The organism is Streptomyces sp. NPDC056061 (assembly GCF_042266885.1).
Classification (GTDB): Bacteria; Actinomycetota; Actinomycetes; order Streptomycetales; family Streptomycetaceae; genus Streptomyces.
The window spans coordinates 1-57241 of the sequence record NZ_JBHJWQ010000012.1 but is presented as its reverse complement, the minus strand read 5'-3'; the positions used below and the strand labels follow the sequence as shown (position 1 = coordinate 57241).

The 57241-nt window shown below is 70.8% G+C and carries 48 protein-coding genes and 3 pseudogenes; 27 read left to right on the top strand and 24 right to left on the bottom strand.

The genetic code is table 11. From position 1 onward, the window contains the following. Nucleotides 1–252 precede the first annotated feature (252 nt). Genes ACFC79_RS18765 through ACFC79_RS18755 form a run of 3 tightly spaced genes read left to right on the top strand, consistent with a single transcriptional unit; the run spans nt 253 to nt 2323 of the window. Nucleotides 253–1482, top strand: coding sequence for a sensor histidine kinase (locus ACFC79_RS18765; protein WP_376241425.1), 1230 nt, complete (start codon nt 253–255; stop codon nt 1480–1482). Further along, nucleotides 1479–2135 carry a response regulator gene (locus ACFC79_RS18760; RefSeq protein WP_376241423.1) on the top strand — a complete coding sequence of 219 codons (657 nt, stop codon included), beginning with the start codon at nt 1479–1481 and terminating at the stop codon, nt 2133–2135. The genes ACFC79_RS18765 and ACFC79_RS18760 overlap by 4 nt, the downstream gene beginning before the upstream one ends. Continuing rightward, a complete protein-coding gene (locus tag ACFC79_RS18755) occupies nt 2132–2323 on the top strand; it encodes a hypothetical protein (protein WP_376241421.1) in 192 nt (63 codons plus the stop codon). The genes ACFC79_RS18760 and ACFC79_RS18755 overlap by 4 nt, the downstream gene beginning before the upstream one ends. A 39-nt stretch (nt 2324–2362) precedes the next feature. On the opposite strand, the pseudogene ACFC79_RS18750 reads toward ACFC79_RS18755, so the two are convergent. The 13 genes and pseudogenes from ACFC79_RS18750 to ACFC79_RS18690 all read right to left on the bottom strand — a co-directional run. Next, nucleotides 2363–2752 (bottom strand): annotated as a pseudogene (locus ACFC79_RS18750) (hypothetical protein); the annotation flags it as partial. A gap of 351 nt (nt 2753–3103) precedes the next feature. Then, nucleotides 3104–3952, bottom strand: coding sequence for an ABC transporter ATP-binding protein (locus tag ACFC79_RS18745; protein WP_376241419.1), 849 nt, complete (start codon nt 3950–3952; stop codon nt 3104–3106). Further along, nucleotides 3949–4914, bottom strand: a complete 966-nt coding sequence (locus ACFC79_RS18740) for a FecCD family ABC transporter permease (RefSeq protein ID WP_376241417.1) — start codon at nt 4912–4914, stop codon at nt 3949–3951. Before ACFC79_RS18740 ends, ACFC79_RS18745 begins: the two co-directional genes overlap by 4 nt. A gap of 56 nt (nt 4915–4970) precedes the next feature. Next, nucleotides 4971–6008 carry an ABC transporter substrate-binding protein gene (locus tag ACFC79_RS18735; protein ID WP_376241415.1) on the bottom strand — a complete coding sequence of 346 codons (1038 nt, stop codon included), beginning with the start codon at nt 6006–6008 and terminating at the stop codon, nt 4971–4973. Nucleotides 6009–6016: 8 nt separating this feature from the next. Further along, the gene (locus ACFC79_RS18730; RefSeq protein ID WP_376241413.1) at nt 6017–10423 is read right to left on the bottom strand and encodes an amino acid adenylation domain-containing protein; all 4407 of its coding nucleotides are present in this window, start codon (nt 10421–10423) and stop codon (nt 6017–6019) included. Beyond that, nucleotides 10410–10667 (bottom strand): phosphopantetheine-binding protein, encoded by a 258-nt coding sequence (locus tag ACFC79_RS18725; RefSeq protein ID WP_376241411.1) that lies wholly within the window; start codon nt 10665–10667, stop codon nt 10410–10412. The genes ACFC79_RS18730 and ACFC79_RS18725 overlap by 14 nt, the downstream gene beginning before the upstream one ends. Nucleotides 10668–10701: 34 nt before the next feature. Continuing rightward, nucleotides 10702–12291 (bottom strand): long-chain-fatty-acid--CoA ligase, encoded by a 1590-nt coding sequence (locus ACFC79_RS18720; protein WP_376241409.1) that lies wholly within the window; start codon nt 12289–12291, stop codon nt 10702–10704. Nucleotides 12292–12336: 45 nt separating this feature from the next. Further along, nucleotides 12337–12885, bottom strand: coding sequence for an FcoT family thioesterase (locus ACFC79_RS18715; RefSeq protein ID WP_376241407.1), 549 nt, complete (start codon nt 12883–12885; stop codon nt 12337–12339). Continuing rightward, nucleotides 12882–13772: a TauD/TfdA dioxygenase family protein gene (locus ACFC79_RS18710; protein WP_376241405.1), complete on the bottom strand. Its 891-nt coding sequence runs from the start codon at nt 13770–13772 to the stop codon at nt 12882–12884. The genes ACFC79_RS18715 and ACFC79_RS18710 overlap by 4 nt, the downstream gene beginning before the upstream one ends. 48 nt (nt 13773–13820) lie before the next feature. After that, the gene (locus ACFC79_RS18705) at nt 13821–14057 is read right to left on the bottom strand and encodes an acyl carrier protein (protein ID WP_376241403.1); all 237 of its coding nucleotides are present in this window, start codon (nt 14055–14057) and stop codon (nt 13821–13823) included. Continuing rightward, the gene (locus tag ACFC79_RS18700; protein ID WP_376241401.1) at nt 14054–15115 is read right to left on the bottom strand and encodes a beta-ketoacyl-ACP synthase III; all 1062 of its coding nucleotides are present in this window, start codon (nt 15113–15115) and stop codon (nt 14054–14056) included. Before ACFC79_RS18700 ends, ACFC79_RS18705 begins: the two co-directional genes overlap by 4 nt. Before the next feature lie 60 nt (nt 15116–15175). After that, nucleotides 15176–16579 (bottom strand): MFS transporter, encoded by a 1404-nt coding sequence (locus ACFC79_RS18695; protein ID WP_376241399.1) that lies wholly within the window; start codon nt 16577–16579, stop codon nt 15176–15178. A gap of 291 nt (nt 16580–16870) precedes the next feature. Next, nucleotides 16871–17620 carry an aspartyl/asparaginyl beta-hydroxylase domain-containing protein gene (locus ACFC79_RS18690; RefSeq protein WP_376241397.1) on the bottom strand — a complete coding sequence of 250 codons (750 nt, stop codon included), beginning with the start codon at nt 17618–17620 and terminating at the stop codon, nt 16871–16873. A gap of 509 nt (nt 17621–18129) precedes the next feature. Here ACFC79_RS18690 and ACFC79_RS18685 point away from each other — a divergent pair. Together ACFC79_RS18685 and ACFC79_RS18680 are read left to right on the top strand one after the other, a co-directional pair. Further along, entirely contained in the window at nt 18130–19278 is a 1149-nt protein-coding gene (locus ACFC79_RS18685; RefSeq protein ID WP_376241395.1) for a PP2C family protein-serine/threonine phosphatase, read from the top strand. Nucleotides 19279–19529: 251 nt separating this feature from the next. Then, nucleotides 19530–19667, top strand: coding sequence for a hypothetical protein (locus ACFC79_RS18680; protein ID WP_376241686.1), 138 nt, complete (start codon nt 19530–19532; stop codon nt 19665–19667). Nucleotides 19668–19721: 54 nt separating this feature from the next. Here ACFC79_RS18680 and ACFC79_RS18675 read toward each other — a convergent pair. Further along, nucleotides 19722–19965, bottom strand: a pseudogene (locus tag ACFC79_RS18675) (transposase); the annotation flags it as partial. Nucleotides 19966–20147: 182 nt separating this feature from the next. Here ACFC79_RS18675 and ACFC79_RS18670 point away from each other — a divergent pair. From ACFC79_RS18670 to ACFC79_RS18645, 6 genes are read left to right on the top strand one after another with little or no spacing between them, the layout of a single operon-like run. Beyond that, nucleotides 20148–21347 carry an aminotransferase class V-fold PLP-dependent enzyme gene (locus ACFC79_RS18670; protein WP_376241393.1) on the top strand — a complete coding sequence of 400 codons (1200 nt, stop codon included), beginning with the start codon at nt 20148–20150 and terminating at the stop codon, nt 21345–21347. Continuing rightward, nucleotides 21332–22663: an ABC transporter substrate-binding protein gene (locus tag ACFC79_RS18665; protein WP_376241391.1), complete on the top strand. Its 1332-nt coding sequence runs from the start codon at nt 21332–21334 to the stop codon at nt 22661–22663. Before ACFC79_RS18670 ends, ACFC79_RS18665 begins: the two co-directional genes overlap by 16 nt. A 5-nt stretch (nt 22664–22668) precedes the next feature. Beyond that, nucleotides 22669–23619, top strand: a complete 951-nt coding sequence (locus ACFC79_RS18660) for a carbohydrate ABC transporter permease (protein WP_376241389.1) — start codon at nt 22669–22671, stop codon at nt 23617–23619. Beyond that, the gene (locus tag ACFC79_RS18655; RefSeq protein WP_376241387.1) at nt 23616–24431 is read left to right on the top strand and encodes a carbohydrate ABC transporter permease; all 816 of its coding nucleotides are present in this window, start codon (nt 23616–23618) and stop codon (nt 24429–24431) included. Before ACFC79_RS18660 ends, ACFC79_RS18655 begins: the two co-directional genes overlap by 4 nt. Nucleotides 24432–24436: 5 nt before the next feature. After that, a complete protein-coding gene (locus ACFC79_RS18650) occupies nt 24437–26353 on the top strand; it encodes a glycoside hydrolase family 36 protein (protein WP_376241385.1) in 1917 nt (638 codons plus the stop codon). 54 nt (nt 26354–26407) lie between these two features. Continuing rightward, on the top strand, nt 26408–27436 hold the full coding sequence (locus tag ACFC79_RS18645; protein WP_376241383.1) for a LacI family DNA-binding transcriptional regulator: 1029 nt from the start codon (nt 26408–26410) through the stop codon (nt 27434–27436). 326 nt (nt 27437–27762) lie between these two features. Here the strand turns inward: ACFC79_RS18645 and ACFC79_RS18640 are convergent, their stop codons facing one another. Next, the gene (locus tag ACFC79_RS18640) at nt 27763–28782 is read right to left on the bottom strand and encodes a LacI family DNA-binding transcriptional regulator (RefSeq protein ID WP_376241381.1); all 1020 of its coding nucleotides are present in this window, start codon (nt 28780–28782) and stop codon (nt 27763–27765) included. A gap of 102 nt (nt 28783–28884) precedes the next feature. Here ACFC79_RS18640 and ACFC79_RS18635 point away from each other — a divergent pair, with 102 nt between their 5' ends. After that, nucleotides 28885–30762: an amidohydrolase gene (locus tag ACFC79_RS18635; RefSeq protein WP_376241379.1), complete on the top strand. Its 1878-nt coding sequence runs from the start codon at nt 28885–28887 to the stop codon at nt 30760–30762. Nucleotides 30763–30952: 190 nt separating this feature from the next. Here the strand turns inward: ACFC79_RS18635 and ACFC79_RS18630 are convergent, their stop codons facing one another. The 4 genes from ACFC79_RS18630 to ACFC79_RS18615 all read right to left on the bottom strand — a co-directional run bounded on the left by ACFC79_RS18630 (nt 30953) and on the right by ACFC79_RS18615 (nt 33623). Beyond that, nucleotides 30953–31609, bottom strand: coding sequence for an HAD family hydrolase (locus tag ACFC79_RS18630; RefSeq protein WP_376241377.1), 657 nt, complete (start codon nt 31607–31609; stop codon nt 30953–30955). Next, complete coding sequence (locus ACFC79_RS18625) at nt 31606–32001, bottom strand: hypothetical protein (RefSeq protein WP_376241375.1); 396 nt, start codon at nt 31999–32001, stop codon at nt 31606–31608. Before ACFC79_RS18625 ends, ACFC79_RS18630 begins: the two co-directional genes overlap by 4 nt. 300 nt (nt 32002–32301) lie before the next feature. Continuing rightward, nucleotides 32302–32826, bottom strand: a complete 525-nt coding sequence (locus ACFC79_RS18620; protein ID WP_376241373.1) for a transposase — start codon at nt 32824–32826, stop codon at nt 32302–32304. A gap of 35 nt (nt 32827–32861) precedes the next feature. Continuing rightward, a complete protein-coding gene (locus tag ACFC79_RS18615) occupies nt 32862–33623 on the bottom strand; it encodes a DeoR/GlpR family DNA-binding transcription regulator (protein WP_376241371.1) in 762 nt (253 codons plus the stop codon). 410 nt (nt 33624–34033) lie between these two features. On the opposite strand from ACFC79_RS18615, the gene ACFC79_RS18610 reads away from it, so the two are divergent. From ACFC79_RS18610 to ACFC79_RS18595, 4 genes are read left to right on the top strand one after another with little or no spacing between them, the layout of a single operon-like run. After that, nucleotides 34034–35566 carry an APC family permease gene (locus ACFC79_RS18610; RefSeq protein ID WP_376241369.1) on the top strand — a complete coding sequence of 511 codons (1533 nt, stop codon included), beginning with the start codon at nt 34034–34036 and terminating at the stop codon, nt 35564–35566. Continuing rightward, nucleotides 35563–36996, top strand: coding sequence for an FGGY family carbohydrate kinase (locus tag ACFC79_RS18605; protein WP_376241367.1), 1434 nt, complete (start codon nt 35563–35565; stop codon nt 36994–36996). Before ACFC79_RS18610 ends, ACFC79_RS18605 begins: the two co-directional genes overlap by 4 nt. Continuing rightward, complete coding sequence (locus tag ACFC79_RS18600) at nt 36993–38429, top strand: NAD(P)/FAD-dependent oxidoreductase (RefSeq protein ID WP_376241365.1); 1437 nt, start codon at nt 36993–36995, stop codon at nt 38427–38429. The genes ACFC79_RS18605 and ACFC79_RS18600 overlap by 4 nt, the downstream gene beginning before the upstream one ends. Beyond that, nucleotides 38426–39676 carry an NAD(P)/FAD-dependent oxidoreductase gene (locus ACFC79_RS18595; RefSeq protein ID WP_376241363.1) on the top strand — a complete coding sequence of 417 codons (1251 nt, stop codon included), beginning with the start codon at nt 38426–38428 and terminating at the stop codon, nt 39674–39676. The genes ACFC79_RS18600 and ACFC79_RS18595 overlap by 4 nt, the downstream gene beginning before the upstream one ends. A gap of 172 nt (nt 39677–39848) precedes the next feature. Here ACFC79_RS18595 and ACFC79_RS18590 read toward each other — a convergent pair whose 3' ends face one another. After that, the gene (locus ACFC79_RS18590; RefSeq protein ID WP_376241667.1) at nt 39849–40265 is read right to left on the bottom strand and encodes a TetR/AcrR family transcriptional regulator C-terminal domain-containing protein; all 417 of its coding nucleotides are present in this window, start codon (nt 40263–40265) and stop codon (nt 39849–39851) included. Nucleotides 40266–40424: 159 nt separating this feature from the next. Between ACFC79_RS18590 and ACFC79_RS18585 the strand changes: the two genes are divergently transcribed. Together ACFC79_RS18585 and ACFC79_RS18580 are read left to right on the top strand one after the other, a co-directional pair. Then, the gene (locus ACFC79_RS18585; protein WP_376241361.1) at nt 40425–41687 is read left to right on the top strand and encodes a serine hydrolase domain-containing protein; all 1263 of its coding nucleotides are present in this window, start codon (nt 40425–40427) and stop codon (nt 41685–41687) included. Nucleotides 41688–41886: 199 nt separating this feature from the next. Next, nucleotides 41887–42729 carry an IS5 family transposase gene (locus ACFC79_RS18580; protein ID WP_376241359.1) on the top strand — a complete coding sequence of 281 codons (843 nt, stop codon included), beginning with the start codon at nt 41887–41889 and terminating at the stop codon, nt 42727–42729. Between the two features lie 91 nt (nt 42730–42820). Here the strand turns inward: ACFC79_RS18580 and ACFC79_RS18575 are convergent. Continuing rightward, nucleotides 42821–42940, bottom strand: a pseudogene (locus tag ACFC79_RS18575) (IS6 family transposase); the annotation flags it as partial. Nucleotides 42941–43178: 238 nt separating this feature from the next. Between ACFC79_RS18575 and ACFC79_RS18570 the strand changes: the two are divergent. Then, nucleotides 43179–44741, top strand: a complete 1563-nt coding sequence (locus tag ACFC79_RS18570; protein ID WP_376241357.1) for a PucR family transcriptional regulator — start codon at nt 43179–43181, stop codon at nt 44739–44741. Nucleotides 44742–44898: 157 nt separating this feature from the next. Here the strand turns inward: ACFC79_RS18570 and ACFC79_RS18565 are convergent, their stop codons facing one another. After that, on the bottom strand, nt 44899–46539 hold the full coding sequence (locus ACFC79_RS18565; protein WP_376241355.1) for an amidohydrolase: 1641 nt from the start codon (nt 46537–46539) through the stop codon (nt 44899–44901). A gap of 156 nt (nt 46540–46695) precedes the next feature. Between ACFC79_RS18565 and gcvPA the strand changes: the two genes are divergently transcribed. The 6 genes from gcvPA to ACFC79_RS18535 are packed head-to-tail and all read left to right on the top strand — an operon-like array spanning nt 46696 to nt 54062. Further along, on the top strand, nt 46696–48096 hold the full coding sequence (gene gcvPA / locus ACFC79_RS18560; protein ID WP_376241353.1) for an aminomethyl-transferring glycine dehydrogenase subunit GcvPA: 1401 nt from the start codon (nt 46696–46698) through the stop codon (nt 48094–48096). After that, nucleotides 48093–49790: an aminomethyl-transferring glycine dehydrogenase subunit GcvPB gene (gcvPB, locus tag ACFC79_RS18555; RefSeq protein WP_376241351.1), complete on the top strand. Its 1698-nt coding sequence runs from the start codon at nt 48093–48095 to the stop codon at nt 49788–49790. The genes gcvPA and gcvPB overlap by 4 nt, the downstream gene beginning before the upstream one ends. A 4-nt stretch (nt 49791–49794) precedes the next feature. Next, on the top strand, nt 49795–50988 hold the full coding sequence (locus ACFC79_RS18550) for an ATP-NAD kinase family protein (protein WP_376241349.1): 1194 nt from the start codon (nt 49795–49797) through the stop codon (nt 50986–50988). Between the two features lie 26 nt (nt 50989–51014). After that, nucleotides 51015–51782, top strand: a complete 768-nt coding sequence (locus ACFC79_RS18545) for an SDR family NAD(P)-dependent oxidoreductase (protein ID WP_376241347.1) — start codon at nt 51015–51017, stop codon at nt 51780–51782. A gap of 5 nt (nt 51783–51787) precedes the next feature. Next, on the top strand, nt 51788–52753 hold the full coding sequence (locus tag ACFC79_RS18540) for a 3-hydroxyacyl-CoA dehydrogenase family protein (RefSeq protein WP_376241345.1): 966 nt from the start codon (nt 51788–51790) through the stop codon (nt 52751–52753). After that, nucleotides 52746–54062, top strand: coding sequence for an MFS transporter (locus ACFC79_RS18535; RefSeq protein WP_376241343.1), 1317 nt, complete (start codon nt 52746–52748; stop codon nt 54060–54062). The genes ACFC79_RS18540 and ACFC79_RS18535 overlap by 8 nt, the downstream gene beginning before the upstream one ends. Before the next feature lie 307 nt (nt 54063–54369). On the opposite strand, the gene ACFC79_RS18530 is transcribed toward ACFC79_RS18535, so the two are convergent. Both ACFC79_RS18530 and ACFC79_RS18525 read right to left on the bottom strand, forming a co-directional pair. After that, the gene (locus ACFC79_RS18530; RefSeq protein WP_376241341.1) at nt 54370–54906 is read right to left on the bottom strand and encodes a hypothetical protein; all 537 of its coding nucleotides are present in this window, start codon (nt 54904–54906) and stop codon (nt 54370–54372) included. A gap of 133 nt (nt 54907–55039) precedes the next feature. Next, the gene (locus tag ACFC79_RS18525) at nt 55040–55468 is read right to left on the bottom strand and encodes a hypothetical protein (protein WP_376241339.1); all 429 of its coding nucleotides are present in this window, start codon (nt 55466–55468) and stop codon (nt 55040–55042) included. 889 nt (nt 55469–56357) lie between these two features. On the opposite strand from ACFC79_RS18525, the gene ACFC79_RS18520 reads away from it, so the two are divergent. Continuing rightward, entirely contained in the window at nt 56358–56609 is a 252-nt protein-coding gene (locus tag ACFC79_RS18520; protein WP_376241337.1) for an NUDIX domain-containing protein, read from the top strand. A 393-nt stretch (nt 56610–57002) separates the two neighbouring features. Next, nucleotides 57003–57152: a hypothetical protein gene (locus ACFC79_RS18515; protein ID WP_376241335.1), complete on the top strand. Its 150-nt coding sequence runs from the start codon at nt 57003–57005 to the stop codon at nt 57150–57152. Nucleotides 57153–57241 lie beyond the last annotated feature (89 nt).

Below are 57241 nucleotides of genomic sequence, written 5' to 3'. Positions count from 1 at the left end.
GTGGTGGACCTCTGAGGGTCCGCACTACGGTGGCGTTGGCCGTGGTGGCGACGTACTTCCATGCCAGGTCTCAGGGAGGGCCACGCCGCTTCCGGTGGGTACAACTCTGCTCGGCCGTCGCCCGCGGGGTATCGGGCGAAAGACAGATCATGCGCGGCAGGCTCCGACTTTCGGCCGGTGCGAGAGATCTCGGGTGTGCGAGATCGTGGCGGGATGGTGAGCAGGCTGAGAAAGGCGAAGGACGTGACAAAGGTGGCGACTGGGGCGAACGCACCCGCGGTCACGCGGGGGAACGGACATACGCGGCTGCTGCCCGTCACGTCATGGGTGCTGTTGGGCGCGGCTCTGGCCGGCCTCGCCCTCCTCGACCTGCTGGCCGGCTTCTACTGGATCGAGACCCACGGCCCCGCCAAGCTGATCGGCGCCTTGCTGGCCGTCGGAGTGGCCATTGCTTCGCCTCGGCTCGACGGGGACCGGGCGCTGCCGATGACGGCCTGCGCGCTCGCGGTCGTGTCGCTCTGCCTCTCGGTGTGGCTGCACATGGAGATGGTGGCCAGTTCGCAGGCCTATGGGTTCGCCGAACCGGCGGCGCTGGCATGGCTCCTGCTGGTCGTCGCCCGGCGGGGGACGCCCCCATGGGTGGTGGCGGCCGTGCCCGTGCTGTGCATGGCCATCGTGCTGCGGCCGGTGGCGGTCTCGGTGCGGCAGTCCACCATCATCATGGGGCTCCTCTTCGCGCTGGCCGCGGTCACGGCGCTGGGCGTCGGCCTCGGGACGCGGCTGCTCCTGGTGGACCGGCGACGGCAGGCGGCGGCGCTGCGTCTCGAACAGCGGACGGAGTTCGCCAGGGACCTGCACGACTTCGTCGCCCACCACGTGACCGGCATCGTCGTACAGGCGCAGGGTGCCCAGGCGGTCGCGGACCGCCGCCCCGAACTCGTGCCGCCCGCGCTGCAGCGGATCGAACAGGCCGGCTCGGAGGCGCTGACCTCCATGCGGCACATGGTGGGAATGCTGCGCGACGCCGACGGGGAGGTGGCGGTGACGCCGCTGGCGGGAATCGACGAGATGCGATCGCTGGTCGAGGAGTTCTCGGCGGTCGGTGGTGCGCGGGCCAGGCTCGACCTTGAGGGGGCCGTCGACGATCTGCCGGTGGAGGTGACCACCACGGCGCACCGGGTGGTGATGGAGGCCCTCACCAACGTACGCAAACACGCCCAAGCCTGTACGGAGGTACGGGTACGGGTGAGCCGCTCAAAGGACCGGCTGACCGTACGGGTCGACGACGACGGACGGCCGTGTCACGTCTCGCATGGCGGCTTCGGGCTGAATGGGCTGGCCGAGCGGGTGGGCCTGATCGGCGGAAGCATGCAGGCGGGGCCGGTGACAGGCGGCGGCTGGGGCGTGGAGGCGACGCTTCCGGTGTCGACGGCCGAGGTGTCGGCGGCAGGGACGGCCAAGGCAGGGGCGGCGGCTTCGTGACGATCCGGGTGCTGATCGCCGACGACCAGGCCATGGTGCGCGCCGGGTTCGCGATGATCCTCGCGGCGGAGGACGACATCGACGTCGTCGGGGAAGCCACGGACGGGGTCCACGCCGTGGAACTCGCCGAGCTCCACCGCCCGGACGTCGTCCTGATGGACATCCGCATGCCGCGCATGGACGGCCTGGAGGCGCTGCGCAGACTGACGCGCCCCGGGACGGTGAACCCACCGAAGGTCGTGGTGGTCACGACGTTCGACGACGACGAGTATGTACAACGTGCCCTGACCCAAGGCGCCTCCGGCTTCCTCATCAAGGACTCGGGCCCAGCCCTGCTCGTCGAGGCCATCAGGGCGGCCGCCTCCGGCGAGGCCCTGGTGAGCCCGGCGATCACGGTCCGACTGCTGCGGCAGCTCAACAGCGCCGCGCCCGCTCCGCGCGAGCCGCACACCGCGCTCTCCGCGCGGGAGAAGGACCTGGTGCGCCTGGTCGCCCGAGGCCTGACGAACGCCGAGATCGCCGACGAGCTGACCATCTCGGTGGGCACGGTGAAGACCCACCTCGGAAATGTTCAGACGAAGCTGTCCGCCCGCAACCGCGTGGAGATCGCGGCTTGGGCCTGGGAGTCGGGGGTGGTGGAGGGACGGGGGTGAGCCACGCCCGGTGGCCGCCGTTCATGGCCCGCGCCGGCGAGCTCGGCGTCGACCCGGCCCTGACGATCCTCCGGGCCGACGCGATCAACAACCGGCGCCGCGAGCACATGGCCGACCTCGCTCGCGAACAGGTCGACGGCAGCCTCATGGGCAACGGATCACGGCGCCGCGTTCAAGCTGGACATTGACGATGTCCGCGAGGAGGGACCGTCACGGGGTGTGGGCCGTCAGACTCCGATCAGGGTGTATGTACCCGTACCATCCTGCCTGCCGCTGGAGTACTGGCGGATGAACTCCCCGTCCGCGTACCGGTCGTGGCCCATCATGGAGCCGGTGTACTTGTTCTGCACACCGATCTTCGAGCTGCCGGGTACGTCGCGGTAGATGTAGAACCGCTGGAGGTCGTCATCCGTGCAGGGGGCCGTCTGCAGGATCGCCTGTTCGGTGGCCGCGTTCTGCTCGGCGATGACCGCGCACCCGCCGTTGCCCCAGTTCCACAGGGACGCCTCAAGGACTCCGTTGTGCTCCGTCACGTTGCACAGGCGCCAGTTGTCCAGGTGGGTGCTCGAGATCGTCGAGGGCCGCAGGCGGACACCGTCGGCCGCCAGGAGTGCCGCTGCCCGAAGGCGAGCTGCCCACGCAGCCGCGCCGCGTCCGCCCGAGGACCGTCACCGCATCAACGGACCCGCCGGACCCGCCACGCTGACCGTCGACGGAGTCCGCGACCTCGCGCAGGTCTTCCTCGATGGACAGCGGGTCGGCGTGCTCGAACGCGACAACCCGCACCCCACCACTACCAAGTCCGGCAGATCGCCATGGACGTGGCGGAAGGCTGTCCGACGTCGGGTCCTGGAAGGGAGACGGCCGGGAGGACCTGGGACACGTACCGGTGAGGGGTGATCGCACGGTTTGTCATTCGCGGCTTTCGGGCCTTCCTCGGTACGGCTTCCATGATGGGACGCGCCGCCTCACGGTCGTTCTGGACGACGAGAAGGGCCCGGGCCGTCAACCTGGGCTCTCGTCGTGGAGTACCCGCCTGCGGGGTCCGTAAGGGGCCGAGCCGCGTAGGCAATGCGCACGACACCGTCCTCGTGGCGTTCCGTGCGGGCTTCGACCCCGAAGACCTCGCGCATCATCTCGGGCGAGAGGACGTCGAGCACCGGTCCGGCGGCCACCACCGTGCCGTGGTCGAGGACGACGATCAGATCGCAGAGGCGGGCGGCCAGGTCGAGGTCGTGCAGGACGGCCAGGGTGCTCACGCCGGTCGAACGGATGAGGTCGAGCAGTTCGAACCGGGCACGGATGTCGAGGTGATTGGTCAGTTCGTCCAGGACCAGCAGAAGAGGCTCCTGTGCCAGTGCCCGGGCGAGCAGGACTCGTTGGCGTTCGCCCCCGGACAGGGACACGTACTCCCTCTCGGCGAAGTGGCGTATCCCGCAGCGGCCGATCGCATCGGCGACGGCACGTCGGTCGTCCGGGCCTTCGCGTCCGATCAGGCCGTGATGGGGTGTGCGGCCCAGTGCCACGATCTCGGCCACCGACAGCCCTCCGACGCTGCCCGCCGAGTCCTGGAGGACCGCAGCAGTACGGCGGGCAGCGGCACGGGGCGTGAGGCTCCAGACGTCGTCGTCGTCGACTCTGACGACTCCCCGGGTGGGGCGGAGCGACCGGTAGACCGCGCGGAGCAGAGTTGACTTGCCGCTGCCGTTGGGGCCGACGAGGCCGACGATCGAACCCGGCAGAACGTCCAGGTCGACCCCGTGGAGGACAGGCGTCCCGTCCAGCTCGACGTGCAACTGGTCGACGGTAAGCCTCATACGGTGTCCAAGCCTTTGTTGCGGCGCAGCAGCCATACGAAGAACGGTGCGCCGAGCAGGGCGGTCAGGATGCCCAACGGCAGTTCGTTCGGCCGGATGACCGTACGGGAGAGAAGGTCGACGAGCACGAGGTAGACGGCGCCGAGCAGCGCGGTGAGCGGGAGCAGGCGCCGGTGGTCCGCACCCACGGTCAGTCGCACGAGGTGCGGAATCATCAGCCCGACGAATCCGATGCCGCCGGCCACCGCGATGACCGAACCGGTGAGCAACGCGGTGATGACGAGCAGCAGGGCGCGCAGGCGGTTGACGTCCACGCCCAGAGCGGTCGCCGACTCGTCGCCTGCCAGGACCGCGTTCAGCTGCCGCCCGAACAGGCCGAGCAGAGCGGTGCTGGTCAGTACGATGGTCGCGACCACGGGGAGCTGGTCCCACTGGGCGCCGGCGACGCTGCCCAGCATCCAGAACATGACCGTCCGCAGTTCGGTGGGCGTCGCCCAGAGCTGCACGAAGCTCGTCGCCGACAGCAGTACGTAGCCGACTGCCACGCCTGCCAGCACCAGGCGTGTCGGGGCCAGGCGTCCGCGACGCCGTCCCAGGGCGAAGACCACCGCTCCGGTGGCGAGAGCGCCGAGGAACGCGGCTCCCGCGACACCCACTCCGCTGATCCCGATCCCGCCCAGTGTGATGACCAGGACCGCGCCGAAGGACGCTCCGTAGGAGAAGCCGAGTACGGTGGGATCGGCCAGGGGGTTGGAGACCAGCGTCTGGAGGACGGCTCCGGCCACTGCCAGGCCGGCTCCCGCGAGGGCCGCGAGGAGGACCCGGGGCGTGCGGAAGCTCCACACGATCTGGTCCAGCGCGGGGTCGGCGACCGCATCGTGGCCCGTCAGATGATGGGCCACGATGCTCCAGACGTCCGCCACCGGTACGGTGACCGCGCCGATGCCGATCGCCGTGATCATGGCGGCGATCAGCGCGGCGAGCAGGACGGCGATGCCGAGGGAGAGGCGCAGGCCGGTCAGAGCGCGTCGGGGTGGAGCGTCTTGGCGATTTTCTCCACGGCCACGTCGTTGCTGGGGCCGAGGTAGATCGAGTCGGACAGCACCACGTACGCGTCGTTCTTCGCCGCCGACCACTGGGGGAACTCCTTAAGCAGCTTCTTGGCGTAGGCCGTGGGGTCGGGGTCGTTGTAGCCGATGACGACGAGGGCGTCCACGTCGGTGGCGGCGACCTTCTCCTTGCTCAGGTCCGCGAAGGAGGTCTTGGAGGCCGACTCGAAGGCGTTGGTGCCGCCGGCCTTGGCGAGGATGTCGTTGTAGATCCCCTTGGCGACGACGGAGCTGAAGTCGTTGCCGCCCATCGCCATGTTGGAGAAGAGGACCATGACCTTGGGCTTCTTCTTGCCCTTGACCTTCTCCGCGATGTCCGCGATGCGCTTGTCCGACTCGGCGATCAGTTTCTCGGCGCGGTCGCTGACGCCGAAGACCTTGCCCATGTCGCGGAGCAGGGTCCGGCTGTCCGCGATCGTCATTCTGGACGTGTCCTGGTCACAGCCCTGCGGTGAGATGTAGGTGTTGGCGCCCACGCCCTTGAGCTGCTCGCGGGTAGCGAAGCCGTTCTTGGCGTCGAATCCGTACGCGGTGGTGGACAGGACCAGGTCGGGGCGCTGGCCGAGCATCGCCTCGCGAGGGATGTCGAAGGCGTCGTTGAGCTTGATGTCCCCCTTGGGCAGAGCCTTGATCGCGTCGGCGCGGCCGGGTACTTCGGACATGCCGTAGCTCTGCTGGTTGACGACGATGCGGTCCTCAAGTCCCAGCGCCAGCAGCGTGGAGACCTCGGCGACGGAGGCGCCGTTCATGATGACCACTCTGCTGGGGGCCTTCGTGAAGGTCTGCTTCACCCCGCAGTTCTCCAGCGTCACCGGGGAGTCGGAGGCCGAGGATGCGGCGGGCTGCCCGGCTTCCGTCTTCTTCTCGGCCGAGGACTCCGCGCATCCGGCGGTCGCGAGTCCGACTACGGCTGTCAGTCCGATGGCGACGAGCCGGTTGGTGGACATGTGTGCTCCTAGCATGAGGCCGGCTGTTGACCGGGGTTCGTTTCAAGAGTCGTACGGTGCCCGGGACGAGTTCCCGGGTGCTGCGCCGAATCTGCGGACGCCCCAGCAGAAGCCGGCGGAGGGGGCAGTGCACCGATGGCCACGCAGTGGTCCAGCTGCCGGAAGAAGGCGGCTCGGTCGACGACCGGGTGCTCGGGAGGCAGGGGACCGTCGGCCGATGCCAGGCTCTCCCGTACGTTGTCCGCCCGTACGGCCGCGAGCCCGAGGTCCTCGTCCGGCCGGTCCGGCCCCGAAGGCAGGGACTCGAAGAAGGCGAGGACCGCGGCGGCGTCCGCCGAGTCCCGGGACATCCGCTCCCGCCAGGTGCCCAGGGGAAGAACCTCGACCGGGTAGCCGTACTCCCGCAGCCAGCGGTGCAGGTCTTCCTGGCGCACGGACACCCCGGCGTGGTGGTGGACCACGGCGCTCCGGCGGTGTGTACCGGGACCGACCGCCACGATCTCGGCCGCGGCACGGTCGACCGGGGTCCAGGACTCCTCCGTGAAGAGGTCGGGCACGATCCCTGCCGGCACACCGGCCCGCAGGACGGTCCACAGGAAGTCCTGACTGTTCACCGCCCCTGTGGCGACCGGGCCGACCACGCGTCCCAGCCGGTGCACCGTGACAGGGAGCCCGCGTTCGAAGGCTTGCTCCAAGAGTCGCTCGGAGGCCCACTTCGACTGCTGGTAGCCGTAGCGCAGTCCCTCGTGGGCTTCGAGGAACTCCTCCGGGAACTCGTCGCGCAGAGCGCGCGGCGGGCCGACCGAGAGCGTGGAGACGTAGTGCACCGGGATGCCACGCGGGGCGGCCAGGCGCAGCAGGCAACGGGTGGATTCGGTGTTGGCCGGGCGGAGGGTGGTGTAGTCGCGGACCATGCTGACCGCCGCTCCGTTGTGGACGATCGCGTCGCAGGTGGACGTGAGCTCGGTCAACTCCTCCTGACGCAGGCCGAGTTCCGGCAGGGCCAGGTCCGCCGCGAGGGCGGTGACACGCTGACGCTCGGCCTGTGACAGCGTCACTCCTGCGGCTTTCAGGGCAGAGTGCACGCGCGCCAGAGCATCCTCGGCGCTCCTGTCCCTGACGGCGCAGACGACCTCTGCGTTCGTCGAGCGGAGGAGCTCCACGAGGAGGTGCGCGCCCACGAATCCCGTTGCTCCGGTGAGAAGAACCCGTCGGGGAGGCCACGGGGCGCTTCCGTCTCCCGGGCGGATCTCCGGATCGAGGACGGTGTCGGCTGCCAGGGAGGGTGGCAGCACGGAACGGACGGAGCTCGGCGTGAGAGCGCCGGAGCCGAGGAAACCGGCGAGCTCGGCGGGGGTGGCGTACTGGAAGATCCAGGCGACCTTCACCTCCCTGTCCAGCTCCGCAGCCAGGCGGTTGGCGGCTTGAATGGCCTGCAGGGACTGGGCTCCCCGTTCGAACACATCGTCGTGCGCGGTAAGGCCCTCCGCCGCGAGCACCTGGCGCCAGACGCCGATGACGGTGGCCTCCAGTGTGGCGTCGCCCCCGGTGTCCCCGGGGACGGCCGTGCGCGAGGGCAGGGAGGCGAGGAGAGCGGCACGGTCCGTCTTGCCCGAAGCGGTGCGCGGCAGGCGGGGCAGGAATGTGATGGACGTGGGGATCATCGGCCCGGGCAGCCGGGCCCGGAGGTGGTCGCGGATCCCTGCCGTGCCGGGCCGCGGTCCGGCGGGTACGAGATGGGCGGTGAGCCTGCGCGTCCCGTCGGACAGCACCTGGCCGACCACGGCGGCGTCGCTGATGCCGGGGTGGGAGAGCAGGGCGCTCTCCACTTCGGCCGGCTGGACGCGGTGACCGCTGATCTTGAACTCGTCGTCCACGCGGCCGAGATAGCGCAGGAGTCCGTCCTCGCCCACCTCCACGAGGTCGCCGGTGCGGTAGGCGGGCGGGGAGTCGGGCAGGCGCTCCAGCGGCGCAAAGCGCTCCGCGGTCTCCTCCGGTCGGCCGCGGTAGACGTTGCCGAGGGCCGGGCCCAGCAGATAGAGCTCACCGTCCACGACAGCCGCCCGGCCGCCCGGCAGGGGACGGCCCACCGGCGTGTCGTCGGCGGCGAGAGCCGGGTCGTGCAGGTCGGCGACGGTGGCGACGACGGTCGCCTCGGTCGGACCATAGGTGTTCAGGAGCCGGACGGTGGAGCCGACCGCCTTGCGCCAGCGTGCGGCCCGTTCGGGCAGCGCCGCCTCACCGCCGATGACGACGGTGTGCACGGTGTCCGGCAGGGAGCCCGCTCCGGTGGACACGGCGTAGGCGAGCTCGTGCCAGTAGGCGGTCGGCAGGTCGAGAACGCTGATGTCCAGGCGCTCGCACTCCGTCAGGAAGTGCGAAACCGAGTCCGTCATGTCCTGCGGCCCGATCACCAGCGTGGCGCCGGAGCACAGGGTCAGGAAGATCTCCTCGATACTGGTGTCGAAGTGCAGCGGGGCGAACTGCAGGACGCGGTCGGCCCGGTTCAGCCCGTAGCGGAGACCGGCGCCCGCGACGAAATGGGCCAGTGCCCCGTGCCCCACCTCGACGCCTTTGGGCTGCCCGGTGGAACCGGACGTGTGCATCACGTAGGCCGGTTCCTCGGCTCCGGGGGCGGACGGTGCCGGGCCCGCCGACGGAGTCTTCCGCGCCATGTCGAGCAGCAGAACCTCGTGGTCCGGGAAGAGGTGGGTGTACGACGGTGTGGTGACGACGAGGTCCGGTCCTGCGGAGGTGAGCAGGGTGGCGGTCCGGTCCGCCGGGGCGGTCGGGTCGAGGGGGCAGTAGACGGCGCCCGCGGCCATGACGCCCAGCAGGACGGTCACCGCCGCTGTGCCGCGCGGCAGCGCGACGGCGACCAGGTCGCCGCGCCGCACCCCGTGGTCGGCAAGGAGCCGGGCGGTCCGGCGTACCTCGCCGAAGAGTGCGGCGTACCCGATGCTCCGGTCGCCCTCCTCCACGGCCACCGCGCTGCCGCGGCGCGCCGCGTGGTCGGCGATCAGGGAGAGCACGGGGCGCGGTGGAGCGGGAAGGGGATCTCCGTCCAGCACGCGGACCCCGGTGGAACGCGCCGCCGAAGCGGAGGGAAGGGTGCCGATCGGGCGGTCGGGCTCTGCCACGGCTTCCGTCATCAGGTCGAACAGGGCCCGCCGGTGTCCGGCGACCTCCGCTGCGGTGTAGAGCTCGGGGTTCCCGTCCACGGCGAAGTGCAGGGACGCGCCCTCGGAGCGGTCGTACACGTTGAAGGCGAGGTCGTCCACGGGGCCGGCCGAGACGTTCTGCACCGAGCTGCGGTATCCGGCGAACCGGAGATCGTAGGCGAACGGCATGATGTTCACCCCCGGGCCGGACAGCCGTCGGCCTCCGCCAACCAGCCGCAGGTCGCGCCGGATCTGCTCGTATCGGTAACGCTGGTGGGGCAGGGCGGAGCGCACCTCGCGGGACACCGCGCCGACCAGCGTGCGCAGGCTGTCCTCCGCGCCGACGGTCAGCCGCAGCGGCAGTATGTTGCGGACCATGGCGGGTACGCGCAGGGACACGGAGCCGAAGCGTCCCATCGCCGGGATGCTCAGCACGATCTCCGGTGAGCCGGTGGCGCGGTGGAGATGGGCGGCGGTGACGGCGAGCAGGACTTCCGACCAGGACGCCGACAGGGCACGTGCCGTGGCCCGGAGTGACGCGGTGGTCCCGGCGTCCAGGGTTGCGGCGTCCCGGTGGAAGGAGGCCGCGGGCAGGGCCGACCGGCCCGCCGGTGTGGCCACCGCGGGCCGGTCGGCGTACCGGCGGGTCCAGTGGTCCCGGTCGCGGGCGAAGTGCTCCGATGCCCGGTAGGCGGCCTCCTCCTCGCGTACCGACGCGAGGGTGCCGAAGCGGCTCGGGCCGACGGCCGTGCCTGCGGCGAGGGCGGTGTAGACGTCGGCCACGCGCCGTGCGACCAGGGAGAGGCCGAAGCCGTCCAGGGCGATGTGGTGGACGCGGTGGTACCAGAGAAAGCGGTCGGCGGCGAGGCGGAACAGGGCATGCCCGAACAGCGGGCCACGGGCCAGGTCGACGGGGCACGCGATGTCCGCGTCGATCCAGCGGAACACCTCGGCCTCCGGGTCGGGTGCCCCGGACACGTCAGCGGTGTGAAGGCTCCATTCGGGTGCCGGAGCGTCCACCTGCCGGGGGCGCCCCTCGTCGTCGGTCGAGAAGACGCAGTGCAGGGCCTCGGTCTCGTCGACCGCCCGGCGCAGCGCGGCCTCGAACAGCTCCTCGCGCACCGGGCCCTCGATCACCACGTACTCGGCCGTGTTGTAGGCGGGGCTGCCGGTGTCGAGCTGGTGGCCGGTCCAGATGCCCTCCTGCGCTCCGAGCAACGGATGGTGGAGGCGGTCGCTGTCAGGCGTCGTCATGCCGTCCTTCTTCCTGTCGTTCCTTCAGAAGCCGCCACCAGTGCCTGAAGGAGGTCTGTTCGGCCAGATCGATGAAGGAGACATCGATGCCGTACGCCTGCCAGCGTTCGACCAGGGTGATGACCCGGAGGGAGTCGAGCCCGGTACCGGCGGGGTGCTCGTCGAGGTCGACCTCCTCGGGCTGCTGGTAGAGGAGTTCCGCGAGGTCCGCGCGGAACTGTTGGAGGGTGAGGGCAGCGGGCATAGTGGTCCTCTCTTCGCGCTGCTTGCGGCGGGGGTCAGTTGACCTTGCGGCCCGGTCCGCCCCAGAACCGGTCCCGCAGCGCGCGGCGCAGGATCTTCCCGCTGGGGTTGCGCGGAACGTGGTCGATGAACTCGTACTTCGCGGGCAGCTTGAACGCGGCCAGCCGGGGGGTGAGAAAGGTGTGCAGGTCGCGCGGGCGGGGGGCCGGGCCGCCTTCGGCGGCGACGACGAAGGCGTGGACGTACTCGCCCCAGCGGTCGTCCGGAGCGCCGACGACCACTGCTTCGGCCACGCCGGGGTGGTGCTCCAGCACGTTCTCGATCTCCGCCGGGTAGACGTTCTCCCCTGCCACGAGGATCGCGTCCTTGATGCGGTCGCGTATGAACACGTAGCCGTCCTCGTCGACGAAGCCGGCGTCCCCGGTGCGGATCCAGCCGTCGACGAGCGTCTCAGCCGTCTTGTCCGGGAGCCCCCAGTACTCCACCATGTGCGCCGGTGTGGCCAGGCAGACTTCGCCCACGGCACCGGGCGGCAGCGGGGTGCCCCGGTCATCGATCACCTGCACGCGTACGCCGGGGTAGGGGCGGCCCGCCGCCTGCATGAGGGGCGCTCCCGGCTCGTGGACGGCCGGCGGAAGGCACACCGCGGTGTTTCCCGTCTCCGTGAGCCCGTAGATCTGGGCGAACTCGCAGCGGAACACCGCCAGACTCTGTTCCAGCAGCGTCTCGGAGATCGGTGAGCCGCCGTAGACGATCTTGCGCAGTGTCGCGAAGTCGGCCGGCGTGACGCCCGGCCGGGTCAGCATCATCCGCAGCATGGCCGGGACCACGCAGGCGGTGGTGATACCGAGCCGGTGGATCAGGTCGACGGCCTGGGCCGCGTCGAAGGCCCGCATCGCCACGACCGTCGTGCCGGCGTTGAAGTTCTGCGCGGCCCACCACATGCCACCGATGTGGAAGCCGGGGATTCCGACGAGCGCGATGTCACCGGCCCGCCAGTCGATCCAGTCGACCCCTGCCTCGGCCATGGCATCCGCGATGGCGAAGAAGCTGCGGTGTGCCAGCACGACGCCCTTCGGCAGTCCGGTGGTTCCGCTGGTGTAGAGCTGGGCCACCGGGGTGTCGCGCGTCGCGGCGTACGTCGCGTCGGCCCCGGAGTGCGGCGCTTTCCATTCGTCGTAGCCACCGGCCGCGTCGAGAGCGATGACATGCTCTGGCGGTGCGATCGGCATGCCGTCGACAATGGGCCGGAACTCCCCCTCGACGAGGAGGAGCCGGGTGCCCGAGTCCTGGAGTATGTGGCTGACCTCCGGCGAGGTCAGCCGCCAGTTCACCGGTACGAGGACGGTTCCGGTCTTGGCGCAGGCGAAGAGGATCTCGTAGTACCGCTCCGATTCCTTGCCCAGGTAGGCGACCCGGTCGCCGGCGGAGAGACCGGCGGCGCGAAGCGCCTGCGCGACGCGGCTGCTTTCCTGGTGCAGTGCCGCATAGGTGAGTGTGGTGTCCGAGCAGATGACCGCCGGCGTGTCCGGCTGCCGTTCGGCGTGGAACCGGGCGGTGTCGACGAGCGTTGCGAGCCGGCGGTGCGGCCGGGTGCCCGGCTGTGGGGCGTCGTGGAAGCCCATGGGAGGTATCCGTCCTGATCGTGCCCGTGACAGGGCGTGCCTGGGTCAGGCGATGTTGACGAAGGCGAGGGTGGCGTCACCGTCGCAGCGGCCGCCCTCGGTGTCCCAGTAGCGGTAGGCGGTGGTGGCCATGAGGAGCGGACTGCCGCCGGGGGACCGGAGATCGACGGACCGGAACTCCATCTCGCCCGCGAAGTCCCTTGGGTTCACCGGGCGTTGGAAGCGGGAGGCGAACCGCGCGATGAGGATGTCCGGTAGCTGATGGCGCCAGAAGTCCTCCAGCGTCCAGGACTCGAACCCGGTCAGCAGTTGTTCCTTCACCGACTTGGCAACGAGGTAATACATCATCTGGTTGTAGGCGATGTTCACCTCCACCGAGTTCAGGTGACCGGTGTCGTCGATGTAGCAGGACTCCGGGATCGCGAACGATGCCCGGACCCGCGACAACCCGTCGGCAAGCCCCGAGACCTCCGCGGTGAGAAGGTAGCGGCAGTGCTCCTTGTACGGTGCGAGCACCCGGGGGATCAGTTCCTGATCCATGGCGAAGACCTGCTCCGGACGGGCGTCGGCACTGTGTCCGACGGGCTGTGTCATGCCCTCTCCAGACCGTCGTGCAGCTTGCGCTCGTCGTGGACGGTGACGCGGTACGAGACCGTGGGCTCGGGCGTGGTGGTGTGCCGGGCACAGTGGATGAGGCTGCGGTTGTCCCAGACGAGCAGATCGCCCTTCTCGAAGGTCTGGAGATGGATGTTCTCGTGCTCGAAGGTCTTGTCGAGCTGGCCGGTCGCCTCGAAGAGCCTCTGGAGAAGGGCCTCGTCGAGGGGCTCTCCCCGTGCGTCCTCGATGCCGACGGTGAAGCCCTCACTGAGGTAGAGCACCGTCTCGCCGGTCATCGGGTGGGTGAAGACGGTCGGCTGGAGAACGGCGGGCGTCTTCTGCTCCACCTCGTCGATGATCTCCGACAGGGGCCGGTAGACGTCGTGGGGACGGACCTTGAAGTACTTGCGCACCGAGTGCCGGCACCGGGTTCCGGCGATCTCCTGCTTGAGCTCGTCGGGCAGCTTCTCGTACGCCGCTCCCATGTCGATGAAGTACGTGCCCCGGTTCTTCTCCGGTATGACCTGTGGGTGGATCAGGGTGATCCCGAACGGGTCGGGCATGAACTGGTAGTCGGCGTGCCAGAACTTGCCCGTCTTGGGTACGCCGATCTGCTTCCCGTTCTCCGGGACGTTCGACGACACGAACACCTCGGTCACCTCGGGGTGCTGGTACATCGGCTCGTAGTACGTCTCCGGGCGGCCCAGTCGGCTGCCCAGCTCCAGGAACGAACGGGGCGACAGCTCCTGGCCCTTCAGGACGGCGATCTTCCGGCGGTAGACGGTCTCCTTCAGCGCCTCGATGTCGTTCTCCGAAGCCGTGGTGTGGTCGAAGTCCTCGACGGATGCGCCGATGGCCCTGCCGGCGTTATCGGTGATGCGCATGGTGGTACTCCTTCTGTTCCGGTGGAAAGGTGAACGGCTGCCGTCGTGTCAGGCGGCCAGGCGGGTGTCGATCAGCTCGGCCGTCGCACCGAGGGTGAGGTCCGGAACCAGCTCGCTGTCCTCGACCGTGACGCCGAGGTGGCGTTCGATGTGGATGCTGATCTCGACCATGGTCAGCGAGTCGACGTCGAGGCCGGCGTAGGTCGCCTCGGGTCGGAACTGTTCGGGCGGGGCGTCGTGCAGTTTGCTGAGGATGGACACCAACTGTTCGTACGTGGCGTTCATGGGGTGGATTCCTCTCCGTGATGGGACGGTTCGGCGACCGGCGGAAGCGCGGGCCAGGTCAGGAGGCAGGAGCCCCAGGTGAGGCCGCCTCCGAAGGCGGTGAGCAGGACGCGGTCGCCCGGCCGCAGCGCCCGCTTCGCGTGGCTGTCGGCCAGGGCCAGGGGGATGGAGGCGGCGCCGGTGTTGCCCGCCGTCTCGACGTGGGTGGCGCAGCGGTCGGCGGGCAGCCCCAAGTCGTCGGCAACGGTGCGCAGGATGCGCAGGTTCGCCTGGTGGGGGACGAAGCGGTCGATGTCCGCGATGCCGAGGCCGGCCTGGTCGAGCACGGTGCGGGCCGAACCCACCATGCGGGTGACCGCGTGGCGGTACACCTCCTTGCCGCGCATGGCGAAGTGCCGTTCGGCGCGGGAGGTCTGGCGGGGATCGGCCGACTGCCGGGAGCCACCGGCCGCGACCGTGATCATGTCCTCGTGGGCACCGTCGCTGCCGAGGTCGAACGGACCGATCGCTCCCGCCTCCGAGGCGTGCCCCGCCCGCAGGACAACGGCTCCCGCACCGTCACCGAAGACGACGGCGTTCTGGCGGTCCTCCGGGTCCACGATGCGGGAGTAGACGTCCGCCCCGATCACCATGACGCTTGTCACGACACGCGAGGTGATCAGTCCCGCCCCTGCCGCCAGGGCGTAGACGAAGCCGGTGCACACGGCGCCCACGTCGAAGGCCGCCGCACCGGTCAGACCGAGCCGTGATGCCACCAGCGGCGCAGTGGCGGGGCAGGTCCGGTCGGGCGTGGTGGTGGCGACGATGACGGCGTCGGCCGTGTCCGCTCCCGAGTTGGCGAGCGCCCTGCGGCCCGCTTCGACGGCGAGGTCGGAGGTGGCCTCCTCCGGGGCGGCGAGATGCCTGCTGCGGATACCGGTGCGGGTACGTATCCAGATGTCGTCGGTGTCGAGCCGGTCCGCCAACTCGTCGTTGCCGACCTTGCGCAGGGGCAGCCGGCCGCCGACGCCGCTGAGGACGGCGGCGGGATTCGACCGGGCGGCGGATGTCGCGGACATGGTTCTCCTGGGGCAGTGGTGCCGATGGGGCCCGGGCGGGCCGGGTGAGGGGCGGAGCTCCTACGAGGTGTCTCCGCGGCGGATCAGCAGGGCGGCGACCGAGCCGAGCGCCAGCGCCCCGGAGGTGAGCAGCAGCGCCGTTCGGATGCCGTCGACGAGGACTGGGACGGGCGACTCCTGCCCGATACCGGAGGCCGCCGCGACGAGCAGCGCGAGACCGACGGCGCCTCCCACCTGAAGGGCCGTGGACACGATCCCGGAGGCGATGCCCTGGTCGCCCGATGACACACCCGAGGCGGCGGCGATCCACACGGCCGTCCATGCGGCGCCCTGCCCGATGCCCATCAGCACGATTCCCGGCAGCAGCGCCGGATAGGGGCCGTTCGTGGTCACACCCGGCACCAGGGCGAGGGCACCGGCAGCGCCGAGCCCCAGCCCGCCGACCAGCAGGCGTCGCATTCCGAACAGAGGCACGGCACGGGCCCCTGCCTGCGTGCCGACCGCGACGACGACCGCCGGCACGAGGAAACAGAGCCCGGTGACGAACGCGTCGTAGCCGCGCACCGCCTGAAAGTAGAGGGTCAGGAAGTACGGGAGCGAGCTGAACGTTGCGCTGAACAGAGCCGCCACACCCGTGGCCGCGACCAGCTCACGGTGGCGGAAGAGCCGAACGGGCATCAGGGGATCGCGCGCGTGCGCCTCGATGACGACGAAGAGGCCGAGACAGAGGAACCCCGCGGCGCCGGCCGCCAGGGCGGCGGGGCGCGTCCATCCCGCCGCGGGGGCGTACACCAGCAGGAAGACGAGCAGGGTGAGCCCCGCGGTGGCCGCGAGCGCTCCCGCGATGTCGAAGCGCCGCGCGCGGTCCCGGGGCGGGTCTGCGGCGAACAGCACGCGTCCGAGGACGGCGAGCGCCAGGGCCATCGGCACGTTGACGACGAACACCGACGGCCAGCCGAATCCCTGGACCAGCACACCACCGAGGAGGGAGCCGAAGCACAGTCCGCCCGCGCCGGCGGCACCCCAGATCGCGAGCGCCCGGTTGCGTACCGGCCCTTCGGCGTAGGTGGTGTTGATGAGTGACAGCGTGGCCGGGAACAACAGGGAGCCACCGACTCCCTGGGCGGCGCGTACCGCGAGCAGGAGCCAGGGAGACTGTGCGAGGCCGCCGACCAGCGACGAGAGTGCGTATGTCGCCGCGGCGAGGACGAACATCCTCCGACGCCCCAGGAGATCCGCCGCGCGTCCGCCGAGCAGCAGGAACCCTCCGGTGGCGACGACGTACGCGCTGACCACCCACTGGAGGTCGTGGTCGGAGAATCCCAGCCCTGTGCCGATGTCCGGCAGTGCCACGTAGACGATGCTGTAGTCGAGCGAGATGACGAGCTGGGCCGACGCGAGGACGACCACCGGAAGGCCGAGGCGTCGTCGTGCTGCTGAGCGCTCAGCAGTGGCAGCGGACATGATCACTCCCTCTCGGAATGAAGATCTCGATGGACTACGTGGTGAGTCGTGGACGGCCTGGAAGAGCTGCCTGCGGCCATGCCGAACCTCGCCTCGGTACAAGGGCGCAGAACAAAGAAGTCGTCGGAAAGCCGGTCGGTATTCCGGTGACGGCACGGCGAACGGTGGAGTGCTCCGGGTAGCTCGCCGAGGAACCATGCCGCAGAGGTGCGTGCGGCAGCCGGAGGAACCTTCAGCGGGGGCGGTGCGCGCCTGGAACCGGTCCGTCCGAGTGCGGTACGGCCCCCGGGATCACATCTCCTCCAACAGCTTTCGCACCTCCGTCACCAGGACGGTCAGCGCCTGCCGCTCGGGGATGGTTGTCTCCGGATGCCAGAGATCGACCAGAAGGCAGGTCCGTGGGCGGGTTCCCCGGTTCTCAGCGTGATGTTCGAAGGAGTAGTCGAAAAGCAGACAGCGTCCTTCCTCCCAGGAACGCGTCTCGCCGGCAACGGTGATGTCGCAGTCGTTCGGAATGTCGACAGCGAAATGAAGATTGATGCTGAAGTTCCACAGATCGCAGTGCGGAGCGATGCGTGAACCCGGCAGCAGTGTCGAGAAGTGGCTCTCCAGCAAGGGGCAGATGAGTTCATCGCCGACGGCGACATTCTTGACGATGTCGAACGCGGTGGGAACGACCGTGGCGGAATCCGTGATGAGCGCCCCGTCCCGATACAGGTGGAGAGACTGCCAATCGTCCTGGCGTGTCAAGTAGTGCTCGTAGTCGGAGAAGACCTCACGCTTCGTCTGCCAGGCCCTCTCCAGCTCTGCCCTGATCGCGCTGTGGGCCCCCTCCAGGGCGTCGACGAGCGACGCGACGGCCGGATCGCTCCTCGGATCGTGCCAAGGCTTCTGCGATATCCCCGGCAGGATCCACTTCGCGCCCGCCTGCAGTGGATGCCGTGGCAGCCTTCCAGGCGCCATCATCTCCTCCACCCGCGCAAGCGAGTCGGGGCCGAACTCGCCCCGTATCGCGGCGAACCGCTCATCGGTCGACTGCATCACGACTTCCTCCCAGCCCTGCTGACACGGAGACCGAGGGAAGGCCGGCCTTGCGCGTCTCGTCCACCCACCGCTCCCCGCGGCCGCGGCCCCGTACAGGTTGGTGGCCGCTTCGTATCAAGAGTCGAACCGCTCTCCGCCTGAGTTCCCGCCGTGGCCGAGAAAAACCGATCGGGCGTGCGAGGGGCATGGGCGGTCGGCGCTGTTCGACAGCCGTGAGCGGGTGCTGTTCGTGGCCTGCTCACCGGCCGTGCCCCGAGCGCTCGGCCTGCCGCAGTTCCTGGTCGCCCTGGGCGTCCGGCGCTGCGACGTCCGGGCGCCGACGGTGGCTGGGATGACGGCCGAGGGCGGGCTTGCGGTTTCCGATCCGGCCCTGCCATGAGGCGGGCTGCTTGGTGGGAGGTGACCTGCTGGGGGCATGTTTGCCCGCGTTCGCGCTGACGCTCGCTTGATGGCGGGTGGCGGTGCATACACCTGCGCGGCTGCCCGGTCGGGTGTATGCAGAAGGCATGGGATTGCTGCAGCGGTTCACGCACCGTAGTCGACCGCGGCAGGCCGGTGACGCCCTGCTGGTGCTCCCGCTCGGTCTGATCGTGGTCATCGTGATGGTGGACGTAGTGGCGCTCGGCCTGCCATTGGGGCCGTCGTTGCTGATCGTGGCGCCCGCACTCACCGCGTCCTTCGCCTCGACCCTCGTCACCGGGGCGATCGCCGCCATTGCGATGGTGGGCATGCTCGTCATCGGCCTGGACTCCCACCTGCTCGGCACGATGGACTTCGACTCGCAGTTCGTCGCCCTGCTGGTGGTGTCGGTGATCGTGACGGTCTTCTGTTGTCTGAGCGAGCGGCACGCCCGTGAGCTGGCGCTGGTGCGGATGGTTTCGGAGGCCACGCAGCGGGCGGTGCTACGGCCGTTGCCGCGGCGGATCGGTCCGCTGCGGGTGGCATCCATGTACCTGGCGGCACAGTCGCAGTCCGTGATCGGCGGCGACCTGTACGCGGCTATCCGCACCGCCACGGGCACCCGGCTGATCATCGGCGATGTGATGGGCAAGGGCCTGACCGCGATCAGCGACGCCGCCCTGCTGCTGGGCGCCTTCCGGGGGTCCGCGCACCGCCAGGCCGGCCTGCCCGAGCTCGCGGCCTACCTGGACCACAGCGTGTGCTGGAACCTGGCCGAGCCCTCCGAGGCGGAGAAGGCCGGGGAGTGCTTCATCACCGCCGCACTTCTCGACATCCCCGACGCGCTGCCGCTCATCCACGTGGTCAACTGCGGGCACCCGCCCCCCTTGCTGCTGCGCGGTCGGCATGCCTCCGCGCTGCACGCCACGCGCCCCGCCCCGCCTCTGGGCCTTGGCGAACTGACCGCTGCCGCGTACCACGTCGACACCTTCACCTTCGAGCCCGAAGACCTGCTGCTGCTGCACACCGACGGAGTGGTCGAGGCCCGGGACCCCCTGGGAGTGTTCTACCCGCTGACCGAGCGCGCCGCCTCCTGGACCCCCCACAGCCCCTCCGCGCTGATCCACCACCTGCGCACCGACCTGCTCGCCCACGTCGGCGGCCACCTGACCGACGACGCCGCCGTGATCGCCGTCCAGCACACCCTCCGCCAGACACCCACCGCAGTGGATACCACCCACGACAACGCCTACTGACTGACTGACTGGGGCGGGCGGTCGGATCGGTGCCCATCAGTTGTTGATCGGTGCCCATCGGCTGTTGAACGGGTGACGCGCGTGGTCGCGGTGGATCCACGGGATCTCGGCGAGCTGCCCGTCGGGGAGCCGTACTCGGATCTGGCGGACGTCGTGGGGTCGGCGGGGATTTCCCACTTCCCGTCGCGGGCCGCCGCATCGGAGTCCTGGCCCCGGCAGGAGCCCAGCAGGTCGCAGTCGTAGGTGCGGTGATGGAGACGGATCCCGCGTTCGGTGATGGCCTGACACCGCACCGACAGCAGTTCCAGGTAGTTGCTGCCGGTCAGTGGGACGGGTACGTACCCAGCGACCGCCGGGGCAACTCCACCGAACTCTTCGGAGAGTTCTGATACTCGACTGCACCACCGACCCGCCCGGGCGGGGCTCAGGCCAAGCCTGCGGAGCAGCGTGCCGTTTCCGCCGGGCAGGAGGCCGACCTGGAGGCGAATCACCGTACCTTCGATGAGGGGGAGTTCACTGGTTTGGCCGATCCATGCCGAGCGGGCGGCGAGTCGTGGGTGTATGCGGTTCCACGCCATCACGCGGGCGGCGCCGTACCGGTTGGTGGCCTGCACGGTGGCCGCCCGGCTCGCCCCAGGCCTCCGGCCGGGCGAAGCGGAACTTCTTGCCGTCCTTCAGGGGCCCTCCCGCGCTGTGGGGGAGAGATTCACGGGACCGGGACGGGCTTGCACATGCAGCCCGTCCGCGCGAAGCCGGCCGGCTCGCCGGAAAGCAGTTGCGCTGAACCTCTTGCCGGGTCGGCCCGATCTCCCTAATGTGATCCTTCAAATTCCTGGAAGTGCACAAACAGGCTCCGTTAGGGCAGATTTTTGAACGATCAAATTCATGCGCCCGAAGCCGCCACCCCCGCGGCCTCCGGTCCGGATCCCGTCGGCGGTCCGAGGGCGGGCTACCTCGACTACGCCAGGGTCGGCCCGCTCTCCCGCCCGGCCGCCGCCGCGCTCGCCGCCACGACCGCGCTCGCCGCCCGCGTCGACCCCGCCGACCTCGACCGGCTGTTCGTCCTCAGCGACGCCTCGCGGGCCGCGGCGGCCCGGCTGCTGGACGCCCGCCCGCACGAAATCGCCCTCGCCCCGTCCACCAGCAACGGCCTGTTCACCGTGGCCGCCGCGCTCCACGGCCCCGGTACCGTCCTGGTGCCCCGCGGCGAGTTCCCCGCCAATCTCTACCCCTGGCTCCGCTTCGCCGACCGCGGCGGCCCCGCGGTCCGCCTCGTCGACCCGGCCGGGCAGCGGCACATCACCCCCGACCTCCTGCGCCGCCACCTCACTCCCGACGTCACCGCCCTCACCGTCAGCGCCGTCGACTCGCTCACCGGCCACCTGGCGCCGCTCGCCGCCCTCAAGGAGATCCTCGGGCCCGATCGGCTGCTGATCGTCGACGCCATCCAGGGCCTGGGCGCCGTCGCACTCGAAGCGGACGCCGCCGACATCCTCGTCAGCGGCGGCCAGAAGTGGCTACGTGCCGGCTGGGGAGCCGCACTGCTACTGATCCGCGACCGGTGCGCCGACCGCCTGACTCCCGGGCTCGGAGGATGGGCCGGCGTCGCGGAGCCCTTCGCGCCCCGGCACCCGGCTCCGCCGCTGCCCGGGGCCGCCGCCCACCTCGCCACGAACCCGGACTTCCCGGCCGCCGCGGCCATCGGCGCGGCCATCGACGACCTGTTCGACCAGGGCGGCCCCGCTGCTGTCGGCGCCCGTATCCGCGCCAACCTTGCCGACCTGCTCGACCGCGCACGACGGGTCGGCGCCGACATCCTGCTGGACGGACTCGGCCCCCACGAGCGCGCCGGCATCGGCACCTTCCGCCTGCCCGGCCACGACCCCGCCACCGTCCACCACACCCTCGAAGAGGCCGGCCTGATCACCACCCGTCGCGACGAGTGGATCCGGCTGTCTCCCCACGCCTCCACCCCGGGCGCCGCGGCGGACCTGCTCGCCGAGGCGCTGCACACCCTCACTCACCGCACGACCCACTATCCCCAGGAGCCGACATGCCCCATCAACTGAGCCGCCGCCAACTGCTCCAGCTCGCCACCGCCTCCGCCGCCGGGCTCGGCCTGTCCGCCTGCGGCGGCAGCGGATCGGGCGGCAACGCCGGCGCCGACGGCGACAGCGGCCGGATCACCGTCTGGAGCTGGACCACCGCGGCCGAAGCCCTGCGCGGCGTCGTTCCCTCCTTCGAGCGGGACAACCCCGGCATCAAGGTCGACATCCAGGACGTCGGCAACCCGGCCATCTGGGACAAGATCACCGTCGGCCTCGCCTCCAGCGGTAAGGGACTCGCCGATGTCCTGCACATCGGTGTCGACTACCTGCCCGGCTACCTGGAGAAGTTCCCCGACGGCCTCGCCGACCTGTCCAAGCTCGGCGCCGACCTGCACAAGGACGCCTTCGCCAAGGGCCTGTGGCCGACCGTCATAGGCAAGGACAAGGCCGCCCACGCCCTCCCGTGGGAGGTCAACCCGCTCGGGCTGTTCTACCGGCGGGACTACTTCGAGAAGGCCGGCGTCGACCCCGCCGCCATCAGCAGCTGGGACGACCTGATCGCCGCCGGACCGAAGATCCACGCCGCCACCGGCGCCCAACTGCTCGGGCTCGACAAGCCCGGCACCACCCCGGACATGGACTTCTTCCAGAACCTGATGCAGCTCCAGGGCGCCTTCTACTTCGACCGGGCAGGCAAGATCACGCTCGCCTCCCAGGAAGCCGTCCAGGCCCTCACCATCATCAAGCGGCTCGACGACGGCGGCCTGCTCGCCGACACCGCGGGCCAGGGCACCAGGAAACGCCTGCTCGGCCAGGGGAAGCTCGCCACCTCCCCGGACCCCGCCTGGGCCGTGGAGTACCTGGCCACCAAGTTCCCCGACCAGAAGGGGAAATGGCGCGTCATGCAGCCTCCCGCCGCCGTTCCCGGGGGCGGGCGCAGCGCCATCGTCAACTCCACCTACCTGGCCGTCGCGGCCTCCAGCAAGCGCCGCCGGGCCGCCTGGCGATTCATCGAGTACGCGCTCACCAAGCCCGCCGAGATCAACCGGATGTTCACCTCCGGCGGCGTCTTCCCCGCTCTCGGCGCGGCGTACGCCGACCCGAGGTTCAGCGCGCCCCACCCGTTCTACGGCGGCCAGAAGGTGCTGAAGACCTTCGTCGACACGCTCTCCTCCGGCTCCGAGGCCACCAACTTCACCGGCGACTACACCCGAGCACTCAAGCTCGCCAGCGACGCCCAGAGCCGGGTGCTGCTCAAGGACGCCGACCCGGCCGACGCCCTCAAGGAGGCCGCCGAACGGCTCGCCCAGCAGACCGGCCGGCAGCAGGCGGCCTGACCACCATGTCCCTCGCCCCGTCCGAACGCGTTCCCGCCACCCCGGCCCGCCGCGGCACCCCCGCGCGCACCGGCCGTGCCCGTCCGGGCCGACGCCGGCTGCTGACCCGCGGCTCCATCCCCTACCTGCTGATCATGCCCGCCGTCCTGGGGTTCGCGATCTTCAAGGCGTACCCCATAGCTTCCTCGCTCTGGATCAGCCTCACCACCGGCAGCGGGGACGACAGGACCTTCGCCGGACTCGCCAACTACCGGCGCCTGCTGGAAGATCCGCTGTTCTGGACCGCGCTGAAGAACACCGCGCTGATCCTGGTCGTCCAGGTGCCGCTGATGCTCGGCCTGGCCCTGCTCGTCGCCCTCGCCCTCAACTCCACCAAGGTCTGGCTGCGCCCGCTCTGGCGACTCGGCGTCTTCGTCCCCTCGCTGACCGGCCTGGTCGCCGCGGGCGTGATGTTCTCCGTGATCCTCAACCGCGACGCCGGGCTGCTGAACTGGGTCCTCTCCCTGTTCGGCGTCGACCGGGTGAACTGGCTCGGCAGCCCCTTCTGGGCCCGTGTGGGCGTCGTCCTCGTCATCACCTGGCACTACACCGGCTACAACGCGGTGATGTACCTCGCGGGCCTGCAGGGCATTCCCAAGGAGTTGTACGAGGCCGCGATGGTCGACGGCGCGGGACCGATCCGGCGCTTCTTCTCCATCACCCTTCCCCAGCTGCGGCCGATCCTGCTTCTCACCGTGGTGCTCTCCACCATCGGCACCCTGCAGCTCTTCGACGAGCCGTACGTCCTCACCGGCGGCGGCCCCGACAACGCCACCTTGACGGTCACCATGTACCTCTACAACAACGGCTTCAAGTTCTTCGACTTCGGTTACGCCTCTGCCATCGCCTACGCGCTCGCGCTGATCGTGTCCGTGCTCGGCATCGTGCAGGTCCGCCTGATGGGAGAGCGCCGGTGAAGCCCCGTGGCCCCCTGCTCACCCTGCTGCTCGCGGGCGCCTTCGCGCTCTGCGTCGGCCCGTTCTACTGGCTCGCCATCGCCGCGACCCAGGAGGACAAGGACGTGTTCTCCTGGCCGCCGAAACTGCTGCCCGGCGGCCACCTCATGGAGAACCTCCGCGGGCTGGAGGAGTCCATCGGACTCATCCGGGTCCTGCTCAACACCCTGCTGGTGGCAGGCGTCCAGACGATCGGTGCGGTCGCCGTCTCGGTGCTGGCCGGATACGCCTTCGCCAAGTTCGAGTTCCGCGGGCGCAATCTCTTCTTCGTCCTGCTGCTCAGCACCCTGGTCATCCCGGACACGGTCATGCTGATCCCGATCTTCCAGATGATGATGGAACTGGGCCTGATCGACTCCTACCAGTCCATCATCCTGCCCGGCCTGGTCACCCCGTTCGGCATCTTCCTGATGCGGCAGGCACTGCGCTCCATGCCCGACGAACTCCTCGACGCGGCCCGCGTCGACGGCGCCGGTGAACTACGGGTGCTGTGGCGGATCGTCATCCCGGTCAACCGGCCGATCATCGCGGCACTCGCGCTGTTCGTCTTCCTCGGCGGCTGGAACCAGTTCGTCTGGCCGCTGATCGCGCTGCGCAGCCCCGAGATGTACACGCTGCCCGTGGCCACCGCCACCCTGCAGGGGCTGTCGACCACCAACTACGCGCAGGTCCTGCTCGCCGCAGGCATCGCCGCCATCCCCGTGATGGCCCTCTTCCTCGTCCTGCAACGTCAATTCATCTCCGGCCTGCTGGCCGGGGCCACCAAGGAGTGACCACCGTGACCCCCGAACCGCGCCCCGCCGACGAGCTCACCGAGAGCCCGCAGGCGCTCACCGAGCCGGGTACCGCCTCGCAGGACGCCACCCCGCAGCAGCCCGTCCCGGCCTGGCGCCCGAACACGCCGACCGTGGCCACCCCCGACACCGTCGTCCACCGGCAGCTCGCCACCGGCCTGCTCCACTCCACCGACGACCCGCTCACCGTCCACCTCACCGGGCTCGGCTGCGACCGGCTGGGGACCACCGTCACCCCGGTCGGCGACAACGTGGTCCTGATCGAGGTCACGGCGTCGGCCGCGGCCACCGTCCGCGCCGAATGGAGGGTCCCCTGCGTCGCGGCCACCGCCTACTGGACCCCGGACACCAACGCCTCCCGCTGGCTGCCGCCGTCCTGGATCGCCCCCCGGACCGTCTCGCTCGCCCTGGGCGCCCCCCTCGCCAGTCTGATCGGCGCCGACGACCGCGCCCTGTGCACCGCAGCCGCCGACGAGACCTCCGCACCCGTACGCGTCGGCGCCGGCGTAGTGGAGGAGAGCGGCGAGTTCGCCTTTGCCGTCGAACAGGACCTCACTCCGGACGGGCCGCCACTGCGGCTGCGGATCGACCTCAGCGGCCGCCACTTCGCCGCCACCCTGCAGGCCGTCACCGCCTGGTGGGCCGAGGGCCTGCACCACCCCGGTATCGCCCCCGCCGCCCGGATGCCCGCCTACTCCACCTGGTACAGCCTCCACCAGAACGTCGACACCGCCGCCGTCGAACGCCAGGCCGCCCTCGCCGTGACCGTCGGCTGCGAGAGCATCATCGTCGACGACGGCTGGCAGACCACCGACCGCGCCCGCGGCTACGGCCACTGCGGCGACTGGGAGCCCAACCCGGTGGCCTTCCCCGACCCCGCGGCCCACGTCGCCGAGGTCCACCGGCTCGGCCTCGCCTACCTCCTGTGGTACGCACTGCCGTTCATCGGCCGGCACAACGACGCCTGGGACCGCTTCAAGGACCTGATCCTGCGGGAGGAGCCCCACCTGGAAGCGGCCGTGCTCGACCCCCGCCACCCCGAGGTCCGCGCCTACCTGGTCGAGAAGGCCTCCCGCGCCGTCGAGCAGTGGGACATGGACGGTCTGAAGCTCGACTTCATCGACCGCTTCGCCGTCACCGACCCCCCGCCCGCCCCGGCCGGCGCCGACCACACCGACGTCCACGAGGGCGTACTCCAACTGCTCGCCGATCTCGACGCCCGCCTGCGCCGCACCCGGCCGGACATAATCGTCGAGCACCGCCAGCCCTACGTCAGCCCCGGGCTGTGGCCGTACGCCACCATGATCCGCGCCACCGACTGCCCGCTCAGCCCCGCCGAGAACCGCCAGCGCACCGTCGACTGCCGGCTCACCGCGGGCCCGCTCGCCGTCCACGCCGACATGATCATGTGGAACTCCGCCGAGATGCCCGAGGCCATCGCGGTCCACCTCGTCAACGCCCTGTTCTCGGTGCCGCAGATCTCCGTCGACCTCGCCGCCCAGAGCCCCGACCAGCTCGCCACCCTGCGCTTCTGGCTCGGCGTCTTCCGCCAGTACGCCGACGTCCTCCAACTCGGTGTCCTGGAACCCACGCGACCGGACCTCGGCTACCCCCTGGTCCGCGCCCACGACCGCCACACCACCGTGGTCGCACGCTACGCGCCGCTGCCCGTCGCCCTCCCCGACCGGCACGCCGCGGACGGCCCGCAGACCCTGCTCGTCGCCAACGCGGACGGCGACCCTGCGGTGCTCCTGACCGCCACCCGGCCGGAACAGGCCCTCGCACGCGTCCAGGACTGCCGTGGTGAGATCCTGTCCGAGACCGTGCTCGACCTCGTCGCCGGAGTGAACCCGGTGACCGTGCCGACCGGTGGCCTGCTCACCCTGATCCGCGAGCACTGACAACCGCGGGCTGGGAGCCACCCGCGCTCCCAGCCCGCCGACCACAGAGGAACGATGACCGCTCGACAGGTGACCATCGAGGACGTCGCACACGCGGCCGGAGTCTCCCGCCAGACCGTCTCGAACGCCCTCAACGCACCGCACCGGCTGCGCGCCACCACCCTTGCCCGGGTCACCGCCGCCATCGACGAACTCGGTTACCAGCCCGACCAGTCCGCCCGCAGCCTTCGCACCGGCACCCGCAAGGTCATCGGCTATCCCGCCCCCGCCGACAACCCCGCCGACCCCAACCCGCTGATGGGTGGCTTCCTCCAGGCGCTGGTGACCGCCGCCGACGCGGTCGGCCACCGCATCCTGGTGTTCCGTTCCGACCCCCAGCAGGGGGCCGGAGCGGTCGCCAGGTCCTTCAACGGACTGATCGCGGCCCGCCAGGTCGACGGGTTCGTCCTCTCCGACGTCGTCCACGACGACCCCCGCGTCGACGTGCTCACCGAGGCCGGCTTCCCGTTCGCCGCCTTCGGCCGCACCGCCCCCGGCCGCCCGCAGAACTGGGTGGACATCGACTCCACCGCCGCCACCGCCGCCCTGGTCGGACTCCTGCTCGACCAGGGCCACCGCCGAATCTGCTACCTCAACTCCGCCGCGTCCCTGCCCTGGCTCGCCGACCGCAGAGCCGGTTTCCTGCAAGCCGCGGCCGCCGCCCCCGACGGCGCCTTCGAGGTCGGCGTCCCCGACGACAACCCGGCCGCGCTGTCCCACGCCGTCCAGCGCCTGCTCACCGGCCCCGACCGCCCGACCGCCCTGGTATGCGCAAGCGACTGGCTCGCCCTGACCGCCTACCAGGCCATCCGTTCCGCAAACCTCACCGTCGGCGGCGATATCGCCGTCACCGGTTTCAACGACATCCCGCTCTGCACGTTGCTCCAGCCCGCCCTCACCAGCGCGCGCCTGCCCCTGGCCGCCATCGCCCACACCCTCGTCGACCGGCTGATCACCGCCGTCGAGGATCCCGCCGCCGCCCCGGCGAGCGGGCTGCTGCTCCCTGCGGAGCCGGTCGTGCGCGACAGCACACCGGGACGGTAGCGGCGGCCGGCCGTCACTCGGCCGCCGACCCCGCGGTCGGCGGCGGAAGCACATGACTCACCGTGCGTACGGCACCGGCTCTCCGCCGCTGGTGCGGCTGACGCCTTCGCGGACGGACAGGGGAATTCCGGCCCGCGCCGTCACCTCGCCGACCTCGGCCTCGGCAACCGCGGCGATGTCGAATGGGGCCTGCCCTCCCCGCTGCCTCGGTCTCCGCGACGCCGCCTCGGACCCGGGGCGCACAACACCCCCCGAACGGATCCCTGGGCCGACCGGCCGCTGAAGGGCGGTCGCGACCCCGTGATCAACAACCGGCAGGGGCTGTGTCAACCTCCCGGCCGAGTGCAGCCGGACCGGGCCCGGCGGCGTGAGGAGCGGCGGGGGTGGAGGACCGCCGGGACCGTCAGGGCACCGACGGGTGGCGGCGGGCCAGTGGAAGACAGGCGGGAGACCAGGGCCGTCACCGCGGTCTCGGCGATCGTCGCGGGGCGCAGAGTCACGGTGCTCACCGGTGGATCGCTCTCGGCGTAGGCATGGTCCTCGCTGGCGCAGACGAGGAGGAGGTCGTCGGGGATCCGCAGGCCGTGGCGAGCCGCTGCGGCCAGGACCTGGCGACCGCCGGGGTCGTAGACCGTGTAGACCGCGTCGCAGGCGCGGGCGGCGAAGACGGCGTCGAAGCCGTGGCCCGAGGTGTCGTACGGGTCGAAGGTGAGGACCAGCGGAGTCCGGGCGTGTTCGTGGCACCACTGCTGGTAGGAGCGGGTCACGGTCCGGGTGTAGTGCTCGTCGCCGTATCCGGCGTGCAGGGCGATCCGTCGGGCGCCCGAGGCGGTCAGGTGGCCGAGAACCTCGCGGGTGGTGGCGATGTGGTCGTTGTCGACCCAGATGTCCCCGGGCCTCGGATCGACGGGGCGGCCGTCGAAGACGAGCGGGATGCCCCGGGCGCGCAGCGCGCGCAGTACCGGGTCTTCCGCGGGGCTGTCGAGAAGCAGCATGCCGTCCACGGTGAGGGTGTGCCAGGGCGTCTCGGCCCCGCAGGTGGCGGGGAGGATGGTCAGGGCGTAGCCGTGGGCGTGCGCGGTGGCTGTGGCAACAGTGAGGAGTTGGGCGAAGTACGGGACATCGAGGAAGTTCCAGGCCGATCCGGCATAGGTGGTGACGGCCACGCCCAGGGTTTTCCCGGCCCGCGGGGCTCGCTGTGCGCCGTAGCCGAGCGCGATGGCCACCTCGCGGACCCGGCGGCGCGTGGAGTCGGCGAGCCGGCCCGTTCCGTTGAGAGCGTGCGAGACGGTGGCGGTGGAGACCTCTGCGGCGCGTGCCACATCTGCGAGAGTGGGCCCTGACATGGCGTCATCCTACGGATTCAGTCGTTCCGAACGGGTTCTGGTTACGGCGTTAATCAAAGAGGGTCCGGCCACAGCGAATGCAGCCCAACCCTTGGAGTGGCCATGACTTCTTCTCTCGCCCGGCGGACCGTGCTTGCCGCGGGTGCGGCCGGACTGGTGGGTGCGGCGGCCGGCCCCGCAGCCGCCGCACAGCGGAGTGCCGCCGCCCTGATCGTCCACAACGCACAGGTGTTCACCGGACTTCCCGGTGCCCGCCCCGTCGAGGCCGTGGCCGTCGGGCGCGACGGCCGGATTCTCGCCACCGGCCGGGGCCGCGACCTGCGCCGCCTCGCCGGACGTGGCACCGAGATCGTCGACGCGCGCGGTGCGACCGTGATGAGCGGTATCCACGACGGCCATGTGCATCCGCTCTCCGCGGGCGACCGCTCACTGCGCCCCTCCCTGGAGGGCGCCGAGACGACTGCCGAGGAACTCCTGGCGATCCTCACCGGCTTTCTCCAGGACACGCCGGGCCAGGAACCCGAGGGCTGGCTGGTGGTCTCGGACTGGAACCCGATCGGTCTGCTGCCGCACGGCACCCTCCCTCACCACTCGCTGCTCGACACCCTTCCCACGCGCCGCCCGGTCGCGCTCATCGGGGGCGACGGCCACAACATCTGGGTCAACGCCCGTGCCCTGGAGATCGCCGGTATCACGACGGCGACCCCCGATCCCGTGGGCGGAAAGATCGTGAAGGGGCCGGACGGGCAGCCCAGCGGAGTGCTCAAGGACGACGCCCAGCCGCTGGTGACCCGTCACATTCCGGAGCCCGGCGAGGCCGAACTGGTCGCCGCCTGCGCCCGGGTCCTCGCCCAGGCAGCGGCTTGCGGCGTGACGACCATGATGGACGCGATGGTCGGGCAGAGCGAGCTGGCGCTCTATCGGGCTCTGGCGGACGCGGGGTCGTTGCCGCAGCGGATCGTCCCCGCGATCAGGATCGATGCGGACCTGGTGAAGGATCCGAAAGCCGCCCTTGCCCATGCGCACGGGCTGCGGCACTCCTTCCGTGACGTACCCGGGCTGCGGTTCGGGACGATCAAGGTGTTTCTCGACGGGGTGATCGAGTACCCGGCGCAGACGGCGGCGCTTTTGGCACCCTATCTGGACGGTTCCGGACACCCGACCGACAACCGCGGTGAGCTGTACGCCACCGGACAGGAATACGGGCGGCTGACCGAGGTCTTCAACCGGGCCGGTTGGCAGATGCACGCTCATGGACTCGGCGATCGCGCGGTGCGTACGGCGCTCGACGGGTACGCGTACGCCCGGCGCACGACCGGGCTGCGTGGTGCCCGGAACACCATCGCTCACCTCCAACTGGTGGACCCGGCGGATCTGAGGCGGTTCGCCGCACTGGACGTGGTGGCCTGCATGCAGCTCCAGTGGGCCGCACAGGACACGTGGACAATGGAGGCGCTGCTGCCGTACATCGGGCCCGAGCGGCACCGTTGGATGTACCCCGCCCGCTCCCTGGAGCGGCACGGGGCCCGGCTCTCGGGCGGTTCGGACTGGCCGGTGGACCCGCTCCAGGTGTGGAACCAGATCCGTACGGCGATCGACCGCACGGGCGCGGAGGGCGAGGGACCGCTCTACCGGGAGCTGGAGGGGCTGAGCCGTACGTCGACGCTGCGGATGCACACGCACGGCACGGCATGGCAGCTGCGCATGGACCGGCTTACGGGAACCGTCCGCCCCGGGCTGGCGGCGGACCTGATCGTTCTCGACCGCGATGTGACGAAGTGCCCGGTGGCCGACATCAGCGACACCCGTGTCGAGCTGACCCTGGTGGGCGGCCGGGTCGTCCACGACGCGCACTCGTCGGCGGGACGGGCCGCGGCCGCGCGACTCGACCGGGCCACCGCCGCTCCGCGCCCGTCGGCGAGCGCGGCGGTGCACGGCGGACGGCACCGGGCCTGCGGCCATGGCGACGACCGGCCGTAGCGGTCCGGCCCCGCATTTCTGACCGAACGTGCCGGTGGGGCGGCACGGACCCTTGCGTACCGCCCCACCGGATGGCCCGGGCGTTTCGGACCGCGGTCCGGGCCGCCGCGGAGCGAGGTGACCGGCTGCTCCACGCCTGGGTGCTCGTCCGTCGTGGAAGGGGACCACTTGGGGCAGAGCTCGTGCCGTCTCAGCGCCAGCGCTCGTGACGGATGTCCGCGGAGGCGTTGGTGAGCTTCGCGATCGAGCGGCGGGCGGCATTGACGGTGACGGTCCGACGGGCGACACGGGCGAGCGGGAGGTCGCTGGCCGAGTCGGTGTACAGGACCGCTTCCTCGGGGGCGAACCCCAGCGCTCGGACGGCGTCGATCTTTGCTTCGCCCACGTTGTGCGCCACGAGGCGAGGCCCTCGTGGGGTGAAGTCGAGCCGGGAGGCGGCCAAGGGGATGCCGTGCAGGCCGACACCGTCCAGAAACGCACGCGCGAGGTTCTCCTCCGAGGCTGTCGCCACGACTGTCGGCCCCTCGTCGAGGGCGCGCCGGCACCTTGTCACGGCCTGCCCGACCGCTGTCCGGGCCGCCATGGTCCGGCCCGTCGCGGCGGCCAGCTCCTCGTACTGGCCGCGGGTCATTCCGCGCAGCGCCAAGGCTACGATCGCCCGGTTCATCGCGGGCCTCAGCGCGCCGTCCGGTGGTGCGGCCGAGGCGAGCAAGAACGGTGGGAGCGCAGCGGCGAACCGGGGAGGACGAGCTGCCAGACGGGCTCTGACCAGTGACGACAACGTGTCGTCGCTGGTCAGGACGCCGTCGAGGTCGAAGATCGAAGTGATGTTCTCGGTCGGGTTCACTGTGGGAGGGTGTCGGCTTTCGTCTCGACGAGAGGGTCTGCGGCAGTGGGCACGCCCACCTCGACGACCGCCGGATCAGGGAGGACATCGCGGAAGCCATCGCCGTGGACAGCGTTCATCGGGTCGAGGCCGGCGTCGATTCGGCCGAAGATCTCGCGCGCCCGCGCTGCTGCCTCGGCATTTTCGGCGGCCCCGTCGGCGGCCCCGGCCCTCATGTCGGCGGCGAAGACCTGGTTCCCGACGCGGGCGGCCCGGGAGCACCCGAGCACGGGCTCGCGGGAGGACTCCGAGAGATGTTCCCGCGCCGGGACACGGGATCCCTGGGTTCCGGTGGAGAGCTGGAGCCGTCCCTCACTCCCGCGCGGGGCGGTTGCGGCGGTTCGTCCGGTCATGGAAGGCCGGTTGCGGCGTCTCGATCTTGTCATGACGCGTCGCTGCTCCGATGCCCGAACATGTGGAAAGTTGACTGTTTCTGTCTGTGATTGTGAACGCGGTGGCAGGAGGGAGTCAAGAGGAGGTCCAGGCGGGGCGTCGGTGGATCGTCCTGCACGGCCGCGGTGGAACGGCTGGATTCCTCGCGCTGCTCCTCGGGTGCGTGCACGCCCACCACGCCGGAGGCAAGGGATCTTCCGATGCTGGGAGATCTGCCGGCGTTGAGCCTGACTCGGTCGGGGATCTTGGAGTTGTTGATGTCAGGTGCCCAGGGTTCGCCATGACTTCGGCCGGGGCATCTCGCGCTGGTCGAGGTAGTTCTGGAAGGCGGTCGGTCGGCGGGGTGTGGGGGGTTCCTCGGTCGGTGGCAGTCGGCGGAGGCGTTCGATGTTGACGGCGATGGCCGTCAGGACGTGCTGGACATGGGCCTTCCCGTGTCCTCGGTAGCGGCAGCGGCGCATGCCGTGTCCGTGGGCGAACTCGTTGACCGTGCCCTCCACTCCGGAGCGGACCGCGTATCTGGCCTTCCACTCGGGCGTCTGCTGTTCGGTACGGACGCGGAGTTGCAGGACGTGGAGTTCGCGCGGGGGAAACCCCACGGTGCGGGCGCTGTCGGTGGTGCTGGTGCACTGAGCGCGGGACGGGCAGGGACGGCACTGGCTCTTGGCGAACCGGGCCACGGTCAGCGGGGCGGCGGTGGGCGAAGGGGTCGGGTAGGGGCAGTGCCGGCCCGCGCCGACCTGTCCTCGGGCCGCGACGGTTCTTCGGGCGGTCCTTCGGGACACGGTCCTTCGGGACCCGTCCGTCGGGACACGATTCCTCAGGCCACGACGATGTTGTCGCCCGCCGCGTCGAGGGCGTCGCTCAGGTCGTCCGGGCAGGGACTGTCGGTGATGAGGGTGTCGAAGCCGTCGAGTTCGCAGACGCGGTGGGCGGCCGTGCGTCCGAACTTGCTGGAATCGGCGAGTACGTAGCGGTGGGACGCGTTGGCGAGCATGGCGCGCTTCGTCGCGACTTCGTCGAGGTGGAAGTCGGTCAGGCCGTAGGAGGCGATGCCGCCGGAGCCCAGAAAGACCGCGTCCGCGCGCAGGTTGTCGAAGAACTCGACGGTCTGGGCGTTGGAGCAGGCCAGGTCGCCTCCGCGCAGCCGCCCGCCGCTGACCAGGACCTCGACGCGCGGGCGGGAGCTGACTTCGGCGGCCACGAGCAGGGACGGGGTGGCGATGACGCCGACGTGGTCGGCGGGCAGGGCGCGGGCCACCTCCAGAGCCGTGGTGCCGACATCGATGACGACCGTCTGGTTGGGTTCGATCAGGGCCGCTGCGGCTTGGCCGATGGCCTGCTTCTCGGCGAGGAATGCGCCCCTGCGTTCGTTGAAGGATGCCTCCTCCCCGACGGGGGACCGGACGGCGGTGGCCCCTCCGTGGACGCGTGCCAGTTCGCCGCGGCGCTCAAGGAGGGCGAGGTCCCTGCGGATCGTCTCGTGGGAGACGCTCAGCAGGCTGGTCAGGTCGTCCGTCGTGATGAATCTGAGCCGGGCGATCTCGGCGACGATCCTGCGGTGACGCTCGGCTGCTAGCACGTCCGACCCTCTCTGATTGACTGTTTCTGTGGAACCCTGACTGCATTCTAGGGCTCATGTGATGTCCAGAACGCATCGCCGGCGGCCTCGAAGTTCGGTTTTCTCTGCAGCTCAAGGCGGTTTCTGCTAAGCGATCAGCGGCGGCTCCCCAGGTCGGGAACGTGAACCCTTGACGGCAAACGGGCAAGGGTCCACACTCTCAGCAGTCAATAGTCCACACAAACGGTCACGTGCGACTGTTGACAGGTATCGAGGTGGCGCGGACCGCGCGCCCTTGCAGCTGTCCCGCCACGGACAGGCTCCAGCGCATCCCTGTGGGGCGCGCGCCTTGATACCGACCGCATCCGGTTCTCCACCACCCACTGGCTTCCGCGGCGACGGCGGGGCACTCTGAAGCAGGGAACGAGGTCATGGCCAAATCAGAAGCAGGTGCTCAGGCGCCAAGAACGGCTGAGGGGCAGCAGGGCGAGCCGAACCAGGTGATGGCGCGGGAACTGGGCTGGTACGCCTCGTTCTCCGTGGCGTTCGGGTTCGTATCGATCGCGACCGGGATCTTCACGGCCTACGGCTCGGTGCTCGCCACCTCGGGCCCACGCGGCATCTGGGCCTGGCCGATCTCCGTGGTCGGCCAGCTCTGCATCGCCCTCGTCTTCGGAGCGCTGGCGGCGCGCATCCCGATCAGCGGGTACTCCTACCAGTGGGTGTCGCGGATCGTCGGCCCCGTGTGGGGCTGGATCATGGGCTGGATCTCGTTCGCCTTCCTCGGGGTCGTCGTGGTCGCCGTGGACTACACGATCGCCTCCACGATTCTCCCCGAGCTGTTCCAGTACGTCGGCACGACGCAGAACGCCTGGGTCATCACGGCCGGCGTGGTGCTGCTGCAGGCCATGCTGGTCGCCGCGTCCACGCGCATCACGCACAAGGTCAACAGCGCGGCGGTGACAGCGCAGCTCATCGGCATGATCGCGCTGACGGTGCTGCTGTTCGCGGTGGGCTACTTCACCGGCAAGCTCGACTTCGCCAACCTGTTCGACACCGGGACGATCCCGGAGAGCGGCTACTACGGTCTGGGCGGCGGAACCCACGCCGGCCCCTTCGCCCTGGCGTTCCTGCTCGGCGCGTTCACCATCGTCGGATTCGAGTCCGCGGCGAACCTGGCGGAGGAGACCAAGAATCCCGCCCGCGTCATCCCCAGGGCGATGGTCCAGGCCGTCCTGTCCCTGGGTGTCCTCGGCTTCCTCTTCCTGGTCGCCGTGACCGCCGCCGTCGGCCAGGTCGACGGCGCCGCCGAGTCGGCCACCCCGGTGGCCACCGTGATCACCGCCGTGCTCGGGTCCGTGGTGGGCAAGGCCCTCCTGGTCCTCGTCGTGGTCTCGATCTTCTCCTGCGGACTGGTGATCACCCTCAGCGGAACCCGCCTCGTCTACGCGATGTCCAGGGACGAGCGCTTCCCCGGATGGCGCCTGCTCGAGCGCATCCACCCCCGGACGGCGACACCGCTGAACGCCACCGTGTTCATGATGCTCATCGCGCAGATCGTCCTCGCGGTCTTCTCCCGTTCCACCGACGCCCTGTTCCAGCTGTTCTCCGCCGCCACCCTGCTGCCCGCCGTCATCTACGCCGGCACGGTCGCGATGTACGCGGCCAAGCGCTCCTCCCTGCCGCCGTCGCGCGGCTTCTCCCTGGGACGGTGGGAGGTCCCGGTCCTGCTTCTGGCCGCGGTCTGGCTGGTGTACGAGCTGCTCATCTTCCGGGACGCTTCCTTCCGCGGCCCCTGGGCCTACGTCCTGGTGCTGTGCGGGATCGGCGCCGTCTACCTGGTGGCGCTCATCGCCCGGCGCGGACGCGCTGCCCTGACGATGCCGGACATGGCCGACGTCGACCGCGCCCTGGACAGCGCCACCGCACCCTCCGCGGCCGACATGGAAGGAGCCCCGCGATGACCACGATCCTCGCCATCGACCAGGGCACCTCGGGCACCAAAGCCATCGTCGTCGACGCCGAGGACGGAACGGTCGCCATAGCCGAGGAGACCATCCGCCCCGCCTACCTGCCCGGGGGAGGCGTCGAACAGAATCCGTACGAACTGCTCGACTCCGTCCTCACCGCCGGCCGCCGGGCCGTGAGCATGGCCGGCCGGCCCATCGACGGCGTGGCCCTGGCCAACCAGGGGGAGACCGTCCTGGCCTGGGACGAGGCCACGGGAACGCCGCTGTCCCCGGCGATCGTCTGGCAGGACAGCCGTGCGGAGAGCATCTGCGCCGAGCTGGCCGAGCACCGCGAGGACATCGCGCGGCGTACCGGTCTCGTTCTCGACCCCTACTTCTCCGCACCCAAGATGGCGTGGCTGCGCCGCAACCTCACCCGTGACGGGGTGGTGACCACCACCGACACCTGGCTCGTGCACCACCTGACGGGCGAGTTCGTCACCGACGCCTCCACCGCCAGCCGTTCGCTGATCTTCGACCTGGACGGCGCGGCGTGGGACGGGCAGCTCGCCGAGCTGTTCTCCCTCGGCGACGAGCGGCTGCCGCGCATCGTCGGCAGCGACGAGGTGGTCGGCACCACGCGCGCCTTCGGGCAGGAGACGCCGGTGGCCGGCCTGATCGTCGACCAGCAGGCCGCCCTGGTCGCCGAGGCATGCCTGGAGCAGGGCACGGCCAAGTGCACCTACGGTACGGGCGCGTTCCTGCTGGCGAACACGGGACCGGTTCCCGTGCGCTCCAGCGCGGGCCTGACGACATCGGTGGCCTGGCAGGCCGCGGGGCGGACCCGGTACTGCCTGGACGGTCAGGTCTACACCGTGGCCTCGGCCGTGCGCTGGCTCCAGGACCTCGGTCTTCTCCAGTCCGCCACCGAGCTCGACGCGCTGGTCGCGGAGGACAGCGAGGGCGTCCTGTGCGTCCCGGCGTTCGCCGGACTCGCCGCTCCGTGGTGGGCTTCCGAGGCCACGGCCTCCCTCACCGGCCTGACCCTGGCCACCCGCCGCGAGCACCTCGTACTGGCCGTGCTCCAGGGCATAGCCGCCCAGGTCACCGAGCTCACGGCCCTCGTCGGCCGCGACCTCGACCGGCCCCTGGACCGGCTGCGCGCCGACGGCGGACTGACCAACTCCGCCGCCCTCATGCAGGCCCAGGCCGACATCGCCCAGCTTCCCGTCGACATCTACCCCAACGCGCACGCCACCCCCCTCGGCGCCGCCGCGCTCGCCCGCTGCGCGCTCGACCCCGCCATCAGCCTCGAAGAGGCCGTCGGCGACTGGCAGCCGGCAGCCGTCTACGAACCCCGCTGGTCCGAGGACCGGGCCCAGGAGTTCCGCACCACATGGGCGCAGGCCGCCGCGGCCTGCGCCACCAAGGGAGACCACTCATGACCCCCACCCCCCACCGTTCTCACCCCGAAGTCTTCGACATCGTGGTGATCGGAGGAGGCATCGTCGGCTCGGCCATCGCACGCGAGCTGTCGGGCCACGACGTCTCCGTGGCGCTGCTCGAAGCCCGCGACGACGTCGGAGACGGAACCAGCAAGGCCAATACCGCCATCCTGCACACGGGCTTCGACGCCAAACCGGGCACGCTGGAGTCCCGGCTCGTGGCTCGCGGCTACCACCTGCTGAGCGATTACGCCAAGGCCACCGGAATCCCCGTCGAGCACACCGGCGCCGTGCTGGTGGCCTGGAACCAGGAGGAGCTCGACGCCCTGCCCGCCCTGAAGGAGAAGGCCGAGGCCAACGGATACGAGCACTGCCGCATCGTCGACGCGGACGAGGTGTACCGGGTCCTGCCCGATCTCGGCGAGGGTGTGCTCGGCGGCCTGACCGTTCCCGACGAGTCCATCATCTGCACCTGGACCACCAACCTCGCCCTGGCCACGGACGCCAGGCAACGCGGGACGACGATCCTGCTCGAACACGCCGTGACCGGCGTCGACGTGGGCGACGACGCGACGACGCTGCACACCGCCCAGGGCGACGTGCGCGCCCGCTGGGTCGTCAACGCGGCGGGCCTCGGCGCCGACACGATCGACCGGTTCTTCGGCCACGACCGCTTCACCGTCACCCCCCGCCGCGGCGAGCTGTTCGTGTTCGACAAGCTGGCACGGCCCAAGGCCGACAAGATCGTCCTGCCGGTGCCCTCCTCCCGCGGCAAGGGCGTGCTCATATCCCCGACGATCTACGGCAACGTCATGCTCGGGCCCACCGCCGAGGATCTCACCGACCGCACCGACACCGCCACGTCCGAGGACGGCTACGACTTCCTCCTCGGCAAGGGCGCGCGGCTCATGCCGAGTCTGCTCGACGAGGAGGTCACCGCGAGCTACGCCGGACTGCGTGCCGCGATCGACCGCGACGACTACCTCATCGAAGCCACCCCCGAACAGCGGTACCTCCTTGTGGGTGGCATCCGTTCCACCGGCCTGACGGCCGGCATCGCCATCGCCGAGCACGTCACCGGGCTCCTGGCGGAAGCCGGACTCGGACTCCGCAGCCGCGGCGACCTGCCTGCCCCGCCCCGGATGCCGAACATCGGCGAAGCCACCACACGCCCCTACCAGGACGCCGACCTCATCGCCGAGGACGCCGCCTACGGCACCATCGTCTGCTTCTGCGAACGGGTCACCGAGGGCGAGATCCGAGACGCCTGCCACGCCCCGGTGCCCGCGCGCAGTCCGGAAGGGCTGCGTCGACGCACCCGGGCCATGAACGGCCGCTGCCAGGGCTTCTTCTGCGGCGCGGCCGTCGCCGCCCTGCGTACCCGGCACCAGACCAACGACGGCTGCTGCAGCCAGCACAAGGACAACCGATGACCCACCAGCTGCCCCTCATCGAGCCCGATGTCCTCATCATCGGAGGCGGTCCCGCAGGGCTCACCGCCGCCGCCGAACTCGTCGACCGCGGTGCCGGGCGGGTCCTGGTCGTCGACCGGGAGAAGCAGGCCGGCGGCATTCCCCGGCACAGCGACCACACCGGATACGGCCTGCGAGACCTGCGCCGTGTGATGACCGGCCCCGTCTACGCCCGTCACCTGACCGACCGGGCGGCACGGTCCGGAGCGGAGATCCGCACCAGCACCATGGTCACCGGCTGGTCCGACCAGCGCACCGTCGACGTCACCAGCCCCGAGGGCCGCTACCAGATCCGTGCCCGGGCCATCGTCCTGGCGACAGGCGCCCGCGAACGGCCCCGCACCGCACGCCGCATCCCCGGAGACCGCCCCCACGGGGTCTACACCACCGGCCAACTCCAGAACCTCGTCCACCTCCACCACCAGCCCGTCGGCAAGCGGGCCGTCATCGTCGGTGGCGAACTGGTCAGCTGGTCCGCGGCCATGACCCTCCGTGAAGCCGGCTGCACCCCCGCGCTCATGATCAGCAAGTACCCGAAGGCGGAGTCCTACGGCGCCTTCAACGCCGCCGGCCGCACCGTTCTCCGTGTTCCGGTCGCCACCCGCTGCCGGGTCATCCGAGTCCTGGGCAAGGGCCGCTGCGAGGCTGTCGAGATCGAGCACCTCGACACGGGCAGGCGCCGAACCGTCGAATGCGACACCGTCGTCTTCACCGGCGACTGGATCCCCGACCACGAACTCGTACGTTCCGCGGGCATCACCCTCGACGAAAGCACCCTCGGCCCGCTCACGGACACCGCGCTGCGCACCAGCCGGCCCGGAGTCTTCGCGGTCGGCAACATGCTCCACCCCGTCGACACCGCAGACGTGGCCGCCCTCGACGGCAAGCATGTCGCCCAGCAGGTCATCGACCACCTGGCCGGAAGGCGCGAGCCGACCGAGGGGGTCCGCCTGATCGCCGACGCCCCGTTCCGCTGGATCGCACCGCAGATCCTCCGCCCCGGCGATCCGGCTCCGGCCCGCGACCGGCTCCTGCTCTGGACGGACGAGTTCGCCCGCTTCCCCAAGGTGACGGTCCGTCAGGACGGCCGCGTCGTCACCCGCCGTACCCTCGCCTGGCCTGCGGCCCCCGGTCGGGTCTTCCGTATCCCGTCCTCGGTCCTCGACGGGATCTCCCTCACCGGGGGCCCCGTCCACATCACCATGTAGCCTGTCGCGCCACGAGTTCGCGGTGGTGCCCCGCATCCGCCGGCCACCATCGCGGACTCGCTCCGCCTTCAGGAGCGTGAGACCTTTCCGGCGCCCTGCGGAGGTGTGTCTCCCGGCCGATCCGTTCGCCGACCTGTTCGCCCTCTCGCAACGCCCCGACTCCGGACGCGCGTCATGCCCCCGGATCGGCCCTCCTCGCACGGACGAGCGTGGCGGCGGCGTTGTCCAGCAGCATCTCCAGCGCGGTCGGGTAGGCGCTGTCGTTCATGCGGGCGATCAGCAGGGGGACCGTGGCCGCGATGTTCGGATGGGTCGTTGCGGGGAGCCGGGCGTAGGTCGCCTGCCAGACCGCTTCGTCGGCGGCGCGTGCGGAGTGCGGGAGGGCGAGGCCGGCCGCGTCCAGCGCGGCGAAGGCGAGCGTCTGGTCGATGAACGCGTGGTAGACGCGCACCGCCTCGGGGGCGGGCAGGCCCGCGGAGCGCAGCACCCCGAGGATCGCCTCGTCGGCGTCGATCTCGTTCGCCCGGCCACTGACCCGGCTGGCGGTGAGCACGGCCGCCTGCGGGTGGGCGAGGTAGGCGGAGTGGATGCGCAGACCCAGGTCGCGCAGTCGGTGCGCCAGTCGCCCGGGCGGACCTGGTACTCCCAGCCGGCCCCGGAAGCTGAGACGGCATCAGGGATCCACCAGGGTGCTGTCGGGGGCGATCCCTGATTCGTCGCACCACGGCTGTGCGGCACGGTCGTGGGCATGACTTTCGAGCCTCCTTCCTCCAACGCCGGGACCGCGACGACAGCGGGCCGACGCAGGCGGGTGCCGATGGCGGCGCTCGCCTGCGTGGTGCTCGGCGCGGTGGCGCTGGGCACGGCCGTCCCGGCGGTCGCGGCGCCCGCCGCGCGGCCTGCCGCCGCGGCCGACACCACCGGCGACACCACCGGCAACCGGTTGCCGGAGCTGGATCCGCAGGCGTTGCAGCATGCCCTGTCGAGCGCGCCCGACCGCGTCACGGGCGTGCTGGCACGCGTGAGCGGGCCGGACGGCCACTGGACCGGAACGTACGGCACCGCCGACATCAGGACCGGCGCGCCGGTGCCGGTGGACGGCCGGTTCCGTCTCGGCAGCGTCACCAAGACCTTTATCGCCACCGTGATGCTGCAACTGGCCGCCGAGGACCGCGTCGACCTCGACCAGCCCGTCCAGCGGTACCTGCCGGACGTCCTGCCCGACAGCTATCCGCCGATCCCCGTCCGCACCCTGCTCAACTTCACCAGCAGCCTTCCCGAACTGACCCCGGACGACCTGCCCACCACCCCGGACGGCATCGTCGAGCACCGCTTCGACAACCACCCGCTCTCCGAACTCGTCGCCAAGGCCGTCCGACACGAACGCCCCTTCTCCGAGCCCGGTCGCATGCAGGTCTACGGGGCCACCGGCTACTACGTCGCCGCCATGCTCGTCGAGAACCTCACCGGACACACCTACCAGCAGGAGATCACCACCCGGATCCTGCAACCGCTGCACCTGCGCGACACCACCGCCCCGCAGACCGACACCATGATCCCCGGCCCCCACTCCCACGGCTACATCGCCGTACCTCGGCCGGACGGCGGATCGCAACTGGTCGACATCACCGAACAGAATCCCGGCGCCGGCGGCATGATCTCCACCACCGCCGACCTCGACCGCTTCCTGACCGCACTCTTCCGGGGACGGCTGCTGCCCCCGACCGAGCAGGCGGAACTGTTCGACGTCCCCGACGTCCCCTACCTCGGCGGCACCGCCGACGACCCGGGACAGGGCAGCGCCTACTACGCCGCCGGCCTGATGCGCGTGACCATGCCCAACGGCGTGACGGTGTGGGGCAAGACCGGCACCACCTTCGGCTACACCAACGGCATGTTCACCACCCGCGACCTGCGCCGCCGCCTGGTGTACTCCTTCAACCCCACCACCGGCGGCGGCAACGACCTCGCCCTGGTCACCCGGATCCTGTCAGCGACCTTCGCCCCGTGAGCGTCACACCTCATGGCTGACGATCACCTTGCCGAACACGGCTCCTGACGCGTAGGCCCCATCCGGCCGACCTTGCCGGGCGCCCGACACCGCGCGCCGATCCGACAAGATCGACCGGACAGGGCGTAGTCGGCAGATGGGACAGGCGCAGGTCCGGTGATCACGGAGTTGCGACGCTCTGTGATCACTGGGGAGACCTGTGCCTGTACTGCCACCATGGCTGACCGAACCGCTCCGGGACCAATTCGCCGCCCTGATGCCGCAGCGGCCCAAGTTCGATCCCGCCCACCCGCTGGGCTGCCACCGGCGCCGGATTGGTGACCGGATCGTCTTCGACAAGTTGCTGCAAGTCCTTCGGTTCGGCTGCTCGTACGAAGCGATCGCGGACGCCGCCTGCTCGGCCGGCACGATCCGCAACCGCCGCGACGAGTGGATACAGCTCGGGCTGTTCACCCGGCTGAAGCAGATCACCCTCGACGCCTACGACCGCATCGTCGGCCTCGTCCTCGACCGGATCGCCGTGGACGGCGCTATCACCAAGGCCCCCGGCGAGGGTGAAGCAGCCGGACGCTCGCCCGTCGACCGGGGCAAGCAGGGCATGAAACGCTCAGGCATCACTGACGGATACGGCATCCCGCTCGGCCGCGTACTGAGCGGCGCCAACTGCCACGACTCACCACTTCCGGCACCAACTCTCGGCGTCCTGGCTGGACTTGGGCCACTGCCCGACGAGATCACCGTGCACCTCGACGCGGGCTACGACTCGGCCAAGTCGCGCGCCGTGCTCGGAGAGCGAGGCCTGCGCGGCCGGATCGCCCACAAGGGAACCAAGGCACCGGTCCAGGCCACTCAGCGGTGGCATGTCGAGCGCACCCATGCCTGGCAGTACGCCTTCCAGCGGCTGGCGCGCTGCCACGAACGGCGGATCTGCGTCATCGGAGCCTTCTTCGACCTCGCCGACACAATCATCACCGTCCGTAGCCTGATCCGCCGAGCCTGGACCACCCACCGCTGGGGTACACGACCTCGCCGCCGACCATGACCAGCCGCCAATCTGCGTTGTCTCCTATGCCAACGCCATTGACGTGTTTGGGGTGGGGGCCTTTCATGGGCGCACCTGTGACGGAGTTTTAAAGCTCCTCGACCTCGCGGAAGCTGAGCGGGAAGCGAAAGTACAGCCACACGCGATGCGAGATCACCTCCACTGGGTACCGATGCCCCTTGTACGACGGGGACGCGCTCCCTGCGAACAGCCCCCTCCACCGTGATCAACCCGAAGATCATCCCACCCCGCCGGCCAACGTGACAGAGCCGCCGGTCGTGGCCGTCCTGTTCGACGCGCCTCTGGACACGGTCCAGGCGCAGAACGCCGGCCGCGACCGGGTCGTGCCCCGGCCGTCGTGCGCGAGCTCCTGTGACGCCGTCCGCCGCGATCACGAGCGGGTTCCGGCTCACCCTCGGGGGCTTGACGGGCGTGGCACACTCCGAGGCATGATCACGCTCAAGGACGTCCTCGCGCTGCCGAGTCTCGGGCTCGGTCTGATCGACGGCGACGGGGCCGGGGGCGGGACGACCGACGCGCTCGGCCGTGAGGTGCGCTGGGCGCACGTGAGCGAACTGGAGGATCCGACGCCCTGGCTGCTCGGCGGTGAACTGCTGCTGTCCACCGGGCTCAACCGGTTCGAGGACGCGGCGCAGACCTTCGCCTACTGCGAGCGCCTGACGCGGGTGGGCGTCGCGGCGCTCGGGGTGAGCACCGGTGCGAGCCTGCCGCACCCCGAGCTGCCCGCCGTGCTCCTGGCCGGGTGCGCCGCGGCCGGCCTGGCCTTGGTGCACGTGCCCGAGAACACCGGGCTGCAATCGATCATCCAGGCCGTCTCGGACGCGCTGAACGCCGAACACACGGAGCCGATGCGCCGTGCGCTGCTCGCCCAGCGGAATCTCGCGGATGCCGCCGCGCAGGTCAGGGGACCGGACGCCGTGCTGGCGGGGATGGCCGAGACGAGTGGCATGCACTCGGTCCTGTTCGACGGTGAGATGCGGGTCGTGGCCGAGTGCGGCAGCGCCGCTCTGGACCTCGCCGAAGTGCGCCGCACGGTCCGGGCACGCCTGCTGAGCTCGTCCCCGTGGTCGGTCGCGATGGACGTCGGCGAGTGGACGATGACCATCGTGCCGGTGCTGGCCTCGGGGACCATGCGCGGCATCCTCGTCGTGGCCAAACCGGGCGCGTGGACCGAGTACGACCGCGCCCTGCGGTCCATGGCCCACTCCCTGCTCGCGGTCCTCCTCGAACTGCGGTATCGGGCCGGGCAGAGGCGGTGGGCGACGCGTGCGCAGGCGTTCGACGCCCTTCTCGACGGCACCGGAGAGGCGTCCGAGGTGGAGGAGCGGCTCGTTCGGGCCGAACTCGGTTGGGTGACCCGGGTGCAGGTCATCACCACGGCGGCGATGGAGAACCCGGGGCGCCGGGCGGCCTTCGTGGCGGGGCTTCAGGAGCTGGCAGCCGATGTCCTGGTCCGCTCGGCGGGCGGGACGACCCAACTGGGGCTTCTTGACCCCGACGACGGTGCCGAGAGCCGGGCGGAGGCGCTGGCCGCAGAGTGCGGCATCGCCAGGGCGGGCATGAGCCGCCCGGTGCACCGGGCGGAAGGGCATGTGGCGCTGCGTCAGGCCGAGCGGGCCTATCACGCCGCCGACACCCGCGGTGTGCCGTTCGTGGTGCTGGAACGGCTCGGCGGATACCGGGCGCTGCTGTCCCTGGGGAGCGGCGCGGACCGGCAGGAGTACGCCCACCAGGTTCTCAGCCCGCTCATGACCCCGGAGGCGCGGGGCACGGACCTCTACGGGGCGTTGCGCGCCTATGTGCGCTCCGCCGGGAACACCGAGGTCGCCGCAGCCCATCTGGGGGTGCACCGGCACACCGCGCGCGCCCGGCTGCGCCGTGTCGCGGAGCTGACGGGGCTGGACCCGACGCGGGCACTGGATCTCTTCGAGCTGTGGCTCGCGGTGGAGATCCGGGAGCTGTTCGAGGAGCGTGAAGCGGCCGACGGCTGAGCGGACGGTGCTGCCGCCGGTGCGCCGTCCGGCGGCGGGCCCGCGCCGCTGCCGTGCCGCGCCTCCGTACCCGCACCGCCGCGCCCCGTCGGGACGGTGTCCGGTGCCGCGCCGACGCGATGCCGGGGTCGCGACCGGCCGGGTCCGCCGTCAGGCGTCAGGCGAAGATGCCCTGCGGGTCGTACTCCGCCACGCCGCCCACCACCGTGGCCAGGACCGGCGTGCCGCCGATCTCCTCGGTCGCGCAGGTGGTGATGTCCCGGCCGAGGACGACCAGGTCGGCGAGGTGGCCGGGGGCGAGGCGGCCGAGTTCGTGGTCGGTGCGCTGCGCGTACGCCGAACCGACGGTGTAGGTGCGCAGCGCCTCCAGCACCGGCACCGCCTCGTGGCCGTTGAAGAGCCGGCCCGACGGCGTGCGCCGCTCGACCATGGACTGGATCGCGGGAAGCGGGCCGCCGTCGGCGACGACGGGCCGGTCCGAGCCGCTGGCGACCACGATGCCGCGTTCGGCGAACGACGCGTGCCGGTACGTCCACGGCAGGCGGTCCTCGCCGAGCACGGAGGCGACTCCGTCGCCCAGTTCGGCGACGAACCGGCCCTGGGTGGACGCGATGACTCCGAGCCGGGCGAACCGGTCGAGCTGTTCGGGACGGACCACGGAGGCGTGCTCGATGCGGTGGCGCGGGTCGGGGCGGGCCCCCGCGCGGGCGACCGCGCCGAGCACGTCCAGGGCCACATCGACGGCGTGGTCGCCGATCGCGTGGACGGCCAGTTGCCAGCCCGCGGCGGCCGCGTCCACGGCAGTACCGGTGAGCTCCTCGGCCGTGAACTGCATCATGCCCGCGTGGTCGTGGCCGCAGAAGTCCGCCGTCATCGACGCGGTCCGGCTCATCAACGCGCCGTCGGTGAACATCTTCAGCGGTCCGATGCGCAGCCGCTCGTCGCCCAGGCCGGTGCGCAGGCCGAGGTCGAGCCCGCGCCGGAACGGGTCGGTGTCCGCGCTGGCCAGCGTGTGCAGGTTCTCCATCGCGATCATGAGCTGGACGCGTTGGCGGATCGCGCCCTCCTCGACGGCCCGCTGGTAGACACCGCCCTCGACCGGGCTCGACCCGACGAGCGGGGAGTCTCCGATGCCGGCCTCGGAGACCGAGGTGAGTCCCTCGGCGAGGTAGACGCGGGACGCGGCGCCGAGCGCGTCGATCAGATCGCGCTGCGGGAACGGCTTGCGCAGTCCGCGGAACTCCGCCATCGCCCGCTCGGTGACCAGGCCGGTGGGCGTGCCGTCGGCATGCCGTTCCACCGTCCCGCCCTCCGGGTCCGGGTACGTCGCCGCCATCGCGCCGACCGCCTCGAAGACCGCGGTGCTGGCGACCAGCAGATGGCTCGTGCGGTGCAGCAGCAGGACCTTGCGGCCGCCGCCCGCGCGGTCCAGCTCCTCGCGGAGCGGATGGCCCCCCAGCACCGTCTGGTCGTATCCCGAGCCGGTGATCCATGCGTCGGGGGCCGCCTCGGCCGCCCGCGCCGCGATCAGGCCGAGGAGTTCGTCCCGCGAACGCACTGCGCTGCAGTCGATCTCCCCGAGGCGCTGGCCGAACTGCGCCATGTGGTTGTGCGAGTCGTTGAACCCGGGGACCACGGTCGCGCCGCCGACGCGGACTTCACTCCGGGCGCGCATCCCCTCCACCTGCTCGTCCAGGCCGACCACCCGTCCCCGCCAGATCCCGACACTGCGGGCGAAGGGGCGGTCGTCGTCCATCGTGACGACGTGGGCATCGGTGAGCAGTAGGTCGAGTTCCATGCGCGTCACCCTAAGCACACCCCGCCGAGCCGGGCGCTGGACATCCTGTACATCCGCGTTTCCTCCTTCGCTGCTCTGTACAGATCGGACCGGCGGGAAGCTGTGGCTGACTTCTCGGGTCACCCGACCTGGGACCGCGAAAGGCACGGCACACAGATGGGCGCACCACCCGCACACCCGTACATCCCCAACGCGGCGGCGGACACCGAGCGCGCGATGCTCGACGTGATCGGCGTCGCCGACGTCGACGAACTCCTCGCCTCGATCCCCGCGAAGCTGCGCATGAGCCGCCCGCTCGACATCGGGCCGCCGCTGACCAGCGAGTACGAGCTGTCCCGCCACATGATGGGCCTGCTCGGGCGGAACGCCACCGTCGATGAGAACCTGTCGTTCCTCGGCATGGGCTGCTACGACCACTGGGTCCCCGCGGTCTGCGGCGAGGTCAACGGCCGCGCCGAGTTCCTCACCGCCTACGCCGGCGAGGCCTACGAGGACCACGGCAAGTGGCAGGCCCTCTTCGAGTACGTCTCCCTGATGGCGGAACTCCTGGAGATGGACGTCGTCAACGTCCCCACCTACGACGGCTTCCAGGCCGCCGCGACCGGCCTGCGGATGGCCGGGCGGATCACCGGACGCCCCCGGGTTCTGGTGACCGGCGCAGTGCTCCCGGACAAGCTCGGCAAGATCGAGGGCTATCTGGACGGCGTCCTCGCGGTCGACATGCTCCCCGTCGACCCCGCCACCGGTCTGACCCGGCCGCAGGACGTGGCCGCGCGCCTCGGCGACGACGTCGCCGCGGTCTACCTGGAGACCCCCAACGCCTATGGCGTCCTGGAGCGGCACGCCCGTGAGATCGCGGCTGCCGCGCACCGCGTCGGCGCGATCGTGGTGTGCGGGACCGACCCGCTCGCTCTCGGCTTCGTGGACCCGCCGGCCCGCTGGGGCGCGGACATCGTCTGCGGTGACATCCAGTCCCTCGGCCTCGGTCTCCACTACGGCGGGGCGCACGGAGGGTTCATCGCCACCCACGACGACGAGCGGTTCGTCTTCGAGTTCCCCTCCCGGCTCTTCGGCCTCGCGCCGACCCGGAAGGCCGGCGAGCTCGGGTTCTGCGACGTCGCCTACGAGCGCACCTCCCTGGCCCGCCGGGAGGAGGGCATCGAGTGGGTGGGCACGGCCGCCGCCCTGTGGGGCATCACGGCCGGCGTCTACCTCTCCCTGATGGGACCCGGCGGCATGGCCGAGCTCGGGGCCGGGGTCGCGTCCCGCACCCGGTACGCGATGCGCAGCCTCGCCGAGGCCGGAGCCGAGGTGCTGCACGCCGACGCCCCGCACTGGCGCGAGTTCGCCGTCTGCTACCCGGGCCGCACCGTCGCCGAGGTCGACGCGCTGCTGCGGGAACGCGGGATCTTCGGCGGCGCAGAGCTGCCGTCGTCCCTCCTTCCCGGCACCGGCGGACCGGGGGACGGCGGGACCGCCCTCGTCTGCGTGACGGAGAAGCACACGACCGCCGACATCGACCGGCTGGCCGGCGAGCTGAAGGAGATCCTGCGATGACCGACCGGACGACCATCCATGACGAGGCCGCAGACAGGGCCGCCCCGGCCGGTGACGCGGACGGCCGGTGGCAGGCGCGCAAGGGCCTGCGGCGCGAATACCACGCCCCCCGCTGGGACGAACCCGTCATCTTCGAACTCGACGACCGGGGCCACCGCGGGATCGCGGTCCCCGGCACCGACGACGCCCTCGCCACCGCCCTGGCCGACGCTCCGGAGGAGGCAGTACGACGCGCGGACGCGCCCGCCCTGCCTCGGATCGGGCAGTCGCAGGTGCTGCGGCACTACCTCCGCCTGTCGCAGGAGACCCTCGGCGCCGACCTCAACGTCGACATCGGCCAGGGCACCTGCACCATGAAATACAGCCCGAAGGCCAACGAGCGGTTCGTCTCCGCACCGGGCAGCGCCCGGCTGCACCCGCTCCAGCACCCGTCCACCGTCCAGGGCGTGCTGGAGATCCTCGCCGGGCTCCAGGACATCCTCCGCGAGGTGTCCGGCATGGACGCGGTCTGCCTCCAGGCGGGCGCCGGATCCGCGGCGATCTACGCCAACGTCAAGACCGTGCAGGCGTACCACCGGGCCCGCGGCGAGCACGAGCAGCGGGACGAGATCATCACCACGGTCTTCTCCCACCCGTCCAACGCGGCGACCGCTCGGACCGCCGGCTACAAGGTCATCACCCTCTACCCGGACGAGACGGGGTTCCCCGACCTGGACGCGTTGCGCGGGGCCGTCTCGCAGCGCACCGCGGCCCTGTTCATCACCAACCCCGAGGACACGGGCATCTTCAATCCCCGGATCACGGAGTACGTCGAGGCCGTGCACGCGGTCGGCGGGGTCTGCGTGTACGACCAGGCGAACGCCAACGGGCTCCTCGGGATCACCCGGGCCCGCGACGCGGGCTTCGACCTGTGCCACTTCAATCTCCACAAGACGTTCTCCACACCGCACGCCTGCGGCGGCCCCGCGGCGGGCGCGATCGGCGCAACGGACGAGCTCGCCCCGTTCCTGCCGGGTCCGCGCCTGGTGCGCGGCGAGGACGGGCTCGGCTGGGAGGACGGCGGCGCCACGGCAACGGCCTCCGTCCGCCCCTTCTACGGCGTCGTGCCCAACCTGGTCCGCGCCTACGCGTGGGCCAGGGCGCTCGGCGGCGAGGGACTGCGGCAGGTCGCCGAGACCGCGATCGTCAACAACAACTACGTCCTGGCCTCGCTCGCCGACGTCGACGGTCTCTCCGTGCCGTACGCGCAGGGACAGCACCGCATCGAGCAGGTGCGCTATAGCTGGGCGGAGCTGACCGCGGAGACCGGCGTCACCAGCGGTGAGATCGGAGCGCGGATGGCCGACCACGGCATGCATTACTGGACCAGCCACCACCCGTACGTGGTGCCGGAGCCGGTCACCCTCGAACCGACCGAGTCCTACTCCCGGCGCGAACTCGACGAGTACGTCGCGGCGATCAAGCAGACCGCCCACGAGGCCCGGACCGACGCGGAGCTGGTGCGGGCCGCCCCGCACCGCAGCTCGATCCACACCGTCGACGACGAGGCCGTCGGCGACCCGGACACCTGGGCGACCTCCTGGCGCGCCTACCGGCGCAAGTACGAGGGCGAGGTCTTCCCCGAGCCCGAGCGCTGGCAGGCCCCGGCGGGCCTGCCGCTGCCCCAGCGACCGCCCAAGGCGAAGCACCGGTGAGCACATGCCGACCATAGGACTCCTCATCAACCCCGTCGCGGGCATCGGCGGCCCGGCCGGGTTGCGGGGCAGCGACGGCGCCGACACCCAGCGGCGCGCCCGCGAGCGCGGCGCGGTCGCGGCCGCGCCGCGGCGGGCCCGGGACGCGCTGGCCGCCCTCGTCGAGGCCTGGCCCGACACACCCGTGCTCACCGGGGGCGGTGGCCTGGGCGAGGACGCGGCCCGGGACGCGGGTTGCCGCGTCGGGGTGGTCCACCGGGCTCCTGCGGGCACGACCACTCCCGAGGACACCCGGCGCACCGTCACCGCACTGCTGGACCGGGGCGTCGACGTCGTCCTCGTCGCGGGCGGCGACGGTACCGCACGGGACGTCGCAGCCGTTTACCGGAACGCCGCGGGCGCCGCCGGAGCCGACGGCCAGGGCCTGCCCCCGGTCGTCGGCGTACCCGGCGGCGTGAAGATGCACTCCGGCGTGTTCGCGCGCTCGCCGCGGACCGCGGGACTGCTGGCCGCGGAGGTGCTGCGCGCCGCGGCCGCCGGGCGCGCCGTGACGACCCGCCAGGCGGAGGTGGTGGACCACGACGAGGAGGCCCGGCGCGCCGGGGTGCTCTCCACCTCCCTCCACGGCCACCTGCCCGTCCCGGCCCGGACGGCGGGGTTGCAGGGAGGCAAGGTGGGGGCCGGTCGCTCCGGGGGCGACGCCGCCGGGATCGCGGGGCTCGCGGCCGAGTGCGCCCGCCGGATGCGGGAGCACGACCTGTGGGTCCTCGGACCGGGCACGACCGTCGCCGCCGCCGCCCGCGCCCTCGGGGTGGACAACACCCTGCTCGGGATCGACGTGGTGGACGGCGGGACGACGGTCGGCCGCGACGTGGACGCCCGGCGCCTGGCGGATCTCACCGCCGGTCGGCGTCCGCGGCTGCTCCTGTCCCCCGTGGGCGGACAGGGCATGATCTTGGGGCGCGGAAACCAGCAGCTGGACGCGGCGTTCCTCGCGCGCCTGCGACCGGCGGACCTGCACCTCGCCGCGACGCCCGAGAAGCTGGCGGCGCTCGCCGGCGGGCCGTTGTGGGTGGACGCTCCGACGCCGGAACTCGGCGATCTCCTCGCCGGCCACCACCGGGTGGTCACGGGGTGGCAGCAGTACGCCGTGTTGCCGGTGCGCAGCGCGAACGCGGCCGGGACCGACGCCGCATGACGACCTCGACGAGGGAAGGACACACGATGAACGACACACCCACTGCGGCGCGGGGGCGCCCCGTGGCGATGGTCACGGGAGGGGCGGGGGGCTTCGGCTCCGCAAGCTGCCGCCGGTTGGCCGCCGACGGCTTCGCCGTCGCGGTCAGCGACCGGGACCTGGCCGCCGCCGAACGGACGGCGGCCGGAATCGACGGCGCGTTCGCCGTCGGACTGGACGTCACGGACGCGGATGCCGTTCGGGCGGGTGTCGACGCCGTACTGGAGTGCCACGGCCGCCTGGACGTCGTCGTCAACAACGCGGGCGTCGCCCCGCCGGGGACCATGTCCACCACCGGACTCGAGGCGTTCGACGCCACGCTGGCAATCAACCTGCGGGGTGCCTATCTGGTGACGGCCGCGGCCATGGAGGCGCTGACGGCCAGCCCGCGCGCTCGTGTCGTCATGATCGGCTCCCGCACGTGGCTGGCAGGCGGCAACCCCGCCTACTCGGCGAGCAAGGCCGGAATGGTGGGCCTGTGCCGGTCGGTGGCGCAGGACCTCGCCCCGACCGGCGGGACGTGCAACGTGGTGGCCCCCGGTCCCGTGGACACTGGGTTCGTCGACGCCATGGGCATGGGTGACACCCGGCGCGAGAACTTCGAGCGGTATGCGCGCATGACGCCCCTCGGCCGGGTCGCGACGCCGGAGGACATCGCCTCGGCGGTCGCGTTCTTCGCGTCGCGGGAAGCCGGCTTCATCACCGGCGAGACGCTCAACGTGGCGGGCGGGCTCCAGCTCGCCCCGAAGCTGTGACCGCCATGGGCGCCCGTCCCGGAGGAGAGACGCAGGGCGCCGCGACCGCGCTCACGGGTGCCACCACGACCCCGGACCGGAATTCCTCGACGGTCCCCGACCTCGGTGCCGCCACGCTCCTGGTGCTCGGCGCGGGGAAGATGGGCCTGGGCCTCGCGGAACTGGCCGTCTCCCGCGGTCATGCGGTTCAGATCGTCGAGCCGGACCCCGTGGTCGCACGGCGGGCGCGCGAGCGGCTGGCCGCCGCTTCCCCCGACGGCACCGCAGGCCGGGCGCGCGTGGTCGGCAGCCTTGCCGAGTGCGTCCCCGCGGACATGGTCGTCGAGGCCGTGCCCGAGGACCCGGTCCTGAAGACGGAGATCCTGCGGAAGGCCGAACGGCTGGTCACCGACGGCGGCGTCCTCGCGACGAACACCAGCTCGCTGGCGGTCACCGAGATGGCCGCGGCCCTGGACCGGCCAGAACGCTTCTGCGGAATGCACTTCTTTCAACCGGTGCCCACCACGCCGCTCCTGGAGGTGATCCGCACCCCGCAGACCGGCGACGCGGCCGTCGCCACCGCCTCCGCGTGGGCGCGCCACCTCGGCAAGACGGAGATCCGCTGCGCCGACTCCCCGGGCTTCGCCACGAGCCGTCTCGGAGTGGCGATCGGGCTGGAGGCGATGCGGATGGTCGAGGAGGGCATCGCCACACCCGAGGACATCGACACCGGGATGGAACTCGGCTACCGGCACGGTGTCGGACCACTGCGCATGAGCGACATGGTCGGCCTCGACGTCCGGCTCGCCATCGCCGAGCATCTGGCGGCCACCCTCGGCCCCCGCTTCGAGCCGCCGCGGATCCTGCGCGACATGGTCTCCGCCGGACAGCTCGGCGAGAAGACCGGCCAGGGATTCTTCCGCTGGCCGCACACCCCCGACTCGCCCACCACGGCGGCCCTCACCAGCGAAGGCGGAAGACCTCATGACTGACACGACGGCACCCCCCAGAACGGCCGACGAGACGCCACGGCGCACCGTCTCACCCCACAAGGTGGCCTTCGCCAGCTTCATCGGCACCAGCATCGAGTGGTACGACTTCTTCCTCTACGGCACGGCGTCCGCGCTCGTCTTCGGGGACCTGTTCTTCCCCACCGGCGACCCGCTGATCAGCACCCTGCTGGCGTTCGCCACCTTCGGCGTGGGATTCGCCGCCCGCCCCATCGGCGGCGCGGTCTTCGGCAGCCTCGGCGACAAGCTGGGCCGCAAGAAGGTCCTGGTCGTGACGCTGCTGGTGATGGGCGCGGCAACCGCGGCGATCGGCCTGCTGCCCACCTACGGGCAGATCGGGGTGGCCGCGCCGGTCCTGCTGGTGCTCCTGCGTCTCGTCCAGGGCTTCGGGGTCGGCGGCGAGTGGGGCGCGGCCGCGCTGATGGCCGTCGAGCACGCGCCCAAGGGCCGCCGGGGGTTCTTCGGGAGCATGCCGCAGATGGGCGTGCCCGCCGGCACGATCCTGTCGACGGGCGCCTTCGTGCTCATCAACCGCATGGACGAGCAGACCTTCCTCTCCTGGGGCTGGCGCATCCCGTTCCTCGCGAGCTTCCTGCTGGTCATCGTGGGGCTGCTGATCCGGGTCTCGGTGGAGGAATCCCCGGAGTTCGAGAGGCTGGTGAAGGAGAAGAAGCAGGTCGCGATGCCGCTGCGCTCCGCGGTCCGCGACCATTGGCGCGTCATCCTGCTCGCGGGCGGCATGCGGTTCTCGGAGAACTCCGTGTTCTACGTCGTCACCGTCTTCCTGCTCAGCTACGGCACCACCGCGCTCGGCCTCGAACGCGCGGCGCTGCTCAACGCGGCGCTCATAGCGGCGTTCGTGGAGATCCTGACGATCCCGTACTTCGGGGCCGTGTCGAGCCGCTTCGGCGCACGGCGGATGTACCTGTCCGCGGCGGCACTTTCGGTGCTGCTGGCGTTCCCGTTCTTCCTCACCGTCAACACCGGCAACATGGTGGCCGTCACGATCGCCATGATCGTCACCATCGTCGTGGCCTGTGTGATGTACGCGCTGCAGCCCTCGATGATGGGCTCGCTGTTCCCGGTGGAGGTGCGCTCCAGCGCGGTATCAATCGGATACCAGGTCGCCGCGGTGTTCGCGGGCGGTCTGTCCCCGTTCATCGCGACCGGCCTGTACGCCTGGTCGGGCGAGCAGTGGTGGCCCATCGCGGCCTACATGATGGTCATGGGGCTCATCACCTGGATCTGTACCCACCTCGCCACGAAGCGGTACGGCGGCCACCTCACCTGACCGCTCCCGCGACTCGTGCGGCACGGAGCCGACGCGCCCGTGCCCCGGTGCGCTCCGGAATCCGCCTCCTGCGGCCCCGGGCCCACCCCTCGCCGCTCCGGCCCGCCCGCTCCCTCGCAGCGCCACGAGGGAGCGGGCGGGCCCGCGCCCCTGGTGGAGATGCGCACCGTGTGCGCGCAGCGCTCGGTGGGCCGGGCACCGCGTGTTCACGGCGCCGAGGTGGGCCCGAAATCGGCGCTCGCCCCGCCTCCTTGCGGATACCGCACCCCCTGTTGACACCCCGGCGACGACCGGCCCTCGGTCGGTGTCAGGCAGCAGAGGCGCGTCTCAGGACCACGGAGGGGAGAAGAAGTGCTGTGCCCGCGACGACCGCGATCCAGAACCCGTTGCCCGCGCCGAGGCCGTCGATCACGGGCCCGGCGGCTGCGGGGCCGATCGCGGTGCCGAACCTCAGGCCCGCGGCCGACCAGGTGAGGGCCTCGGTGAGCGAAGCCTGCGGGACGTTCTTCTCGATGAGCCGGGAGCTGAGGATCACGGTGGGGGCGAAGAAGACTCCGGCGACGAAGATCGTGAGGGACAGCGCGCCGATCGATCCGACGAACACCATGGGCACGGTGGTCAACGCGGTGGCGACGAGGCCGACCCGCAGGAGCCCGCCGATCGGGCGCGTGATCGTCCTACTGCCGAACACGAAGCCCGAGAGGCATGATCCCGCCGCGTAGAGGGACAGCACGATGCTCCTCAGCGCCGTGTTGCCCCCGGCCTCGGCGAACGCGACGAAGACGACATCGACGGTGCCGATGATCACTCCCATCACCGTCATGGCGACCACGACGACGGCCACGGTCGGGTCGTGCGGTTCTGTCGCACATTCGGTGGTGACTGAACGTCATCGCCGAAGCACCTGGCCCGACGTCCAAGCGCAGCAGACGCAGACGCGTCTTCAAGCCAGACGGGCGCTGCCTCGCTGGTGGGCGTTACCTGCGCTGACCTGGGAACGGCACTGTCAGCGACGGGACATCGGCGAACCGGCGGATCCGGTCCTGTTCGGCGGTCTCGTCGGAGGCGTCGAAGTGCCGTACCTGGTTCCACCAGTGGTCATGGTCGTAGCCCTCGCAGTGGTTGAACTCATGGGCCGTACTGCGTAGCCGCTGCCACTCCCGCACGATCGCGGCCCGCTGCCACGTCTGTGGCCGCTCCACCGCGAGGAGCGTGTACAGGAGCTCGGCCGAGCCGCAGACCAGGATGAGCAGAGACCGCATCGCGAATGACGTCTCACCGGTCTCCCCGACCCCCTCGTACACCCGCCCCAACTGGACGTTGAGAAACGTCTCCAAGGCGCGGACGTCCTCTGGCCTGAGGTCTTCGGCGTAGATGAGGGTGCGCTCGGACGGCGGGGCGGTCATGTAGGCGGGCCCTCCCTTTCCTGCGGTGCCAGCTGGACCGGCTCCGGTGGCGCTGAGCAACTCTACGGAGAGGTGGCTGACACTGTCAGGCCACATAGAAGACCAGATCATCCCGCCTACCGAGCGCAAGAGGTCCAGAAGGCTACGCAGCCTTGACTTGCAGTCAAGACTTGCAGTCAAGACTTGCAGTCAAGACTTGCAGTCAAGGCATTCCATGCCATGGCGGCCCACCAGGCGCATCAGGTGCCAGAGCGCGCCTCGACGGTGCGCGCTCAGGATCGTTCCTGACGAAGTTTCGGAGACTTCCTCCGTATGTCGTAGCGGAGGAGGCGTCAGCTGATTCGCGACAAGCTCACATATCGCCACTTTGCGGGTGTTGCACGAGTGTTGCGCGCAAACCGCAACGCCTACTGGCCTTCCGGCGCAACGCCTTGGAGCCCTACGGTCGCGGCATGGGATCACTAACGCGCCAGTCCTTGCCGTTCTGCCCATCACCGTGTCGTTACTGCTGATGGTCGCGACGCTTCACCCAGATCCTGTACTCCGTGAGCGGTCCCTGCGCGCGTTGGCAGTCATCTTTGACAAGAAGGAGTGATCACCCTTCGTACAATTTCCCTCGTACCAGTCTAATTCGCCTAGAGCGGACGAGCGCTGAGTGCGCGAGCGCGGACCCGGCCGAAGTGGTGCCGAAGCTTAGGATCATTCTCAGCGAAGAATCGCACTGTTCGAGTGTTGCTCCTGCTGAATGGTCACAGCGCGGGCATCTGTGCGTCTCGCTCCAGGTAATGTTCCGTCTCTGGAGTGAGAATCGCACCGGTTCGTCACTGTTCTGGGCCAGACCGCCGATACGGCCCGGACCATGTGGGCGGCCCGGTTAGCGTCCCGCCTCATGAGCACCGCGCGTCTTTCTCCTGCCGAGTACTACGCCTCCCTGCCCAAGCGCATCGCCGGTGCCGGAGCCGTCATCCACGACGCAGCCGGCCGCATTCTCCTGGTCCAGCCGTCCTACCGCACTGACACCTGGGAGATCCCCGGCGGCGGCCTGGACATGGGGGAGGACCCGCTGCAGACAGTCCGGCGCGAGGTCGAGGAAGAACTCGGCCTCGACCTCACGCCGGGCCGGCTGCCGGCCGTCGACTGAGTGCCGGAACAGGCCGACGGGCGCCCGCCCCTGGCGAACTACCTCTTCGACTGCGGCCCAATCACCCCGCAAGAGGCGCAGACACGCATTCACCTCGACACGGACGAGCTCACCGCATGGCAGCTGGCCGCTCCAGACCAGTGGGACACCCTCCTCGCCCCCACACATGGCCCGCCGCCTGCACGCCTGCTCCAGCGCTCCGAACCAGGGCACGACCGTCTACCTGCACTACGGGTTCGACCCCACCTGAGGTTCCCCCGTTGCTCGGGAGTCGCTGATCAGCTGGTCAGAGCGGTTTGATGGGTCTCCGACTGAGCCCATGGATGCCTCAACTCCCGCTCGCATGAGCCGGGTTGTGAGCTTGATGGACGTGTATTGACAGCCGTGGCCGGCATGGTGAATGAGCTTTCCGGGCTCGACCTCGCGCCGTTCAGCGAAGCCCAGTTCCGTACCACGAGGTACGCCGCCGACTACCCCGAACGCTTCGACTCCCTGGCCCACGCCGGGCATTGGATGGACGCGCTCATCAGCTACCGAGGCTAATCGCAGTGCTCCCCCGTTCACGGGGGAGGTGAAGCGATTCTCAAGACTGCTCTGACCCGCAGGTCACAGCGGACGATTCTGCTGTTCGA

Coding starts and splice junctions, on each gene's coding strand:
- ACFC79_RS18515 (WP_376241335.1), top strand. CDS start 57,003: ATGGTGAATGAGCTTTCCGGGCTCGACCTCGCGCCGTTCAGCGAAGCC.
- ACFC79_RS18520 (WP_376241337.1), top strand. CDS start 56,358: ATGAGCACCGCGCGTCTTTCTCCTGCCGAGTACTACGCCTCCCTGCCC.
- ACFC79_RS18685 (WP_376241395.1), top strand. CDS start 18,130: ATGGGATTGCTGCAGCGGTTCACGCACCGTAGTCGACCGCGGCAGGCC.
- ACFC79_RS18725 (WP_376241411.1), bottom strand. CDS start 10,667: ATGCCCGCTGCCCTCACCCTCCAACAGTTCCGCGCGGACCTCGCGGAA.
- ACFC79_RS18545 (WP_376241347.1), top strand. CDS start 51,015: ATGAACGACACACCCACTGCGGCGCGGGGGCGCCCCGTGGCGATGGTC.
- ACFC79_RS18680 (WP_376241686.1), top strand. CDS start 19,530: ATGGAGACGGATCCCGCGTTCGGTGATGGCCTGACACCGCACCGACAG.
- ACFC79_RS18595 (WP_376241363.1), top strand. CDS start 38,426: ATGACCCACCAGCTGCCCCTCATCGAGCCCGATGTCCTCATCATCGGA.
- ACFC79_RS18625 (WP_376241375.1), bottom strand. CDS start 32,001: ATGACCGGACGAACCGCCGCAACCGCCCCGCGCGGGAGTGAGGGACGG.
- ACFC79_RS18635 (WP_376241379.1), top strand. CDS start 28,885: ATGACTTCTTCTCTCGCCCGGCGGACCGTGCTTGCCGCGGGTGCGGCC.
- ACFC79_RS18660 (WP_376241389.1), top strand. CDS start 22,669: ATGTCCCTCGCCCCGTCCGAACGCGTTCCCGCCACCCCGGCCCGCCGC.
- ACFC79_RS18640 (WP_376241381.1), bottom strand. CDS start 28,782: ATGTCAGGGCCCACTCTCGCAGATGTGGCACGCGCCGCAGAGGTCTCC.
- ACFC79_RS18600 (WP_376241365.1), top strand. CDS start 36,993: ATGACCCCCACCCCCCACCGTTCTCACCCCGAAGTCTTCGACATCGTG.
- ACFC79_RS18525 (WP_376241339.1), bottom strand. CDS start 55,468: ATGACCGCCCCGCCGTCCGAGCGCACCCTCATCTACGCCGAAGACCTC.
- ACFC79_RS18720 (WP_376241409.1), bottom strand. CDS start 12,291: ATGGGCTTCCACGACGCCCCACAGCCGGGCACCCGGCCGCACCGCCGG.
- ACFC79_RS18665 (WP_376241391.1), top strand. CDS start 21,332: ATGCCCCATCAACTGAGCCGCCGCCAACTGCTCCAGCTCGCCACCGCC.
- ACFC79_RS18570 (WP_376241357.1), top strand. CDS start 43,179: ATGATCACGCTCAAGGACGTCCTCGCGCTGCCGAGTCTCGGGCTCGGT.
- ACFC79_RS18730 (WP_376241413.1), bottom strand. CDS start 10,423: ATGACGACGCCTGACAGCGACCGCCTCCACCATCCGTTGCTCGGAGCG.
- ACFC79_RS18585 (WP_376241361.1), top strand. CDS start 40,425: ATGACTTTCGAGCCTCCTTCCTCCAACGCCGGGACCGCGACGACAGCG.
- ACFC79_RS18535 (WP_376241343.1), top strand. CDS start 52,746: ATGACTGACACGACGGCACCCCCCAGAACGGCCGACGAGACGCCACGG.
- ACFC79_RS18645 (WP_376241383.1), top strand. CDS start 26,408: ATGACCGCTCGACAGGTGACCATCGAGGACGTCGCACACGCGGCCGGA.
- ACFC79_RS18715 (WP_376241407.1), bottom strand. CDS start 12,885: ATGACACAGCCCGTCGGACACAGTGCCGACGCCCGTCCGGAGCAGGTC.
- ACFC79_RS18700 (WP_376241401.1), bottom strand. CDS start 15,115: ATGTCCGCGACATCCGCCGCCCGGTCGAATCCCGCCGCCGTCCTCAGC.
- ACFC79_RS18740 (WP_376241417.1), bottom strand. CDS start 4,914: ATGATCACGGCGATCGGCATCGGCGCGGTCACCGTACCGGTGGCGGAC.
- ACFC79_RS18565 (WP_376241355.1), bottom strand. CDS start 46,539: ATGGAACTCGACCTACTGCTCACCGATGCCCACGTCGTCACGATGGAC.
- gcvPA (WP_376241353.1), top strand. CDS start 46,696: ATGGGCGCACCACCCGCACACCCGTACATCCCCAACGCGGCGGCGGAC.
- ACFC79_RS18695 (WP_376241399.1), bottom strand. CDS start 16,579: ATGTCCGCTGCCACTGCTGAGCGCTCAGCAGCACGACGACGCCTCGGC.
- ACFC79_RS18690 (WP_376241397.1), bottom strand. CDS start 17,620: ATGCAGTCGACCGATGAGCGGTTCGCCGCGATACGGGGCGAGTTCGGC.
- ACFC79_RS18735 (WP_376241415.1), bottom strand. CDS start 6,008: ATGTCCACCAACCGGCTCGTCGCCATCGGACTGACAGCCGTAGTCGGA.
- ACFC79_RS18745 (WP_376241419.1), bottom strand. CDS start 3,952: ATGAGGCTTACCGTCGACCAGTTGCACGTCGAGCTGGACGGGACGCCT.
- ACFC79_RS18550 (WP_376241349.1), top strand. CDS start 49,795: ATGCCGACCATAGGACTCCTCATCAACCCCGTCGCGGGCATCGGCGGC.
- ACFC79_RS18705 (WP_376241403.1), bottom strand. CDS start 14,057: ATGAACGCCACGTACGAACAGTTGGTGTCCATCCTCAGCAAACTGCAC.
- ACFC79_RS18710 (WP_376241405.1), bottom strand. CDS start 13,772: ATGCGCATCACCGATAACGCCGGCAGGGCCATCGGCGCATCCGTCGAG.
- ACFC79_RS18610 (WP_376241369.1), top strand. CDS start 34,034: ATGGCCAAATCAGAAGCAGGTGCTCAGGCGCCAAGAACGGCTGAGGGG.
- ACFC79_RS18540 (WP_376241345.1), top strand. CDS start 51,788: ATGGGCGCCCGTCCCGGAGGAGAGACGCAGGGCGCCGCGACCGCGCTC.
- gcvPB (WP_376241351.1), top strand. CDS start 48,093: ATGACCGACCGGACGACCATCCATGACGAGGCCGCAGACAGGGCCGCC.
- ACFC79_RS18605 (WP_376241367.1), top strand. CDS start 35,563: ATGACCACGATCCTCGCCATCGACCAGGGCACCTCGGGCACCAAAGCC.